This window comes from Mariniflexile sp. HMF6888 (genome assembly GCF_044335535.1).
Classification (GTDB): Bacteria; Bacteroidota; Bacteroidia; order Flavobacteriales; family Flavobacteriaceae; genus Mariniflexile.
Genome location: NZ_JBIQVZ010000013.1, coordinates 1 through 57,671, shown reverse-complemented (window position 1 = coordinate 57,671; position 57,671 = coordinate 1). Strand labels below are relative to the sequence as shown.

The following is a 57,671-nucleotide window of genomic DNA, read 5'->3' as shown; positions in this document are numbered from 1 at the left end:
TTTAAAAAGTAAAATTCATTCAAACCAAATAATTAGTGATAGTAATGTTGTTTCATTCACCAAAGATGCCGAACAAAACGCACCCGATGAATCCGTTTTAGAATTTTCGCAGAAAGACTTTCAATTAGATTTAATTTTTGAAATTTTCGATTTTTATGAATTTTTAAATCCTGTTAATAGAGTATTAGATATTTTTTATAAGAACAGAACAGTTATTGAAGGACATCTTGAGGAACCCCTGTTGTCCATTAAAAATACACTCGTAAATCTTTTAAAAATCAGTAATGGTTTTAATACTCAGCTAAAGCAACTATCAAAAAAGGAAGATTTACCAGAGGCAAGTGAAATCATTCAGGAACGTTTTAAAAAAGCAATAGCATATTTTAAAACTGAAGTTGAAACACATATAGTTTCATCATTAAAAATATTAAATTTCACTACAGATAATAAAGCAATTGGAGCCGATTTATCCAAGAATATGGATGCCATTGAAGAACTTTTAGAAGCCAAATTATTATATTTTAATAATTTGGCACAAGGGTTTTATGTAAATACTTTTTTAGATCTCAGGGCAAAAGCAGTTTTTATTTCAAAAGAATCTCCCAAAAAAACTAGAAAAACTGTTGTAGATGGTACTACAAATATAGAATTGTTCGAACGGTTAAGAATTCTTAGAAATGAGATTGCTCAAGAAAATGATTTAATCCATTACCAGATTTTTGCACAAAAAGCATTATATGAAATATGTGAAACCTTGCCATTAACAAAACAAGAATTGAAAAAAGTGAATGGTTTGGGCGATGTTCGTATAAAAAAATATGGCGATGCTATTTTAAAAGTAATTAAAGACTATTGCGATGAAAATGGTATTGAAACTTCAACAGATATAGATGTTTTTGAAACTGAAAAACCAAAAAAGAAGAAGGGAGATACCAAGAGAATATCCTTAGAATTGTTTAAATCTGGAAAAAATATTCAAGAAATTGCTAATGAACGAGAATTAAACGAGAATACTATTTTTGGGCATTTGGCAAGTTTTGTAGCTTCGGGAGAAGTAAAGATTACAGATTTAATACCAAAAGAACATTATAATAACTTATTAGCATTAATTCCTAAAACAACTTTTGAAAACTTATCTGACTTAAAAAATCAATTAGATGATGTATATAGCTATGGTGAGTTACGATTGGTATTGGAACATTTAAAATCTTTATAAGATTCATTGTTATCCGATAAAACTTTTATATTCCCTGCAAACATAGTGATAAAGGCTTTTTTAAGAGGTTACAAATTTGTGGGCTAGCATTTTGTAATAGTTAGTTACTTAACGAGTATAAAAGCAGAAAAGTAAATCAATTTGTTGTCATTTTCTCTATTGTCTATTGTCTATTGTCTATTGTCTTTTAGCGAAGCGATCTTGAATCTTGAATCGGACACTCATGATAAAAATTAATATATTCTTTATTTTGTAAGGTTATAACATAAGAATGACTAATGGATAATTAAAATTATTTAGTTACTTTAGTAAAGCCTATGAATGTTATTATAGAATCATCACTTCAAACACTAAAAAAGTCTAAAACTTTATTAGACAATTTAACAGATAATCTTTTAAGCGATTCATCGGTATCGCCATACCACTCAAGTGTTGGCTCTCATATTAGGCACATTTTAGATTTTTATGACTGCATTTTCAATGTAAATTCCAATAATAAAATTGATTTAACGGCAAGAAGAAGACATAGAGCTGTAGAATTAGAGTGTAGTTGTGCTATACAATATTTAGATTCAATTATAGATAAATTGATGGATTTTAAATTTGATATGACTGAGCCTGTTTTGGTTACGGATGATTTGGGTTTAGGCAAAGTAGAAATGGTATATAGTTATGGTGCTTTGTTTTCACAAGCCAATAGCCATGCTATTCACCATTATGCCATAATAAATTATATATTGGAAGGTTTGAATATTTCTATAAAGGATTCAGATTTTGGATATAACCCTACAACCCCAAAACAAACATCTTTTAATTAATTATTTTTTTTAAACATACTGCTCATAATAATGCGTATGCCTTTAAAAATCAAAAATACGGCCATAGCACAAATTATACTAGCTACAATTAATAAGGGCATATAAAGAGCGTTTTCTTTATCGGAAAGGGCCATGGTCATTAAAATAGGGCCAATAAATAAGCTTAATAAAGCGAAAACTAAGGTTTTTATGCCTTTAATAAGTATTGTTTTATCTGTTCTTTTGGTTTCCATTTTTATAGTTTTTAATTGCTGAACGTACGTTTTTGTGAGTATTTAAAAGTGCTTTTGCTTCTTCTTCTGAGACATTAAGTTCTGTCATAATCATTTTAGTACCTCTATCTACTAGTTTATTATTGCTTAGTTGCATATCAACCATTTTGTTGCCTTTTATATGACCAAGCTGAATCATGGTGGTTGTAGTTATCATATTCAATACTAGTTTTTGAGCTGTACCAGCTTTCATTCTAGAACTTCCAGTGACAAACTCAGGACCAACAATAACTTCAATGGGGTATTGCGCTGTTTGTGAAAGTGGACTGTTTTTATTGCAAGTGATGCAACCTGTAATGATATTATTATCATTGCATGTTTTTAGGGCAGCAATAACATAAGGTGTTGTACCGGAAGCAGCAATACCAACAACGACATCTTTGCTTGAAATTTGATAGGTTTTTAAATCTTCCCAACCTTGTGTGGTAGAATCTTCGGCAAACTCTACGGCTTTTCTAATAGCAGAATCGCCACCAGCAATAAGACCTATAACTAAATCATGAGAGACACCAAAAGTAGGTGGACATTCTGATGCATCTAAAATGCCCAAGCGCCCACTGGTGCCAGCTCCCATATAAAACAAGCGACCACCTTCTTTTAATTTAGTTACTATGATGCTAACTAAAGCTTCGATTTGTGGTAGTGATTTTTCAACTGCTTGGGGTACACTTTTGTCTTCATTATTAATGTTACTTAATAATTCAGAAATACTCATCTTTTCCAGATGATTGTAGTTTGAATCTTGCTCGGTTGTTTTTGTAAAATTCATAATTCAAAAGTATGAATTATTGGCGATTTTAGTCAAAAAGAATGTTGTCAACTTCTAATTTTTTATCATTTATAAAATCATAAAGGGTTAACTGTCTTAAAATGTAATAATCCCGCCAAAATTTCTCGAGGGAATTTAAATATTGTAGAACGGCTTTATCTTTTTCTTGTAAAGCAATATTTAAGTCTGTTATGGTTATTTTGTCTAAAACATATCTTTTTTGTGAAATATCATAACGTTTTATAGCTATTTCTTTTGCTTTTTCTGCCGTTTCTAAAAAGTCTCTTTGATTTGACCAATTAAGGACGTGTAAATAAATTTCTTGCTCAAAAGCCTGTTTTTCTTGGTCTATATTATTGTTAGTTAGGTCTAGATCGGCTTCTGCCATTTTACGTTTTGATTTAGAAACTCCCCAATCAAAAACAGGGATACTCACAGAAACAGAAACATTTTGTTGTTTATTATAGTTGTTAAAAAGATTATTGAAGTCATCACCATTTTGTGAAATCCCAAAATTAGCAGCAACACCTAGTCTTAATCGATTATTACCTTTTTGAAAAGCCAATTCTTTTTCTGCTTCTAACCGCTTTCTTCTAAACTCTATAACCGTTTTTCTGTTTGATTGTGCTTCTTCCAAGGCTTTATCAATATTTACTTCAAAAAGAGGTAATTTATCAGGAACATCCAATTGTATGTTTTCTGTTTCCAACTCTAAATATCTCGCCAAATTTTGAGAAGTTCTTTTTAGTTCAATGGTATTAGTCGTTACAGTATTTCTAGAATTTAATAAAGTTAATTCTACTTGTAACAATTCATTCTCTGCTATTTTTCCAATTTTAAAGCGCCCTTGTGAAATTTGATAAAGTGTATCTTGGTTTGATAAATTTACTTTAGCTATTTCGAGCTGCATTTGAGCTTTAAGTAATTGAAAATACCTTTGGCAGGTTGTTACTGAAATATCTTCCATTTTTTCAATAAAATCCCTTCTCGATTCTTCATAAATTAAAGGTTCGATTTTTTTATCCCATTTAAAAGGGTTATAAAATATAGAGTTTTGGAAATATCTTATAGAAAAAGGAACCACTGAATAACCGATATTATCATCAAGTCCAAAAAGTTCAATACGCTCTAAATTAGAATTTAATGAAAGTGTACCTCCAGTGTATGGAATGTTTTGTGCTATAGATAGTCCGCCTTCTAAAAGTAATTGATCTTGATTTACAAAAACATCTTGACCAGCATCATTTGTTATTCTACGTACCGCTTTATTGTATTCGGGTAAAGTAGCATTAAATCTTAATTGAGGTAGAAAACTTGCCTTGTAATTTCTAAAGCGCCAGTAGTTGGACTGATTTCTATTTAAGGTTGTTTTATAATCTGGTGATTGTTTTTGGGCTAAATTAATGGCTTCGCTTAAGGTTATTTTTTTTGATTGCGAAAAAGTTAAACAAGAGAAAATTAAGATTAATACTAGCAATGTTTTTTTCATTTCTTTGGCTTTGTGTTAATGGAATAATGCATTATTCAGATCTAAGTGCCTGAATGGGCTTTTTATTGGCAGCAGCTTTAGCGGGAAATATTCCAAAAACGAGCCCTACTATAACTGCAATAAAAAAGGAAAGCAATATGGAGTTTAGAGAGAGTACGGTTTCTATACCAGAAACTATTTCAATAACATAGGCACCTATTATTCCAACAATTATTCCTATAATGCCACCACCAACACTAATTAATACCGATTCTGATAAAAATTGTAAAATCACGTCTTCTTCTGTAGCACCTATGGCACGAATTATTCCTATTTCTTTGGTTCTTTCCAATACCGATGCTAGCATAATATTCATAATGCCAATACCTCCAATAAGTAAAGAAATGCCAGCGATAATACTTAATACAATATTAAATATTTGTTTTGTTTTTTGTTGTTGTTTAAGCAGTTGAATGGGGATTGAAATTTCAAAATCCAATACATCATTATGTTTTCGTTTAAGTAGCTTACTTAAAACCTCTGCAGTAGCTTTTAATTCGTTTGAGTTGAAAACCTGGATGGTTAGTTTATCTATTTGATGATAATTACCTCTAGCTATTCGCTCTTTAGGTCCATTTTGATTGTTTCTACTTACATCTAAGTTGTCGGTAATTATTTTTCTGTCCCTATAGCGTACTAAAAATGTTTTTATAGGGATGTAAATGTCTTGGTTTAAATCCCTAATGCCTAAATCCTCTTGGGCTTTATCGGAAATTAGTTTTTCTTCAATAACGCCAACAACTTGTAGCCAAACATCTTTTACTTTAATTTGTTTGCCTAAAGCACTTTCGCCGGTAAATAATTTTTTCTCTACTTTTTTGCCAATAATACATACCGGCAGCGCATTGTTTATTTGATATTTTGTAAAAATCTTCCCTTTTTCAATATGAATATTCGATACATCAAAAAATGCAGGAGAAACACCTATTAGTTTTACGGAATTTTGTTTTCCATCATTTATAACGTAAGTATCTAAAATTATTTCAGGGCTTACAACTTTTACACTTGGTATTGTTTTAGTAATACTTAAGGCATCTAATATGTCTAAACCTTTAGAAAACTTTTTAGACTCATTATTTGTAGTTTCCTCTTCACTGTCGCTTTCAGTTTCATCTTCAAGATCAGGTAAAGGTGTTACCACGATATTATTGACTCCGACCAATTCAAGTTGCGATAAAATTTCTTTTTCGGCACCATTTCCAATGGCAAGCATGGTTATTACCGATGCTACTCCAAAAATAATTCCTAAAGCAGTTAAAAAAGTTCTTACTTTATTTGTTTTAATAAACCAGTATGCCTCATTAAAATTGGATTTCAGTTTTTCTAAAAGTATTTTGTCTATCATGTTTTACTTTAATAGTTTTATACTTTTTTCTTCCATATTTTCGGGCGCATTTAAGTAAACAACATCATTTTCTTTCAATCCTTTTTTTATAATGACGACTTCATTATTGGCTAGACCTAATTCTACCTGTCTTTTTTCAATGGAATAACCAGATTTTACATAGGTGTAACTAATAGAATCTTTTGAAAAGATAGCCTCCAATGGCGCCATTAATACATTGTCTTCTTGATGTGTTAAAATCCGATTAGACGTTGTCATGCCTGGTCTAATATTTTTATTTGTTGAATTAAGTTTAATTAATACTTGAAAAAGTTTAATATCGGATCCTCTTTTGTTTTCACCTACATTTGCTACGTCTGTTACAACGCCATCTATTTCTATATCAGGAAAAGCATCAAAACCAATTTTTACTTTTAACCCTTTTTTTATTTTTCGTATATCAATCTCGTTGCTATAGGTTTTAGATTCCATTTTTGTTAAATCGGGCAAACTAGCCAAGGCAGGTTCCCAAGGTGATATGGTAGACCCAACTTTCTTTTTATTGCCGTTCCAGTCTTTAACATAAGTTACCATCCCATCATCTTCAGAATACACGGTAAACTCTTTTTGCAAATCAATCAACTCTTCAATTTGTTTTTTTATTTTAGAGACTTCGGTGCCGACTTGAATCATTTTAGCATTTGATTGTCTTTTTTTAATGGAATAATCTTCTTTTTTCTCTTTGAGTTCGCGTTCAAATTTTTCAATTTTAATCTCTAGTTGTCGAATTGTTGCAGGCGGTTCATAGATGGAACGTTTTAGTTCTAATTGGTTTTCTTCAATATTAAATAGAAGGTCTTTTATAGCAGTTCGTTCTTGTTTTAGGGCAAGAGTTGTATCAAGCTGTTGAAGCGTATATCTAGATTCGGCATTTTCTAAACTTAGTCGGGCATCATTAATTTTACTATTGACTTCTGAAGCGTCAATTTTGCCAATATAACCGCCCTTTTTTACTATAGTGCCTTCAGCTACTAAATCTTGTATTTTTAGTTGGTAGATGTTGAAACGTCTCGCACCGATAGGCCCATTGATTTCTTTTGAACTTGTAGATTGTGCTTCTCCAGAAATGATTACTTCATTTAAGTAAGTACCTTTTATAATTTTTGTTGTTAATAAGATGTCTTCTTCTCCAGTGGCTCCGAAAAATGAATAAATAGTAATTAAAATAACGATTCCGCTAATAATTAAGGCTAACCTTTTTTTATTCATAAAGATTGTTTTTTTGATTGATGAAAACTATTTAGTTTGCTAAATATAGTTTTTGTAAGATTTCTTATGGTTAAAATTCTCATAAAGTTTGTGGTTTTTCTAAGAATAAAAAAAATCACATAGGAAATAGCTTGCAATTTGGAGCGTTGTTATTTTATTTTGTAGTTGTAAATAGAAACTTCCGAAGCTCTAAAATAACCTAATGGGTAATTGTTAGGGTTGGTTTGATTTATACAATTACCCCTTAATGTTGCTGGTCGAACATCGAAGGGACCATCCGATTCGTCTTTACTTTGTTGCAATAGAATAGTCATATACTCAAAAAAACGCTGGGAGATACCGTGGTTTTGTATGATGAGTTCATTTCCAGTTTTAAGGTTTTCATTGCTATGAAATGCGAAAATTTGATTTCCATCTGTAAATTCATCATCATATACATCGAGACTAGCTCTATTTAAATTGGAATTGATGAATTCAAAAAAATAATAGTTTTTAATGTTTTTTGGGTCTGTATAAAAAGCTTTTATTTCGGTTTCATTACCCGAAAAGCCTGCATTGTTTTTTTGTTCTACTTTGTCGATTGGAACAATAGGCATTAGGGTTTCTGAAGCGGTATAAATGTCATTTTTATAAACAATTTTAAGATTGTAAACCCCATTGATTACTGGAGTAAATGATTGATTTATATAGATGCCGGTATCATTTTCTTCAATAAAGTTAAAAGTGTTATTGTTAGTATCGGTTACAGTTACCGTAGCTCCTGTTGCCGGTATAACGGTAGTGCTGTAGTAGGGAGCTGTTTGTGTTAGTTTTATTAGTTGGTTGTTTCCGGTTGTATCCTTAAACCAAGTTAATGAGGCATCTATAACAAGCCTTGGTTCTGCTGTATTTAAATTTAATTCAATAACATCTTCGCATGATATTAAAAACAGGAAGCATACTATATATATTATTTTTTTCATATGTAAATATCTATTGTTTTTTTAATGGTCATATGGTATCGCTTTAATCTTCATTAGTGTTTGTGTTTCCAAATCATGGCGATTTCATTTTTTAAAACTTAAAATTATACGATATAGATGGCACAATACCAAAAATAGATAATCTATAGGCTTCGTTTACTTTTGTGTCTTCATTTTGTCCAAATGATATGGAAGCAGCATTTTTCCGATTGTAAATATTATAAATACCAAAAACCCAATAAGATTGCCAACCTTTGGCTTTTTCGGGTTTCGGATTGTAAGTTACCGAAGCATCCAATCTATGATATGCTGGTAATCTATCAGAATTTCTACTATTATAATTGGGAATGGTTACACCATTGTATGTATATTGACCGTTTGGAAACGTACTTGGTTGCCCCGTTTGAAATAAAAAATTGGCATTAATCTTTATTTTTTTATTTAAATCGTAGCTGCCTGTAAATGATACATCGTGTGTTTTGTCGTAAGGTGTGTTGTACCATTCACCATTATTAATACCTGTTTCTGTGTCAGTTCTACCTTTTGTCAGCTGTTTAGACTTTGATAGGGTATAGGCTAACCAACCTTTAAATTTACCTTCGTTTTTCCTTAAAAAGAATTCTAAGCCATAAGCTTTTGCTTCACCATTTAAAATAACTTGTTCTATGGCATTATTAGCTATTAAATCGGCACCGTCTATATAATCTATTCTATTTTTTACGGTTTTGTAGAAACTTTCAAGTTCTAAAGAATATCTATTGTTTTTTAAATTCTTAAAATATCCTATTGCGAATTGATTGAGTAATTGTGGTTTAACGTATTTGCCACTTGGTGTCCATATATCTAGCGGCGTAGGTGAACTTGTATTTGATAACAAATGCAAATATTGACTCATTTTGTTATAACTCGCTTTTATAGAGTTACTCGAATTAATTTGATATGCTAAGGACACACGTGGTTCTATATTGAAAAAGCTTGAAATAATGTCATTTCGCTTGAAAGACTCAGTGCCTATTGGTTCTGCTTTTTCATAAATCTGAAAATCTTCATTAAAAACCACGGCTTCATTATTTTCATATAGGTTTAATTCATCTTGACCTAATCTAAGAAAAGAACTCAATCGAAATCCATAGGATAATGCTAATTTGTCAGATACTTTTTGTTCAGCATCCAAATAAATGGCGTTTTCGAGAGCAAACTTATCAATAAGTTTAAAAGGGTTTATTCCAGAGGTTTCAGATGTAGGGTTGATATCTCCTGGATTAAACTTATAGTAAATACTGTTTAGACCATATTGTAATTTGAATTTATCGGATATATAATGTTTAAAATCGTATTTTAAGTTAAAATTTTTAATGCCCGACACCCAATCAAATTCAACAAAGCTTAATTTTAAACCGTAATAATAATCAGAATAAATAAGTGATACATTTGAAAAGAGTTTGTCGGAAAGCAAATGGTTCCATCTAAAATTTAAAACCGTGTTTCCGTAGGTATTGTCAAAAGTTTCACTAATTCTAAACACATCGCGTCCAAAATACCCAGAAAGATATATGCTATTTCTATCATTTAGTTTGTAGCTTAACTTGGTATTTAAATCGTAGAAATATGCAGTATTACCGACATCAAAAAGTGGTAAAAATAGGTGTGCATAACTGGATCTACCGCCAAAAAGAAATGAACCTTCATCTTTTTTTAGCGGGCCTTCAATAAGTAATCTGCTAGACACTAAACCAATACCGCCATTGGCGTGAAATGCGTTGCTGTTCCCTTCTTTTTGATAAATATCCAAAACAGAGGAAACCCTACCACCATATCTTGCTGGGATACCACCTTTGTATAGTTTTAGATCTTTGATGGCATCTGGGTTGAAAACCGAAAAGAATCCAAACAAATGTGATGAGTTAAAAATAGTAGCTTCATCTAAAAGAATTAAATTTTGGTCTACCGATCCACCACGAACATTAAACCCCGAAGCACCTTCACCAGCACTTGTCACTCCTGGTAATAATGTAATGGCTTTAATAATATCTGCTTCTCCCAACACGACAGGTATTTCTTTTATGCTGCTTGCCGTTAAGCGGTTTACACTCATTTGCGGCGCTTGAATGTTTGTTTTTTCAATGTTCTCTATTAAAACGATTTCGTTTAAAGTTTCCAACGAATCCGTTAAGTTGAAATTTTTGGTAAGGTTATTAGATAGTGTGATGGTTTCATTTATTGTGACAAATCCTAAGTAACTAATTATAATTTTATAAGTGCCTTTTGGTAACGTTATAGAGTAAAAACCATATTCATTGGTTGTAGTGCCCGCTTTTAATTCAGGGAAAATAATACTAACACCTATAAGGGTCTCGTTGTTTTTCTCTTCAGAAACTATTCCTTTGAGAGTGAATTTATCCTGAGCGTTTGTAGGTATATTACTAAAACAAAATATAAAAAGAAAACATATAATTATGTTTTTCATCAAGAACTCGTTTAAACTTTTCACAATTGGCTAAAAAATTGTCCTTTTGCACTCGTTTTTTATCTTTTCTTCCTTCCGTAGCCCTGCTACGCAACTCAAAAAATCTTTCAACCGAGCACAAAATGACTAATTTTCGCTTCAATCAAAAAAGTTTAAACGAGTTCTAAATGTTTTTTTTATAAATGTATAAAAAAAGCTCCTTAATAGGAGCTTTTTAAAACTGTATTTATTTTTTCTGTCAATTTAAGATGCTATTAAGCGTTTTGCTTGGTCGCATCGCATTATTAACTAAAGTTTCATTTGGTTCATAATAACCACCAATATTTACTGGTTTTCCTTGAACTAGGTTAAGCTCATTTACAATAGCCGTTTCATTTGCTGCCAATTGTTTAGCTATTGGTTCAAATTCTGCCTTTAGAGCGGTATTTTTTGTTTGATTTGCTAAAGCTTGCGCCCAATATAAGGCTAAATAAAAATGACTTCCTCTATTGTCTAATTCACCTGTTTTACGAGAAGGCGATTTTCCGTTATCAAGTAATTTGCCTGTAGCTTCATCTAAAGTATCGGCTAAAATTTGAGCTTTTGGGTTGTTTTTTGTGGTTGATAAATGTTCTAAAGAAACAGCTAATGCTAAAAATTCACCTAAAGAATCCCAACGTAAATGGTTTTCATTGATAAATTGCTCAACATGTTTTGGTGCAGAACCACCAGCACCAGTTTCAAATAAGCCTCCACCATTCATTAAAGGAACGATTGATAACATTTTTGCACTGGTACCAACTTCTAAAATCGGGAATAAATCGGTTAAATAATCACGTAAAACGTTTCCAGAAACTGAAATAGTATCTTTTCCTTCCTTAAGTCTTTCGCAAGTAAATAGTGTTGCATCTATAGGAGACAAGATTCTTAAATCTAAACCCGTTGTATCGTAATCTTTTAAGTAAGTGTTTATTTTTTTGATTAGCTCAGCATCGTGTGCTCTGTTTTTATCCAACCAGAAAACAGCAGGAGTTTCAGATGCTTTAGCACGGGTAACAGCTAATTTTACCCAATCTTGAACAGGAGCATCTTTTGTTTGACACATTCTCCAGATATCTCCAGCTCCTACATTATGTTGTAACAACGTATTTCCAGAAGCATCAATAACACTTACACTTCCGTTTGAAGCTATTTCAAACGTTTTGTCGTGTGAACCATATTCCTCAGCTTTTTGAGCCATTAATCCAACGTTTGGTACGGTACCCATAGTTGTTGGATCAAAAGCACCATTTTTTTTGCAAAAATCGATGGTAGCAGCATAAATACCCGCATAACTACTATCTGGAATAACCGCTTTGGTATCTTGAGGTTTGCCATCGGCATTCCACATTTGGCCAGATGTACGTATCATGGCAGGCATAGAAGCATCAATGATTACGTCACTTGGTACATGTAAGTTAGTAATGCCTTTGTCACTATTTACCATAGCTACAGCAGGACCGTTTTTAAATGCAGCATCAATATCTGCTTGAATTTCGTTACGTTTAGCTTCTGGTAAGGTTTGGATTTTTTCAACTAAATTCCCAAAACCGTTGTTTACGTTAACACCAATTTTCTCTAAGATTTCTGCATGTTTTTCAAACACATTTTTGAAAAATACTTTTACAGCATGTCCAAAAATAATAGGGTCGCTCACTTTCATCATGGTGCCTTTCATGTGTAATGAAAATAATACATCTTTAGCTTTTGCATCGGCTATTTGCGCCTCTAAAAAGCTTACTAATGCTGTTTTGCTTAAAACAGTGGCATCAATAATTTCACCTTTTAATAATTTGAAGCTATCTTTTAAAACGGTCGCAGTTCCATGACTGTCTGTATGTATAATTTTAATGCTAGTGGCTTCGGGTAAGGTTACCGATTTTTCGTTGTGGAAAAAATCGCCAGCATCCATAGTTGCTACGTGTGTTTTTGAATCGCTGCTCCATGCACCCATAGAATGTGGGTTCTTTTTTGCGTAATTCTTTACTGCTTTTGGCGCCCGTCTATCCGAGTTGCCTTCACGAAGTATAGGGTTCACAGCACTTCCTTTAATTTTATCGTAACGTGATTTGATATCTTTTTCCGCATCGTTAGCGGCCTCATCTGGATAGTTAGGGATTGCGAATCCTTGAGATTGTAATTCTTTTATGGCAGCTTTTAACTGCGGAATTGAAGCACTAATGTTTGGTAATTTAATAATGTTGGCATCAGGGCTTTTAGCCAATTCACCAAGTATAGCCAAATCGTCTGAAACACGTTGGTCTTCATTTAAAAAATCAGGAAAAACGGCTAAAATTCTTGCAGCTAAAGAGATATCTCTAGTTTCAATATTAATACCAGAAGACTTAACAAAAGCTTTAACAATTGGTAAAAAAGAACGGGTTGCTAGTGCCGGAGCTTCATCAGTTTTTGTATAAATAATTTTAGACATTAATGTAACGGTTTTTTTTATGTTAGTATTTAGCTATAATTAAAATGCGACATACAATAATGTTTTCGCGACGCGAATATACAAAAATTGACTTTTATAAATGCTTAAACGATTAATCAAAAGTGTCAATACCGACAATATTTCACAGAATTTTAAAAAAGGTAGTAACCAATAAGAATTCATTAATAAAAATATTGAAGAAGCTATAAAAAACAAAAGCCATATCACTGCAGAATTAAATCTACTTTGACATGGCTTTCTTTGAAATAACATAACTCAATCTAATTGATATCTCTATCAAATCAATTTAGTTTTTAATCTAAATCTTTTCAATTTAAGTGCTATTATTTCAATGAAACATTTCTGTAATTTTCAAAATGTATTGACCTATTACTAAAAATGTTTCTAATAATTGTTTTTCTTGATGCCATTAATTTTTCTTTTCGTTTTAACGTCAAGTTTTTTTAAGACATTGCTTTAATTACAACAACAATCCTTTCGGCACTGCTGCTTTTTCAAGCTTTCAATTATACCAGTTGCTGCCTATTTATGTATGCAGTACTTTTTATAATATCTTGGTTTCTTGCTACCACACGTTTACACATGCTGCAATAAAACCTCAAAAAACAATTACAAATAAATAAAGAACGTTACCTTATTAAGAAACTAAATTCAAATTCATTTTTCAAATGAAACCAGTTTGCACTGTATTTTTGTTTCTTAATTGCTAAGATAAGATATATATCCTGAAAAAACAAAACATTTAACATTTTATATATCAACGATTTATGAACCGAAGTTGTTAACTTTTGTTAATAAAAAAAGTCCTGAGAGGTTTCAGGACTTTTTGCTTGCTTTCGCAATAATACTTTATTAACGTCTACGTTCTTTAATTCTGGCTTTTTTACCAGTAAGACCTCTAAAGTAGTAGATTCTAGCTCTACGCACTTTACCGCGTTTATTAACTTCAATTTTTTGTAATGCAGGTAAATTAACTGGAAAAATACGTTCCACACCAATAGTACCAGACATTTTTCTAATGGTAAAAGTTTCTGATGAACCAGATCCTCTTCTTTGAATTACTACACCTCTAAAAAACTGGGTACGTACTTTTTCGCCCTCTCTAATTTCATAGTATACAGTAATTGTGTCTCCAGCTCCAAACTCTGGAAAGTCTTTTTTTGTTACAAATTCGTCTTGTACAAACTTTACTAAAGATTCCATATCTTTAAATTTTAATAATGATTAATTCGAAACAACATTCACGATTCTCGCCAGAGGTTAACCCGAAATTGGGTGCAAAGATAACTAAAAAGTTAAAAGTTAAAAGTTAAAAGTTAAAAGTTTTTAAAAATAAAGTGTTTAGACGTTCTCTTAATCCTCTAATAAATCAGGCCTACGTTCTTTTGTTCGTAAATAGGCTTGCTCTTCACGCCACTTTTCAATTTCAGGGAAGTTGCCGCTAAACAATAATTCAGGTACTTTCCAGCCTTTATATTCTCGGGGTTTGGTGTAAATAGGTGGTGCCAGTAAATTATCTTGAAACGAATCGGTTAGGGCAGAGGTTTCATTGCCCAAAACACCGGGTATTAATCTAATAATGGCATCACATAGTACGGCAGCACCCAATTCGCCACCAGACAAGACATAATCGCCAATAGAAATTTCACGGGTTATAAAATGGTCGCGCACACGTTGGTCAACTCCTTTATAATGTCCACATAAAATAATCATGTTCTCTTTTAACGATAATTGGTTGGCAATGCCTTGCTTTAAGGTTTCACCATCGGGTGTCATATAAATAACTTCGTCGTAATGGCGTTGTGCTTTTAATGCCGATATACATTTATCAATAGGCTCTACCATCATGACCATGCCAGCGCCACCGCCAAATTGTGTGTCGTCTATAGACTTGTATTTATCGGTAGTATAATCGCGTAAATTATGAAAATGGACTTCTACTAAATTTGCTTCAATAGCGCGTTTTAAAATAGAAGCTTCAAACGGACTTTTTAGTAATTCTGGTAAAACGGTAATGATATCGATGCGCATGGTTCTGTATTAAGAATTGCAAAGATAATTGAATTAATGAATTTTAGGAATAAGGCTTTTGTGACGGTTGTTTATATGTTTGTGAAAGTGTCGAAATTGTATAGATTAATTCATTAGTATCCGATTAAAGATTCAAGACTTCACTAAAAGAAAATGGAATATGGATTAAATGACAACAAATTGATATTCAAATGCATAATTTGCATTTGTAAAAGTTTTGTCAGACAACAATGAGATGAATTATTAAAATCACTTTGTTTTCTGTAATAACAATAAAAAAAATCCGCAAGAATTTCTTGCAGATTTTAAACTATTTATAATGAGAATAAAGCTTATTTCTTATCTTTAATTGTTTTTTGCTTATTTATTTCATCTTGTAATTGGCGGCGTACTTTTTGTTCGCGTTCAACAGCTGTTTTACGATGTTCTTCAAATTCTTCTTCAACATCTGAAAGCGCACGTTTGGCTTCTTTGGTAATAGCGTTACTATTTTTAAATTTATAAATAAAGAAAATAAGTAAAGCTAACAATATGGCAATTACAGACCACATGAGTCCGCTATAGCCGCCTTTGCTCATTTGGACACCAAACAACGACATGCTGTTTTTTTCGCTTTTGGTTTTATCTAACGTGTTTTGTGTGTTGGAAAGACTGGTTTTTAAATCTTCAATTTCTTGTGCTTGGGCTTTAACAGTAATTTCGGTGGCTACTAAATCTTTTCGAATGGCTTGTAATGAGTCTAATACATGAGCTTTTAATTCGGTTAGCCAATAAGCTTTAATAACTTTATATGATTGTCCGCGTTCGTCTCTCCAACCGTTTGATTTCGTAATCACATAATCAAATTGGTTATCAAGTGTGCCACTGTTTAGAGATAGTTTGTCGTCATCAGAATCACTTGTTTGGGCAAAAATTGTTAATGAAAATAATAGGGTTAGTAAGGTTAAAGATTTGGTAAAATTCATTTTTGGATGGTTTTTCGATTTTTTTAATTTACTAATTTAAAAAATAATGTCAATAAACAGTTTAAATTTAACAAAAAGCCTCACTTAGTGAGGCTAAATTATATACGATGAAAAATGTAAATTAGATTTTTTTAATTAATAGTATGTAAAACGTCTTACTTTGGCGATGTATTTAGCAAGTCTAATAACTTGTTGGCTGTAGCCATATTCGTTATCGTACCAAATATAGAGCACTACATTTTTGCCATCTGGACGCACTATAGTGGCTTTACTATCATAAATGGCAGGAGCCGAACAGCCAACAATATCGGTAGATACTAATTCGTCACTTAATTCATATTTTATTTGTTCAACCAAATCACCTTCTAAAGCATATTTTTTTAATATGGTATTGATGCCATCAATAGAGGTTTTGTTTTTTAATTCTAAATTAAGAATTGCTAACGACCCATTCGGTACAGGAACACGAATGGCATTAGAGGTTAGTTTGCCAGTTAAGCTAGGCAATGCTTTTGCAACAGCGCTACCTGCGCCAGTTTCGGTAATGACCATATTTAAACCTGCAGCACGCCCGCGACGGTATTTACTATGAAGATTATCAACTAAATTTTGGTCGTTTGTATAGGCATGGATAGTTTCTATATGGCCGCTTTTTATTCCAAAAGAATCTTCTACAACTTTTAAAACGGGTGTTATAGCATTGGTAGTACACGAAGCTGCCGAAAAGATATGAAGCGTATCGGGGTTGTTTTCTAAATGATTAACGCCATACACAATATTAGGTACTTCTTTACCAGGCGCTGTTAGTAAAACCTTATCAACACCTTTGGATTTTAAATGCCTACTTAAATTTGTTTTGTCTCTATAAGCACCTGTATTATCAATAACTAAGGCATTATCGATGCCATATTTGGTGTAATCTATCTCTTCTGGTACAGTTGCAGAAATAATGTTTACGGTAGTACCATTAATTATTAAGGCATTGTTTTTTGCATCAATAGATACGAAACCAGAAAAATCGCCATGAACAGAATCGTTACGTAATAGAGCAGCTCTTTTTTCAAGCATTTGGGCATCAATAGAACCTCGGATAACAATAGCTCTTAAACGTAATTGGCTGCCTTTACCTGTACGTGCCATTAATTCGCGGGCAACTAATCTACCAATTCTGCCAAAACCATAAAGTATAACATTTTTAGGTTTAAAATATTCAGCTTTACTGGCACTTTTTAATTTTTCGGAAATAAAGCCTCTACTGGATCTGTAATTATTTTCTTCTAAATGATATTCATAGGTTAATTTGCCAATATCCAATTTTGCCGGTGGAATTTCCATAGATTTGATAGCTTGGGCAATTTCAACAGAATCGAAAATAGAAATGGGTTTTTGCACAAATTTACCAGCATATTCGTGTAGGTTTAAAATTTCACTTACGTTCCGGTCAATTAACTGATTTCTAAAAATGACTAGCTCAATAGATTTATCGTACCACAAGTCGTTCACAATTTTTATAAATTCTACGGTGGCTTTTCTACGATCTGCTTGAAAAGCTAATTCTTTTTCATAATTTTTGTTAATGGGCATGCTTAAATAGTTTAGGTTGTTGTGATTTTTTGGCAAAAATACCACAACTCAAACGTTTTCGTGAAATATTTTAACAAAAAAATAGCCTTTTAAAGATTCAGTCTTTAAAAGGCTATTTAAGTTTATAAATTTGATTTTATCTAAAGTTATAACGTTCTTTTTCGCCATTAGAATTTATAAGTTCTATTCGTAAAGGTTCGTAATAAGATTTATTTTCGATGGCTTCCTTGACATCGTCAACAGTATTGATTTTAATATCGTTGATGGAAGTGATGATAGCACCTTCTTTAACGCCATTATTTTTCCAATAATCGGCATACTTTCCATTTAACTCAGTTATCTTAACACCGTTGGAAGCGTTTAATCTCTTTAAATCTTCGCGCTTAGCATTTTTAACCATACCAACTAGGGGGAATACAAAGGAGTCATTTTTGGTTAAGGTAACAGCAATCGTTTTTATATTACCATCTCTTGATATTTTTAAGTTTACAACATCATTAACACGTTTAGCACCAATATGCCCAGTTAAATCAGCAAATTTTGAAACTTTAACACCATCAATTTCTTTAATAATATCTCCTTTTTTAACTCCGGCTTTTTCTGCTCCAGAATCTTCAACCACGCTGTCAACATAAATGCCTTCGGTATCGTTAACTCCTAATTTTTCTGAAAATTCACTATTTAATGAGCCACCACTAATACCAAGAATGCCGTTTTGCACATTACCATACTCCATAATATCTTCAATAACCCGACGTGCAATGTTACTTGGTACAGCAAACGAATAGCCAATATACGAGCCCGTTTGTGATGAAATAGCAGTGTTAATACCAATGAGTTCGCCTCTAACGTTTACAAGGGCTCCACCCGAATTTCCTGGGTTTACAGCAGCATCGGTTTGAATAAACGATTGCGAGCTAGTACCCGATAAATCTCTTGATTTTGCACTAATAATGCCCGCCGTAACGGTAGATGTTAGGTTAAATGGATTCCCTACAGCCAACACCCATTCACCAATTTTAGCTTGATCTGAATCTGCAAATGTTACAAACGGTAAGTCTTCATCGGCTTTAATTTTTAAAAGGGCAATATCTGTTTTAGGATCCGATCCTACAATTTCAGCTTTATAGGTTTTGTTATTATTTAAGGTAACCGATAATTCATCAGAATTATTAATAACATGGTTATTTGTAATAATATAGCCATCGGCATTTATTATAACGCCTGAGCCTGTTCCCATTTGCGCACGTGGAGTGGTTCTGCCCGAAAACAAATCTTGCAAGGTTAATTGGCCACTACTAATCGAAACATTTTTAACGTGCACAACCGCATTTACAGCATTTTCGGCAGCAACCGTAAAATCTGGGTTTTCATAAGCTAAATTGTTTACGTTGCTAGTGGGTAAAAATACCGGATTTGTACTTGGTGCTGTTACAACAAATTCACTTTTTGGCTCTACAAAAATTTTGTAGGCACCAAGGGTTAAAGCGCCGCCTAATGCTGAAACCAATACTAATGATAAAATCTTCTTCATAAATTTTCAGTTTAAGTTTTATTTTTTAGAACGATTAAAATTAAATATTTATTGAAATGAAAATTCAACTTTAACGATTTTTAACGCCTATTTTAACGCCGTTTTAACAACAGCAAAATCCGCTAATTTATTTGGGAGTTACCATAAGGGGCGAACTTTTCGTTACAAGTCCTCGCTCGTTCCTAGCTGTGAGCTTTCCACTGCAAATGTGGAGCATTCACGATTTCAAATTTATCAAAGTAAAATATATGAGTAATCCCTAACGCATATACTACAAACAACATTTTAAAAACCGAAATTATAGTTTGCCAGTAAAAAGTAAAAAGACTTCTTTATCTTTGTGGTTTATTATGCAGCAGACTTTTTATAAATATCAAGGAACAGGAAACGATTTTGTGATGATTGATAATCGTCAACTAACGTTCAACAAAAAAGATACCAAACACATTGCATTTTTATGCGACAGGCGTTTTGGGGTAGGAGCAGATGGTTTAATTCTATTGGAAAACCATCCTACTTTAGATTTTAAAATGGTGTATTACAATGCCGATGGAAACGAAAGTACCATGTGTGGTAATGGTGGACGCTGTTTGGTGGCGTTTGCAAATCAACTGGGTGTTATTAAAGATAAGGCAGTTTTTGAAGCCATTGATGGGTTACACCATGCCACAATTAATGATGGTATTGTGAAACTTCAAATGCTTGATGTTGATGTGGTTGAAAAACATGAAAACCACGTTTTTTTAAATACAGGCTCGCCTCATCACGTACAGTTTGAAGAGCAAATAGAAAATTTTGACATTAAAACCAAAGGTGCAGCGATACGTTATGGTGCGCCTTATAACGAAGTGGGAAGTAATGTTAATTTTGTAAAGAAAATTAGCGACCAAATTTTTGCTGTTAGAACTTACGAACGTGGGGTGGAAGACGAAACCTTGTCTTGTGGAACAGGCGTAACTGCCGTAGCATTGGCAATGCATGCACTTAAACAAACTAACGAAAATCTGATTACATTAAAAGTTCAAGGGGGCGAATTACAAGTGAGTTTTGATTTGGAAAATGGGATTTATAAAAATGTATGGCTCATAGGGCCAGCTTCATTTGTTTTTAGCGGAACGATATGATGACCTTAAAAGGAGAACATATTTATTTACGCGCTTTAGAACCTGAAGATTTGGAGTTTATCCATACGATTGAAAACGACGAATCGGTTTGGGAAATAAGCAACACTATCACGCCTTATTCAAAATTTTTAATAAAACAGTATTTAAAACAATCCCATAAAGATATTTTTGAAGCGAAACAATTACGCTTGGTTATTTCGAGTTATGATAACGTGGCATTGGGGATGATAGACTTGTTTGATTTCGATTTTAAGAATAGTAGAGCCGGTGTTGGCATTTTAGTAAAAGAACTTAACGATAGGGCTAAAGGTTTTGGTAGTGAAGCTCTAAAATTACTTATAAATTATAGTTTTACACATTTGGGTCTGCATCAGTTATATTGCAATGTTTCAGAAGAAAATAATATAAGCATCAAGCTTTTTACCAAACAAGGCTTTAAAAAAATAGGATTAAAAAAGGACTGGATTCTTGTAAACGGTTCCTATAAAAACGAGTATATATTTCAGCTTATAAATAATTAAATGTACATAAAAAAGATTCTTCTAGCCATTGTGTTTATTGGGCTAGCTATTGCGGCATATTTTGCATACTATGTTTATAATGTCATGATTGATTCCAATACGGCTTTCAATAATGATACGGCCTATGTTTATGTGCCCACCAATGCAACTTACGATGACGTAAGACAACAATTAGAACCCTTATTGAAAGATATTAACACCTTTGATGTGCTTGCAAAACAAAAAAAGTATGCGAGCAATATTAAAGCGGGACGTTTTGCTATTACAAAGGGTATGAATAATAATGATATTATTAACTCCATTAGAAGTAGAAACCTGCCTATGACCTTGTCTTTTAACAATCAGGAAAGCCTTGAAAAATTGGCAGGCCGTGTTTCTGCTCAAATCGAAGCAGATAGTGTGTCCTTACTTAAAGCTATGAAAGACACTTTGTTTTTATCAAAATATGGTTTTAGTAACGCTACCGCTTTAGGCATGTATCTTCCTAATAGTTATGAATTTTTCTGGAATACCTCGGCAGAGCAATTTAGAGAACGCATGCTTAAAGAATACAATCGTTTTTGGACAGATGCCAGAAAGGCAAAAGCAAACGACATAGGCTTAACACGGGATCAAGTTATTGCGCTTGCATCGATAGTTTACGAAGAATCAAAGCAAGCTTCAGAACAACCAAGGATTGCAGGTGTTTACATGAACCGAATTAGAATTGGGATGCCTTTACAAGCGGATCCTACGCTAAAATTTGCTGCGTATCAATTACCGGAATATAAAGATACCGTGATCAAGCGTGTTTTAAATATCCATAAAGACATCGTATCGCCTTATAATACGTATAAAAATTTAGGGTTGCCCCCAGGACTTATTGCAATGCCTGATATTTCGGCTATTGATGCGGTTTTGAATTATGAAAAGCATCAATACCTTTATTTTGCGGCTGATGCCAAACGATTTGGGTTTCATAAATTTGCTAAAACCTTATCTCAGCATAATGTAAATGCTAGAGAATATCAACGCTATTTGTCTTCACAAGGAATAAATAGGTAGTGACATATTCAGCAATAAAATACCTGTTGCCTTTTGTTTTATTGCCATTGTTTTCATTTTCACAATCGAAGCTCGACTCTTTTTTGACGCCTAGCGACACACTTAATAAGGCTAGACGACATACTGTTATAATTGCTGAAACGTCACTTGCAGGGATGTCTTTAGTTGGATTGTATCAATTTTGGTATGCTGATTATGAACAATCTAAATTTCATACTATTAATGATAATAATGAGTGGCTTCAAATGGATAAAATGGGGCATGTGTTCACTTCTTATCAAATGGGAAAACACGGTGCGCAGTTATTAAACTGGAGTGGTGTAAGTAAAAAGGATCAGTTAATTTATGGAGCTACTTTAGGATTTGGCTTTTTAACAACGGTTGAAATTTTAGATGGTTATTCGCAAGAATGGGGTTTTTCTTGGGGCGATATTTTGGCAAACGCATCGGGAACAGGATTATATGTTGGTCAAGAATTGCTTTGGAACGAACAACGTATCGCTTTAAAGTTTTCTTTTCATCAAACAAAATATGCTCCTCAACGCTCTGATAAGCTTGGAGAAGGCTTTTTTGAGCAGGTTTTGAAAGACTATAACGGACAAACCTATTGGTTAAGTGCCAATTTGCATTCATTTTTTAAAGAAAAAAGCATACCAAAATGGTTGAATATCGCTATAGGATATGGGGCTGATGGGATGTTAACGGGTGCGAAAGATATTGACAATCAGTTGTTAACAAATTTAGATAGGCAACGTCAATTCTATTTAAGTTTAGATGTAAATTTGAGTAACATTGAAACAAACTCGAAGTTGTTGAGAACTTTTTTAGATGTTTTTAACATGATAAAAATACCTTTTCCAACTATAGAATTCAATGAAAAAGGCTGTGTATTTCATCTATTCTACTATTAAAAAAAGTAGTTAAACGATTAGTTTTGATATAATTTAAAAAAAGTCTAATTTTGCACGCTCAAATTTTCAAGCATTTTTACTGTGTGATTTTGCTGAAGAAATTTAAAAATTATGAGAAAAAGTATTGCAAGTTACTTAACCCTAACTCTAACAATATGTATTCTATTGTTCGTATCGCTTTCACCAAATGAAACGATAGATTTAAGTAAGTATTCAACAGCTGGCTTAGAATTAAATTATACTGTAAGCCAAGACCATAGCATTACCGATAATGCTTTAGCGTCAAATGAAGGGAACAAGCCAATTTCTCCATTTTTAGGAAAATCGTTTGTAGGATTTAAAGAAGCCTTAGCATTTAAAGAATCAAGAGGCGATTATTTTATAGTAAACACATTAGGTTATTTAGGTAAGTATCAATTTGGAACAGGTACTTTAAAGTTGATTGGTATTCATAACCCATCATTATTTTTAAAGAATCCTGCACTTCAAGAAAAAGCATTTGTAGCCAATACACAACGTAATAAATGGATTTTACGTAGAGATATCAAGAATTTTGTTGGTAAAAAGCTTAATGGTATTTTAATTACGGAATCTGGTATTTTGGCAGCTGCTCATTTAGCGGGCGCCGGTAGTGTGAAAAACTACTTAAGAAGTTACGGTATTGATAATTTTGAAGACAGTTATGGCACTACTATAGAATACTATATGAAAAAGTTTTCAGGTTACGATACGTCATCTATTAAAGCTAATAAAACAGCTAAAGCTATATAGTGTTTTAGTTTTTATGAAATCGCCATGATTTGGAAACACAATTGATAATCATCGAACACCAATGAAAATAAAATTTGTGAGATAAACACCAATGAAAATAAAGCGATTGCTTCGCCAGTTCGCTATCGCTCGTGTCCATATGACCATTAAAAAACATATAATATTTACATATGAATAATAAATATCGTAGGTCTTTTATGAAGGTCTACGATATTTTTTTTCCACTCTTTTGCGGTCTGTGTTTTTATAAATTCTGTTGGTAGTGTAATATCGCAGGCGACACAAATTGATGTGTTTGGGTCTAAATGATGGCTCAAATCTTCAAGCATTTTATTGTTTCGGTAAGGTGTTTCAATAAAAATTTGGGATTGATTATGTTCAAAAGACAAACGTTCTAAACGTTTCATTTCACTTTTCCGTTCGGTTTTATCAATAGGTAAATAGCCATTAAAAGCGAAACTTTGTCCGTTCATACCAGAACTCATCAACGCCATTAAAATTGAAGATGGACCAACTAATGGCACTACTTTTATATTTTTTTGATGGGCTATTTTTACGATATCAGCACCTGGGTCTGCAACGCCTGGGCAACCTGCTTCAGAAAGCAAACCAACATTAATTCCATTTAAACAGGGCTCTAAAAAACTAGGTAAATCCATAGCATCGGTGTGTTTGTTTAAATGATACATCTTTAATGAGGGTTGGGGTTTTTCTGGAGCAATTCGTTTTATAAAACGTCGAGCTGTTTTATCATTTTCAACAATAAATGTATCGGTTTCTTCAATAATTTGCTTGACTGTAATCGGAAGCACTTCTAAAGGTTCGTTGTCGCCTAAAGTTGTTGGTATAAGGAATAATTTTCCTAAAGGATTTGCCATTAATATTTGATAAGTTTTTTAATTTCTTTCACGCCGTTACTATCTGTCAACTCAATAAAATAAATACCATCTGCTAAGCTATTAACGGTTAAGGTTGTTAATGGATTGTTTATTGATGTTGTTAGTTTGATTTGCTTGCCGTGAATATCGGAAATTTTAATAGATTCTAAAGGGTTTTTAATCAGAGATACGTTGAAGTTTATAAGATTGTTTGTAGGGTTTGGATACATACTAATATTCAGCTTATTAAAGTCTTCTATATTTAAACTAGTATCCACAATTTTAAAGACCTCACCAGATTCAAGACCTGCAATATAAAGTTCACCAGTGTTATCTTCACCAAAAGTAGTCCAACCTTTGTTGCTATATTGTTGTGGAAAGGTCATAGTCCAATCAGAAGCATTTAGTGTAAGCACGCCAATTTCGTCGCTGCAATAATCAGCAAAAAAATAAAGACCTGTTAAGCTTGGGTAAAGCGAACCTCTATAGCGAAAACCTCCGGTAATGGAGCATTTAAAAGCACCATCTCCATTGTGTGAATACTCCGCAATGGGGCGTGTTGTAGAACTTTCTGGAGGACAACCACTGGTATTATATGGGTGGTTCGCACCTTCATAACAGCGCCAACCATAATTTAAGCCTGAAGTTGTATAGGAAGCCATATTGATTTCTTCATAAGTCCCTTGTCCAACATCGGCAATCCATAAATCGCCAGTCGTTTTGTCGAAAGAAAATCGCCAAGGATTTCTTAAACCATAAGCCCAAATTTCTGGTAATGTGTTGGCATTTCCATCATTTAAATACGGATTTGTAGAAGGAATAGCATAATTGTTTCCATTGCTTGTGTTATCAACATCTATTCTAAGGAGTTTACCTAATAATATATTTAAACTTTGTGCATAGTTATTTGGATCTCCCGAGCCGCCGCCATCGCCACTGGCAATGTATAAATAACCATCGGGGCCAAAATTCATATCACCACCATTATGGTTTGAAGCTGGTTGATTTATAGTAAGTAAAATAAGTTCGGAAGTCGCGTCTGCCGTCGTTTCATTCGTTCTAGAATACCTTGCAATAACCGTATTGCCAGAATTGTTTATATAGTTTACATAAAAATATCCGTTGGTATTATAGTTTGGATGAAATGTCAAACCTAGAAGCCCGCGTTCACCACCAGAATCGCTAACCTTGCTGTTAATATCTAAAAAATCTATGCTATTTACAGTACCATTAGCATTTAGTATTTTGATGACACCTTTGCGTTCTACAACAAATAATTTGCTGTCGTTTGCATGTTTAATACTTACAGGAGCATCAAATCCGTTTGCGACTAATTCTATGTCGATATTTTGGGCCGATATTAAAGATGTAATACAGAGGAGTAGAAACGAAGCTAAGTTTTTCATCTTATTAATATTTAAGGACTTATGATAGCCTAAGTTACAAAAAAATCTTTTTTGAAAACTATGAATATTAATTCTGAAGCTTGGTTGCAATAATAGAACATGCCTCATCCAGCATATTGTAAACATTTTCAAAACCATCGTTTCCACCATAATAAGGATCTGGAATATTATGGTTTTGTTTTGGATGAACTTCGTTTAAAATAAATTCAACTTTTGCTTTATCTTGTTCGTTTCGGGCAAGTAACAAGACGTTCCGGTAGTTAGATTCGTCCATGACATAAATAATGTCAAACTTATCAAAATCCAGCACATTAAATTGGCGTCCTCTTAAATTTGAAATGTCTAAACCGTGTTTTCTAGCGATGGCTATTGATCGACTATCTGGGTTTTTACCAATATGGTAATCGCCAGTACCTGCGGAATCCACAAAAAACGAATCGCTTGGAAGTTTAGACTTTAAAATGCCTTCAGCTAATGGTGAACGACAAATATTGCCTAAACATACCATTAGAATCTTAGTCATTTTGTTTGAGTTTAGACTGAAAGTTTTTTGGTTATATCTTCAACATATTTCCTGAATTGCTTGTCTGTTGTAGATAAATTATCAACTGTTTTACAAGCATGTAACACAGTAGCGTGGTCGCGTTTTCCAATTTGGGAACCAATACTTGCCAAAGATGCTTTAGTAAATTTTTTAGCAAAAAACATAGCTAATTGACGTGCTTGGACAATGTGGCGTTTTCTCGTTTTAGATTGTAAAGTATCAATATCCATTTGGAAATAATCGGACACCACTTTTTGGATGTAATCAATGGATACTTCGCGTTTGGTGTTTTTTACAAACTTTTCAACAATTATTCTCGCTAAATCGATGGTAATCTCTTTTTTGTTGAAAGATGATTGTGCAATTAGCGAAATAATAGCACCTTCCAATTCACGTACATTCGATTTAATGTTTTTGGCAACATATTCAATAATATCGTCGGGCATATCTACGCCATCGCGATATAATTTGTTTTTTAATATAGAAACGCGGGTTTCAAAATCAGGTGTTTGTAGTTCTGCTGAAAGCCCCCATTTGAAACGGGATAACAAGCGTTGCTCAATATCTTGCATATCTACAGGCGCTTTGTCACTTGTTAAAATAACCTGTTTTCCGTTTTGGTGTAAATGGTTGAATATATGAAAGAAAACATCTTGCGTCCCTGTTTTTCCTGAAAGGAATTGAACGTCGTCAATAATCAACACGTCAATGATTTGATAGAAATGGATAAAATCATTTCTATTATTTTTCTTAACAGAATCTATATATTGTTGCGTAAATTTTTCTGCAGAAATGTATAGAACCGTTTTCTCTGGGTATTTGTCTTTAATATCAACACCAATAGCATGTGCTAAATGGGTTTTTCCTAAACCAACGCCGCCAAAAATAAGTAACGGATTGAAAGATGTGCCACCAGGTTTTGAGGCCACGGCTAAACCTGCACTACGCGCCAAGCGGTTTGAATCACCTTCTAAAAAATTTTCAAAGCTATAGTTTGGATTAAGTTGCGATTCTATCTTTACATTTCTAATGCCAGGTATTACAAAAGGATTTCGTAATTCGGGGCTTTTATTGTTAAGAGGAACATCAACTTCTTGGGATTTCATGGCACTCCTGTTTGAACTCGGAATTTTTTCTGTAAAAGGTTGTTTATTACCATACGTGTTTTCCATTTTAATGATGTAAACAAGTTTGGCTTTTTCGCCTAATTCTTTTGTAAGTGATACTTTAAGAATTTTCACATAGTGTTCTTCAAGCCACTCGTAAAAAAATTTACTAGGCACTTGAATGCTTAATGCGTTGTCTGTAAGTTTAACCGCTACAATTGGTTCAAACCAAGTTTTGTATGCTTGCGGTTGGATATTATCCTTTATGAATTCTAGACAACTATTCCATACCGTTTGCGCAGTTATACTCATTTTTATTCTTCTGGTTTTGTTCGTTAGGTTTGTGAGTGAAAACTAATAATATTAGCCCCCTTTTGGTTTGGCAAATATGTGAACAAAATTCTTAAAAAAAAAATGAATTAGTATTGAATTTCTAGAATTTTTTCCCCATGTTTAACCTATTGCCGAAGCTACAAAAAAATATTTAATAAACCTTATGAAAATCGACGAAATACAAATAAGAGTGAGATATGGTGAAACCGATCAAATGGGTGTTGTGCATCACGGAAATTACGCATTATATCTTGAAATGGGGCGTATTGAATGGCTTAGGAAATTAGGGATTTCTTATAAAAGTATGGAAAAAAATGGGGTGATGCTGCCCGTAGTTTCTTTGAATATAAACTATAAAAAATCAGCGGGTTATGATGATGTAATTAATGTAAAAACTCAACTAAAAAACATGCCAACTGCAAGGATAGAATTTGAGTATGAAATTACTAATGAGATGGGGGATATTTTAACAACAGCTCATACAACATTAGTATTCATAGATATGAAAACAAACCGGCCAATAAAAGCTCCTCAGTATATTTTGGATGCAATTAAGAAATAGTCTAAATTTCTTTTATGTCGATTTCAAAAAGATGATTGAAAGCTTCGAAAACGGATTTTGCCTCTTTCTTTCTAACAGAGATTGTTAATTGGCAATCCATTTCCAATTTTTGATTGGTGATGTTTAGGTTTTTCTCCTTAATAATACGCATTACAGTATTCATGTTTTTATAGTCGAAAGAGATTATATAATCAACATTGATGGTTTTTTCAACAATGGTTGCCTCTTCAAGGGTTAATTGTGCCGTGGTTCTGTAGGCGCTTATTAAACCGCCAACGCCTAATTTTACACCGCCAAAATAACGAACCACAGCAATTAAAATGTTGGTAACATCAAACGATTGTATTTGGCCGTAAATAGGCATGCCTGCAGAATTACTAGGTTCGCCATCATCATTGGCACGATACAAAATATTTTCTGTTCCTAGTTGGTAGGCATAGCACCAATGTCTTGCGGCATGATGTTCTTTTTTTAATGCATCTAGATGCAGTTTTACATCGTCTTCATTTAAAACAGGGTAAGCATAACCAAAAAACTTACTGTTTTTTTCTTTAAATAAAATGCCTTCGGTTGAAGTTTCAATGGTTCTGTATGTGTCTTTTTCAGTCAAGCCAATTAAAATAAGTTGTTTTTAATTTTAAATAAGTTAGAAATGTCTTCAGTTTTAGGGTTGATGTGCCATGTTTCTATACCTAATAGTTTAGCGGTATGGCAATTATCATTGTTGTCATCTATGAAAAGACATTCCTTTGCATTCAGTTTGTTTTCCTTTAAAACAAAGTCGAAAATCTCGCGGTTTGGTTTCCTTAATTTGATTTCGTGCGATAAATAAAATGCATCAAAGCAATTTTTAAATACTTCGTAAAATGGTACCTGTTTTTTAATCCAATCAATATGAAGTTCGTTGGTATTGCTTAAAAGAATGAGCTTGTATTTTGAAGTCGCTTTTAATTGTTTTAAAAACTCCAATCGGTGTTCGGGAAAATCCTTCAACATAAAATTCCAAATGTTTATGAGTTCATCATATGAAAGATTTGGGAAGTTTTCGCTGTAAAACTTAATAAATTCTTCGGTTGAAATTAAGCCTTGTTCGTAAAAGCTATTAAAAGCGGTCATTTCTTCCGAAAAAGAATCAATTTTAAATTCATTAAAAGTACGATTAATGGCACCTTCAATATCTAAATTGATGAAGACGTTGCCAAAGTCGAATATAATGGTTTTAATCATTTTTGTAGGTTTTAAGCACATCGCCCATAATGGTCTCTTCGGAAATTAGTGTTCCTGAAAATTTTGGAGCTTTTACTCCATTTTTGAAGTGGGTGTTTCCTGTAAACACGCGCGCTTCGTCCCAAAGATTTCCATCAATAAACGTTTGTAATGTTTTAGCCCCGCCTTCAATAATTACAGAATTGATGTTGTTTTTAAAGAGTATATCGCAAATTTGCTGTGCTGTATTTTTTGAAGAATCGATATCCTTGTTTGAAAGTGTTATAGTTTCAGCTTCATTATTAAAAACGGTATATTTTTTAGAAAGCTTATTCTCACTATCAATAACAATGCGAATAGGGTTTTGCCCTGTCCAATCCCTTACCGTTAAACTCGGATTGTCTTGTAGAACCGTATTGAATCCTACTAAAATGGCTTGTTCTTCGGCACGCCATTTATGAACCAGTTGTCTGGAATATTCATTGGTTATCCAAACGGGTTTTTGTTCGTTTTTAGTTTCAGGAGCTATAAAGCCATCTGCGGTTTCTGCCCATTTTAAAATAATATATGGACGCTTTTTGTTATGGAATGTAAAAAAACGTTTGTGGTGTTCCTTGCATTCGTTTTCCGCAATACCAACAATTACATTACACCCTGCTTTTTTTAATTTTTCAATCCCTTTTCCTGCCACTTGTATATTGTCGTCAATACACCCAATAACGACATGTGGTATTTGGTGCTTAATAATTAAGTCGCTACAAGGTGGTGTTTTTCCAAAATGAGAGCAAGGTTCTAAAGTGACATATATGGTAGATTCCTTTAAAAGCGATTTGTTTTTTACCGAGTTTATAGCATTTACTTCGGCATGATTGCCACCATAAGCACTGGTAAAGCCTTCGCCTATAATTTGATTGTTATGAACAATGACACTACCTACCATGGGGTTAGGTCTGGTCATGCCTAAGCCGTTTTTGGCAATGTCTATACAGCGTTTTATATATGTCTCGTGGCTGGTCAAAAAATATGGATTATTTTATTTTTACTTCTTCGGTTTTGTCAATATCATAGGTATGCGAAAAGCCTAAAACTTTGTAGTTAATTACACCTTTGTATTGTACGGTCATTTTTTTGGTTAGCAAGCTGCCAATTAAACTGCTTAAATGTTCATCGCCAAAAATACTATCGACAGGTACATTGGCTGTTAAAGGTATTGAAAAATCTTTTTTAGCAGGCACTTCAAAGTTTTTAGACGAAACCGAAGCCATTTCGCTATCGTTAACAAAAACTTTTATGTTATTAACTTGCAGTTCACCGCTAACAGTATTTGGGTTTTCAAAAAAGGCATCAGCGGTAAGAATGATGTATTCAGGTGTGGATTCAAGGATTTTTATATTCTCAACTCCCAAGAATTCGGGCTTTTCACTTACGGAACAGTTTAAAAAGGTAAGCAATATTGTTGATAAGATTATAATGTGTTTCATCCCATTTTTTTTAGATTTAATGTATCTTCATCCCGATAAATATCGGTACAAAATTAACATTTTAAAGTGAGTAAAGATACTATAGTTATTCGGAAAATAGAACCTAGTGATAACGCTCAAATAGAGCAGATTATCAGGGCATGCTTTCATGAATTTGAAATTCCTTTGGAAGGTACAGCGTATTCAGATGAAGAAACACCACGCATGTATGAATCATATCAAAACGATAATGATGTTTATTTTGTAATTGAACAAGACGATGAAATTTTAGGCGGTGGCGGCATAAAGCCTTTAAGGGATTTTGAAGAAGATGTGTGTGAAATCCAAAAAATGTATTTTTCACCTAAAGTAAGAGGTAAAGGTTATGGGAAGTTGCTTTTTGAAAATTGTATGGTAGCTGCCAAAGAACTGGGGTACAAACAATGTTATTTAGAATCGGCACCACAACTTAAAGCTGCTATTCATATTTATGAAAGTTACGGGTTTAAGCATTTGAAAGGTGCTTTAGGGAATACTGGGCATTACTCGTGTGGTGTTTGGATGGTAAAGGATTTATAATTAACGATTGTGATTTTACTCAGCCAGAACTGCCTTTTCGGGCTGTTCTGGGAAATCCAAAGGAGAAGTGAATTGGATACCCCGAAGCAGGGCCTTCGTGGAATTATTTAGATAAAAAAGAAAAACTTTGAATTTAAAAGACCTACAAAATACATTTCATAAGGAATTAGATCATTTATATGGAAAAGAAGAAGTAGATAGTTTCTTTTTTATGTTGGTTGAATCTTATTATAAAGTTTCCAGGCTACAATTGGCAATGGAACCCCAATTTTCGGTTGAAAATTATAAAGCTATTTTAGATGCTTTGGAATTATTAAAAAAACACCAACCCATACAGTATATATTGGGTTACACCGAATTTTATGGATTGCCCTTTAAAGTAAATGAGCATACCCTAATACCTAGACCAGAAACCGAAGAACTGGTTGCATGGATTTTGAACCACCAACCAATAACAACCAACCACCAACTACGTATATTAGATATTGGAACGGGTAGTGGCTGTATAGCAATCACATTAGCAAAGCATTTACCAAACGCCAAAGTTTATGGTTTAGATATTAGTTACAACGCTTTAAAAATAGCTAAGGAAAATGCTGGGTTAAATAAGGTTCGTGTTGAACTTATTGAAGCTGACATATTAAATCCTGAAACTTGGAACTCAGAATTTAAAGATTTGAATTTTGATATCATTGTCTCAAACCCACCGTATGTGAGGGAGCAAGAAAAGCAACATATGAAACTAAATGTTTTGGATAACGAACCACATTTGGCTTTATTCGTTAAAGATGAAGACCCATTATTGTTTTATAAAGCGATTACCCGATTAGCTATTGATAAATTGTCTAAAAACGGTAGGTTGTTTTTTGAGATCAATGAGTATCTTGGAAAAGATATGATTCAGTTATTGGTAAAAAGCCAATTTAGTAATATCGAATTAAAACAAGATATGTTCAAAAAAGATAGAATGATAAAGGGGGTTTGGAATAATGATTTTAGAAAATAATTTTTAGTACATGACAAAAATTCAAATATATTCAGATGTCAGTCTGAGCGCAGTCGAAGACATTGGAAATATTGTTTTTAATAGCATTTCGACTTTAGTTTATCTTGAACCTAGTCGAAAGGCTCCATGTGACACGCTTCATTTTTGTCATGTACTAAAAAAATAATTATAAATAATATATTTGTGAATTAGTGGCAAATACTATGACTATAGAACAGCAAATACAAAGCTTACGCAACGAATTAAATCAGCATAACTATAACTATTATGTACTTGATAATGCAACGATTTCAGATTTTGAATTCGACATCAAATTAAAAGAACTTCAAGATTTAGAAGCCAAGCATCCAGAATTTTTTGATGCCAATTCACCAACACAACGTATAGGGGGGGAGGTAACTAAAAATTTTGAAACGATTCCGCACGAACATCGTATGTATTCGTTAGATAACTCCTATTCAAAAGAAGATTTGTTAGACTGGGAAACGCGCATAAAAAAGCAAATAGAAGGGGATATTCAATATACTTGCGAACTAAAATACGATGGTGCTTCCATTAGTTTAACTTATGAAAATGGCGTTTTTGTAAAAGCGGTAACCAGGGGAGACGGTTTTCAAGGTGATAATGTTACTGCTAATGTAAAAACCATCAAGTCGGTACCATTAAGATTAAAAGGGGATTATCCACAGAAATTTGATATACGTGGAGAAATTGTTTTGCCTTTTAAAGGATTCATTAAAATGAATGAAGAACGTATTGAGATTGGCGAAGAACCTTATAGAAACCCTAGAAATACGGCATCGGGTAGTTTGAAATTACAAGATAGTGCCGAGGTTGCAAGACGACCTCTGGAGTGTTTGCTTTATAATTTAACAGGTTTCAACTTAGGAGTTGATTCGCAATTTGATGGTTTGAAACGCGCCAGAGAATGGGGGTTTAAAGTACCTGATGCCGCAAAACTTGTGAATTCTATTGATGAAGTTTTGGAGTTTATAGATTATTGGAACGTACATCGCCATAAGCTACCCTACGAAACAGATGGTGTCGTTATAAAAGTAAATAGTTTACAGCAACAGGAAGAATTGGGTTATACGGCCAAAGCACCCCGCTGGGCTATGGCATATAAGTTTAAAACAGAACGGGTTTCGACAAAACTAAATAGCATTACCTACCAAGTGGGACGTACAGGAGCTATTACGCCTGTGGCGAATTTAGAACCCGTTGAACTTGCTGGTACAACCGTAAAAAGGGCATCCTTACATAATGCCGACCAAATCGAAAAATTGGATATTAGAGTAGGTGATGAAGTTTATGTAGAAAAAGGCGGAGAGATTATTCCCAAAATTTTGGGCGTCGATTTAAGTAAGCGTCCGGTAAGTTCAAAACCAACAGTGTATATTACACATTGTCCCGTATGTGAAACAGAATTAGTAAGACAAGAAGGTGAAGCGCAGCATTATTGCCCAAACTATAACGGTTGTAAACCCCAGATAATTGGTCGTATTCAGCATTTTATATCTAGAAAAGCAATGGATATTGAAGGTTTGGGAGGCGAAACCGTAGCGCTTTTAGTTAATGAAGGATTGATTTCTAATTATTCAGATTTGTATGAATTAACTAAAGAGCAGGTAATTCCTTTAGAACGCATGGCCGAAAAAAGTGCAGATAATTTAATTCAAGGTATTGAACAATCTAAAAACATTCCTTTTGAACGCGTTTTGTATGCCTTGGGAATTCGATATGTTGGAGAAACAGTCGCTAAGAAATTAGCAAAACATTATAAAAGTATTCATGCCATTGCTGAAGCATCAGAAGAAGCATTGGTAAATGTTGATGAAATTGGCGTTAAAATAGCCGAAAGTGTTCGTGCTTTCTTTTCTTCAGAGGAAAACAACCTTATAATAAATAGATTGAAAGCGTTTGGTGTTCAGTTAGAAATTTCTGCGGAACAACTTATTGGGCAAACTGATATACTAAAAGGTCAAAGTATTGTTATTTCGGGTGTTTTTGAGTCTGTTTCACGCGATGAACTTAAAAAGCTTATCGAAGATAATGGAGGTAAGGTGAGTAGTTCTATTTCATCAAAAACAAGTTTTATTGTTGCGGGTGATAATATGGGACCAAGTAAGAAAAAAAAGGCTGATGACTTAAATATTCTTGTAATTAATGAATATGAATTCTTACATAAAATAAAGTAAATATTATTTTTTATCGATAAAATGTATTTTTTTACCGTTTAATAGTAAAATTTGTTTATGTTTGTACTTCAACCAAAAATTGTTATTATGAACAAGTCGAAAGTCTTGGTGATTTTAGCATTATTACTTTATATTCTATCTGTTATATTTCAGTTTAGTAATAAAGATGTAATTGCAAATGCTCTCAAATCAATTATACTGCCATTAGTTACATTGTTATATTTTATAACGGTAAATAAGAAGTCGTTATTTTTCACACTTTTTTTAGTGTTGTTTTCTATTTCAGACTTAATGATTTTTTTAACGCCTTATATTTCGCATGACGTTGATTATTTTTTAGGAAATTCTTTATACATATTAGCATATGTTTCTTTGCTTGTCGAAGCTTCTAAATCTATTTCTTTATTTTATGTTTTAAGAAATTATAAAATCCATTTACTGGTTTTGACCATTTTAAACATATATTTAATTTATGTTTTGCAAGTGATAGTAGATCCTTTTGTGTCTGATAAAACAAATGAATACTATGTAGAATTGATATATAACGTAGTTATGTTATTACTATTGTCGGTTTCATTGGTAAATTATTTTTATAGAGATAATGTGAAGTCTTTAAGCTTGTTTATAGGTGCTCTGTGTATTGTGTTTGGTGAAGTCATTTGGGTGGCATATACTTATATTTCAGAAAGAAACTTGCTTAATGCAGTTTCTACAACCTTATATGTATTAGCCTTTTATTTCTTCTATAAGCAATCTAAAATAGAGCAGGAAGCTGAGCGGGAAGAAGTAAATATGTTAATTAACAATTAGCAATTAACAATTAAACAATGTTTTTAAAAGGGATATCTTTTCTATATAGGTACAGAATTATTACAGATAATATAAAAGTTAACACGGCTGTGTAAAATAATATACCTCCATCTTTATTTATTTCAATGCCTAATATTGTTAAATGCATTAATATGGCACCACTAATAACTCCCAAGGTTACCATTGCCCCAACCCAAATTGTTTTTGGTATTAGTAATAAAATACCAGCAATAAGTTCTAAGATACCTATAACTATTCTGCCATAGGGTTCTAGTCCAACTTTTTCAAAAATATAAACACTATCTGGGTGTGCAGTAAATTTAAAACGAAGCGTTTGAATTAAAATAATAGCTACTGTCATTCTTAATGCTAACTGAATATATTTTTTCATCATGTGTCTTTGAGATGTTTTAAGGTTAGACGTTTTTAGAGTAGTTACTTATCAGAAAATTTCTAATTTATCCGATAAAGTGCACAAAAATCAATAAATAATCGATAAAGGTATGTTTTTATCGTTGAAATATGCTTTTATGTTTTATATTTGAATTAACCTACTTATGTGAACATTGTGAAAAATTGGTTTAAAATTACTTTTAATAAAGTGTTTGTGTACGCATTAGTATTGCTAATAGCAGTAAACGTTGTTGGAGTTATTACTGAAGATGCATTCATAATGAAAACAGTAAAGCCTTTTTTTATTCCTGTATTCTTAATTTTCTTTTTCTTTAAATACCGATACTTGGGCATCGCTTTTATTTCGTTTTTATTATTCTCCTTTTTAGGAGATATGTCATCTATACTTTTTTTAGAAGATGTTTTAATTGAAACTTCAAGTGTGTTATATGTTTTAAGTTATTTATACCTATTAATAATGGTAGCTCCAAAATTTAAGCTTTTAGAGGCGAAAGCATTAATAGGCACTTATTTGCTAGGCGTTTTTTTAATAGCAGTTTACTTTTTATATGTGGCTCATGGTGTTTTAAGCGTTGTTGTTTCCAATAAAAACGAAGTACTCTTATTTGTAATTAAAAACTTCACTTTAATAGTTTTAACATTTGTGTCTTTTGGAGTGTATTTAAACACGCAAACCAAACAATCTGCGTTATTTTTAACTGCTGTAGTGTTTTTTGGACTGTCTGTAATGCTAAATTATGTGAAGTTGTATTATTTAAACAACTGGAGTTTAGAATTATTAGATAGGGCTTTGTATGCCACAGGACTTTATGTTATGTTTATATATATTATGAACAGGGAAGTTTTAGTTACTAAACCCAAACAAGTACAGCTAAAGGATCGTTACCCATCTGATACGGTCTTATCTTAGAACTCATCTTGACTTTTTCTGTTTCCTAAAACCTGCCTGCCGGCAGGCAGGAATGGCTAAAATTTATCCATATTTCGTTACTTTTTCTATGCGTAGCGGTGCTATGCCTCGCAAAAAGCGCCTCATCTGTACAAATTTTATATCATTTTCGGTTAAAAACAAAAGTCAAGATGAGTTCTTAAACAATAATTGAAGTTCCGTTAGCCGATTTATTTCTATTGGCATCGAAATAAAAATCGATTCTTCCTAGGTTAATGCCATAACATCCCACTTGATTTACTAGCATGTTTTTGCCTTCGTTGTTTTTTACAATAGTTGGTTTTTGTAAAAATGTATGTGTGTGCCCGCCAATAATTAAATCAATATCCTTCGTTAAGGAAGCTAGTTTTAGATCGCTTATTTTATTTGGATATGTTTTATAATTATAACCTAAATGAGATAAACATATAATCAAGTCGCATTTCTCTTCCATTTTTAAAATGCGTGTCATGTCTTGTGCTATTTCAATGGGGTCTAAATACTTTGTTTCTTTATACATAGCAGGGTCAACCAAGCCATTTAGCTCAATACCTAATCCAAAAACCCCAATTTTAATACGTTCTTTTTTGAATATTTTATATGGTTTTACATGGGTGTCCATTATAGTATTCGAAAAATCGTAATTAGAAGAAATAAATTGAAATTCAGCATGCGGTAGTTGGGCGTATAGACCATCAATGCCATTATCAAAATCGTGATTGCCAATAGTTGCTGCATCATACTTTAATTTGCTCATTAATTTAAACTCCAATTCACCTCCATAATAATTAAAATAGGGAGTGCCTTGAAAAATATCGCCTGCATCCAATAAAAGCGTATTTGGGTTTTCTAATCTTATAGATTCAATTAAACTTGCTCTTCTGGCAACACCGCCTTTGTTGGCATTTCTGCCGTCTTCAGGTCCAAAAGCATCAATATGACTGTGGACATCATTGGTGTGTAAAATAGTGATTTTAGATGTTTTTGAAACTGTTGAAAACGATTGAAGTCCAAAACCACCAATGGTCACCAATGCAGTTGTAGCCGACACTTGTTGTATAAAATCTCTGCGTTTCATCTGTTAGTTTTTATTGTTTTTTATTTGTCAGATGTTACATCCGTATAATCATTACCGTATTTGACATAAACTTAGTTACGGATGGTTCATCTGTTAGTTTTTATTGTTTTTTATTTGTCAGATGTTACATCCGTATAGTCATTTCCGTATTTGACATACATTTAGTTACGGATGTTTCATTTGTAAATCATTATTGTTTTTTATTTGCCAGATGTTACATCCGTATAATCATTCCATATTTGATATACATTTAGTTAGGGATGGTTCATCAGTTAGTTTTTATTGTTTTTTTATTTGTCAGATGTTGTATCTGTATAGTCATTCCCATATTTGACATACATTAGTTATGGATGTTTCATAAGCTTTATTTTAACTGGATAAATCTGTTATCTTGTACAGGGTTTATGGTGTCCACTTTTTTAAAATGTTCTATCAAGGCATTTCGTATTTTATAATTTAAAACATACAGGCTATCATTCGGTTTAAAAAAAGTCATGGCATCACCACCATTATATAAATAATCGTTGGTGGCAACATGATAGATTTTATTTGGGACAATTTTTTCACCATTTATGGATGCTTCAACCACATTAAAATTTTTATCGATAGCTATTTTAAGTTTAGAAATAGGGTGTGCTTTATGTGCTTTACTTAAATAGCTAACTAAGCTGTCTATTTGTGTTCCTTTGATAGCAACAACAACGATGCTGTTTTCAAAAGGCATTAATTGAAAAGCAGTTCGGGTGGTTATATTTCCTTTATTAATAGCGGAACGAATGCCACCATGGTTTAAAATAACCATATCTATATCTTTGCCTGTTCTACTTTTAAAAATGGGGTTGGCTTCACTAAAAACCGCATCTGCCATAAAATTTCCAATGGCCGTATTAAACTCACCGTCAGATTTTGTGTAGGTGCCAACAGCATACGACAATACACTATCTAAATCCTTTTCGATGTGTGCTCTATAAGGCTTTATAAAGGATTCAATTTCGGGGTCAATGGCTAATGAATCTGTAATTTGAATTTGTTTCCCTTCAATTTTAGCCAGATAGTCATTAGACGGTTTGCAATTAAAAAGTAGTAATATAAATAACAAATAAATTAAATATGTAAACCTCATGTTTTTAGTAGATTTTTTGGATGTACTTTTGTTACCTTTGCGCAAAGTATAAATATAAATGATTTTAAAGGGTTTTAAAGAAAAATCTATTAAAAAAAACATCAACAAATTGTTATCTAAAAGACATGTAAATGTTTCGGATACTAAGGTTGAAAGTTTAGGGATTATCTTTAATTTAGATGAAGTTGATGATTTCGAACAGTTCAGTACGCTATCGTCTTATTTAAAAGTGCTTCCAAATAGATTAAAGCTTATAGCCTTTTCATCAAATAAAAAAGAAACCCTTAAATCTTGGGATGTTTGTTTTAACCCAAACGATTTTGGTTGGAATGGTGTTATTAAAAATAGTGAATTACAAACCTTTTTAGATACCAAGTTTGATGTTTTAATCAGTTATTACGAAGCTGAGGTTACAGAGTTGAAATTGCTAACAGTCTTATCGAAAGCACAATTAAAAGTAGGCATCTTGCAAACCGACGAACGTATAAATGACCTAATTATAAAAACCAACTTAACAGAATTTAACGTATTTAAAACTGAAATTTTTAAGTACCTAACTATATTAAATAAAATTAAAAATGAATAGTAAGTTTCTAGGAACTGGAGTTGCATTGGTTACACCTTTTAAAGCAGATTTGAGTATAGACCACGATGCATTGGCAAATATTGTAAATTTCAATATTGAAAATGGTGTAGAATATCTAGTGGTTTGTGGTACTACTGGCGAAACTGCAACCATAACTAAACAGGAAAAGAAAGATGTCATAGCAACCATTTCTAAAGCTAATAAGGGCCGTGTGCCAATGGTTTTAGGTATTGGTGGCAACAATACAGCTGAAGTTATAGAAGAAATGAAGGCTACAGATTTAAGTCATATAGATGCTATTTTATCGGTGTCGCCTTATTACAGTAAGCCAACACAAGAAGGTATTTATCAGCACTTTAAAGCTATTTCGGAAGCATCACCAATTGACATTATTTTATATAACGTACCGGGTAGAACATCCAAGAATATAGAGCCAGAAACTACTTTAAGGTTAGCTAACGATTTTAAAAATGTGATTGGCGTTAAAGAAGCAGGAAACAGTGTGTCGCAATATTTACAGTTAATTAAAAACAAGCCAGAAGATTTTTTAATTATTTCTGGTGATGACGATTTAGCTTTAGGTATTGTATTAGCAGGAGGTGCTGGTGTTATTTCGGTAATAGGGCAAGGGTTTCCTAAAGAATTTTCAGAAATGATTCGTTTAGGGTTAAAAGGAAATGCTAAAGACGCCTATAAACTTCATTTCAGATTAATGGATGTGATTGGTTATATTTTTGAAGAAAACAATCCCGCAGGCATTAAAGGGGTTTTTGAAGCTTTAGGTTTGTGTAGAGACCGTGTTAGATTGCCATTAGTGCCAGCTTCAAATCAATTAAAAGAGAAAATCAAATCGTTTGTAAATAAGTTTTAGGACTGTTAAATATTACTTAATCCTTATGATTGCTGTGTTTAAGCCGTTATTTTAGCGGTAAAATAATATTTTTAAAATCCATATTAATAACTTAATTTTGCATCTTGTTTCAAAACTATGAAGAGATTTCTTTACATATTAATAACTATCACACTTTTAAGTTCTTGTAGCGAGTATCAAAAAGTTTTAAAAAACGAAGATATTGCTGCCAAGTTTAAAATGGGAGAAGAACTATATAACGAAGGTAAATTTGCAAAAGCAAATAAATTGTTTGCCCAAATAGTGCCTAATTATAGAGGTAAACCGCAAGCCGAAAAATTGATGTATTTGTATTCAAATTCATTTTATAAAATGAAAGATTACTATACAGCAGGTTACCAGTTTGAACGTTTTGCTTCAAGTTACCCTAAAAGTGAAAAGCTAGAAGAAGCCTCTTTTTTAGGCGCAAAAAGTTATTACATGTTATCTCCGGCTTATACTAAAGACCAAAAGGAAACTAAAGCAGCTATTGAGAAGCTTCAAGATTTTATCAATTTGTTTCCAGAGTCCGAATATCTATCCGAAGCTAATAAATTGGTAAAAGAATTAGATTTCAAGTTAGAAAAGAAAGCATTCAGTATTGCAAAACAGTATAATACGATATCCGATTATCCAGCGTCTGTTAAGTCGTTCGATAATTTTTTATTCGATTTTCCTGGTTCTACATTGAGAGAAGAAGCTTTGTTTTTAAGATTTGATTCGGCTTATAAACTAGCCGTTAACAGTATAGAATATAAAAACACACCAAACGGTATTGTTCCTTTAAAGAAAAATCGTTTGGAACAAGCCAAAGAATTTTACACAGCATTTAAAAAAGCCTATACCAATTCCAAACATATTGAAGAAGTAAATGAGATGGCTTTGGTTTTGGATGAAGAATTGAAAAAATATAGCACTAAAAGTTAAATAACAATGACAATGGATTTAAAGAAAACCAATGCACCTGTTAATACCATCACGTACGACAGAAATCAAATTGACGAACCAACAGACAATATCTACGAGTCAATTTCAATCATCGCTAGACGTGCTGAACAGATTAACACAGAGATTAAAAAAGAACTTATCGATAAGTTAGAGGAATTTGCTACTTACAACGATAGTTTAGAAGAAATCTTTGAAAATAAAGAGCAAATTGAGGTTTCTAAATTTTACGAAAAATTACCAAAACCACATGCTTTAGCTGTTCAAGAATGGTTAACAGACAAAATATATTTTAGAAATACTGAGGAAGATAATCAGTAAACTTTTTTAAAATGTCAATATTAAGCGGCAAGAACATACTATTAGGAATTAGTGGTGGTATTGCCGCTTACAAAACAGCTTCTCTTGTAAGGTTATTTGTGAAATTGGGTGCCAACGTAAAAGTGGTTATGACACCTTCTTCTAAAGATTTTATTACGCCCTTAACCTTATCAACACTTTCAAAACACCCAGTTTATTCATCTTTCACAAACGAAGAGGATGATAATGCTATTTGGAACAGCCATGTAGATTTAGGTTTATGGGCAGACTTGTTCATTATTGCTCCAGCTACGGCAAATACCTTATCTAAAATGGTAAATGGTGTTTGTGATAACTTATTGATAGCAACTTATTTATCGGCTAAATGTCCTGTGTATTTTGCACCTGCGATGGATTTAGATATGTACAAACATGAAAGTACATTACGATCTTTTAAAGCTTTGAAAAGCTATGGTAATGTCATGATTCCTGCAACAAGTGGCGAATTAGCAAGTGGTTTGGTAGGCGAGGGTCGAATGGCAGAACCTGAAGATATTGTTTCGTTTATTGAAAACGATGTATTAGAGAAACTCCCTTTAAAAGGAAAAAAAATACTTATTACGGCGGGACCAACACATGAAGCCATCGATCCAGTGCGTTTTATTGGCAATCATTCTAGTGGTAAAATGGGGTTTGAAATCGCTAAAGCTTCGGCAAATCTTGGTGCTGAGGTTATTTTAATTACGGGTCCAACACAGCAAAAGGTATCACATAGTCTTATAAATGTTATTCCTGTTGTAAGTGCCCAAGATATGTATAATGCTGTCCACGAACATTTCAAAACGGTAGATATCGCAATACTTTCGGCTGCAGTTGCCGATTATAAACCAAAAGAAGTCGCTGCCCAGAAAATAAAAAAGAAAACATCTACGTTAACTTTGGAGTTAGAAAAAACGAAAGATATTTTAGCTTCTTTAGGCGAAATTAAAACCAATCAGTATCTTGTTGGATTTGCTTTAGAGACCGACAACGAACTCGAAAACGCAAAAGACAAATTAAAAAGAAAGAATTTAAATTTAATTGTTTTAAATTCGTTAAACGATACAGGTGCTGGTTTTAAAAGCGATACTAATAAAGTTACTTTTATAGATGCCAAAGATACCGTAACTGAATTTCAATTAAAGTCGAAAGCAGATGTTGCTAACGATTTATTAAATAAAATTTTAGAACAAATTAATGCGTAACATACTCATAGTTTTAATATTCAGTTTTGGATTTGTAGGTTTTTCCCAAGAGTTAAACTGTAATGTGGTAGTAAATGCACAACAAACAGGTAATGAAAATCAGCCTATATTTAAAACTTTAGAAAAGCAATTAAAGGAGTTTATTAATAATACGAAATGGACAAACAAAACCTTTACCTCCCAGGAACGTATTGATTGTAGCATGATAATTAATATTGTAAACTACAGTGGCGAGTCCTTTCAAGCATCTTTGCAAGTGCAATCGTCTCGACCGGTTTATGGTTCGTCGTTTACAACGCCTATTTATAATTATAACGATAAGGATTTTAATTTTAGGTATTTAGAATTTCAAAATCTAGTTTTTAGTCCGACGCAATACGAATCCAATTTAGTCTCTGTTTTAGCATTTCATGTATATATGATTTTAGGCTTAGATGCCGAATCGTTTTCTCCAAACGGAGGCGACACGTACTTTAAGCAAGCCCAAACCATTGTTAATTATTCTCAACAAGATAATTTTAAAGGCTGGAAGCTAGCAGATGGGTTACAAAGCAGATTTGCACTTATAGATAATATTTTGTCACCAACTTTTAAGGAATATAAAGATGTTATGTACACTTACCATCGTAAAGGCTTAGATGTTATGAGCAACAACGCTAAAGATGGCAAAGAACAAATAGCAGCATCTTTAAAACAGTTTCAGGCTATGAATAGTCGTAGGCCAAATTCATTTCTGCTTCGCACATTTTTTGATGCGAAAGCCGATGAAATTCAGCAGATTTTTAGCGACGGCCCCAATGTGAACATAGCAGACGTTAAAGAAACACTACAAAAAGTAGCGCCTATGCACAATAGCAAATGGCAAAATATTAAGTTTTAGGTTTTCAAAGTATCAAAGGTGCAAAATTTCTAAGTTTTAAAGTTCCAGGTTTAACCAATAACCAAGACCCATTAACCAAAAGCATGTTAACATCACTTTCCATAAAAAATTATGCCCTAATCGATAAGCTTCATGTAGAGTTTAATGACGGTTTTTCTATAATTACAGGTGAAACAGGTGCAGGGAAATCGATACTTTTAGGTGGTTTATCATTGATTCTTGGTAAACGAGCCGATTTAAGTAGTTTAAAAAACACAGAGGAAAAATGTGTTATTGAAGCGGTTTTTAATATTTCAAACTATAAACTTCAATCACTTTTTAAAGCAGAAGATTTTGATTATGAAGCGCAGACTATTATCCGCAGGGAGATATTGCCTTCAGGAAAATCGAGAGCATTTGTAAACGATTCGCCAGTTAACTTAAATAGTTTACAGTTGTTGGGTGAACGATTGATTGATATTCATTCTCAGCACGAAACGTTACAATTAACAAGTAACGAATTTCAATTTCAGGTTATTGATGCACTAGCTAATAACGATGAAGCGCTTCAAACTTATAAACAAACATTAAAGGTTTATAAAAAACTAAAAAAGGAACTTAAAGAACTTTTAGATTTCCAGGCTGATGCTATTAAGGAACATGATTATAATTCTTTTTTATTGAATGAATTGGTTGAAGCCAATCTGGTTGATGGCGAATTGGAATCACTCGAAGAAGAAAACGAAACTTTAAATAATATTGAAGGCATTAAGGAAAGACTTTCTGAAGCGTATCAATTATTAAATGAAGAACAAATAGGGATTTTATCTGCATTAACATCTTTAAAAAATACGTTTCAAAAGCTATCAAGTTATTCGTTAAAATACGAAGATTTGTTTAATAGGGTCCATAGCAGTTTAATAGACATGGATGACGTGTTTAGAGAAGTTGATGTATTGCAAGATAATTTGGAAATAGACCCTAATAGGTTGGAAGTCGTCGATTCTAAATTACGAGCACTTCATAATTTAATGCAAAAGCATGTTGTGACTAGTATTTCAGAATTAATCGAAATAAAAAACCAATTAGAAGAAAAGGTAGCGTTTACTGAAAATCTAGACGAATCCATTCAGAAAAAACAATTGGAAATTGAAAATAAAGAAGCTGAATTAAATACGATTTCAAAAGATATTCATAATAAGCGAACCAAAATCATTCCGCAATTAAAAGAACAATTAGAAGCTCTTTTAGCAAGTTTGGGTATGCCCAATGCACGATTTAAAATAGATATTGTTTATGGTGATGATTTTTTTGTAAATGGAAAAGATGATTTGTCATTCTTATTTTCCGCAAATAAAGGAGGCCATTTTAACGAACTTAAAAAAGCGGCTTCAGGTGGTGAATTATCGCGTATTATGTTGGCAATAAAATCGGTGTTATCAAAATATATTCAATTACCAACCATTATGTTTGATGAAATCGACACTGGTGTTTCAGGTGAAATATCCAATAAAATGGGCGATATCATGCTGCAAATGAGCAAAACCATGCAAGTATTTTCTATAACACATTTGCCACAAATTGCAGCCAAAGGGCATTCGCATTTTAAAGTATTTAAAGAAGATATAAACAACGTGACACAAACAAATTTGATAAAATTAAACCACGACGAGCGTGTTGTTGAAATCGCACAAATGCTTGGTGGTTTGGAAATGTCGTCTTCGGCAATTGCACATGCAAAAGAATTATTGAATTAATTGTATCTTTGAGCCCTAATTAAATAAATAAACGAATCAACATATAAACCAAAAAATATGTCATACAATTTACTAAAAGGAAAAAGAGGAATCATTTTTGGAGCATTAGACTCAAATTCAATTGCTTGGAAAACTGCTGAACGTGTTCATGAAGAAGGCGGAATGTTTGTTTTAACAAATGCACCCGTAGCCATGCGTATGGGACAAATTAATGAGTTAGCCGAAAAAACAGGCTCTCAAATTATTCCTGCCGACGCTACTTCAATTGAAGACTTAGAAAATTTGGTAAAGCAATCGATGGAAATTTTAGGTGGTAAAATAGATTTTGTTTTACATTCTATAGGTATGTCTATAAATGTTAGAAAAGGGAAACATTATACCGACCAAAATTATGACTGGACACAAAAAGGCACCGACGTTTCTGCCATGTCATTTCATAAAGTCATGCAAACACTTTATAAGCAAGATGCTATGAACGAGTGGGGAAGCATAGTAGCATTAAGTTATATGGCTGCGCAACGTGTATTTCCAGATTATAACGATATGGCCGATAATAAAGCCTATTTAGAAAGCATTGCCCGTAGTTTTGGGTATTTCTTTGGTCGCGATAAAAAAGTGCGCGTAAACACCATTTCGCAATCGCCAACACCTACTACCGCAGGTAGTGGTGTAAAAGGCTTTGACGGGTTTATTGCTTACGCCGATAAAATGTCGCCACTTGGTAATGCCACGGCTTTAGATTGCGCAAACTACACAGTGACACTGTTTAGCGATCTAACAAAACGCGTTACATTGCAAAACTTGTATAACGATGGAGGTTTTAGCAACATGGGTGTGAGTGATGCTGTTATGAGTACCTTTGTAGGAGAATAAAATGTTACAAAACCTCACAGATTTTTAAAACCTGTGAGGTCTAAAAAAATAAATTATAGCCACTTGTATAAGGTGGCTTTTTTGTTTTGATTAGTTACATTTGTGTTATGCAACTACAATTCTCATTCATAATCCCTGTTTATAATCGTCCCGACGAGATACAAGAGCTTTTGCAAAGTTTTGTAGGCTTGAAAACCAATACTGAATTTGAAGTTGTTATTATTGAAGATGGCTCAACGATACCTTCAAAAAATGTTGTTGATACTTTTAAGTCAAAACTTGATATTTCTTATTTTTTCAAGGCAAATTCAGGTCCTGGCGACTCCAGGAATTTTGGAATGAAGCATGCCAAAGGGAACTACTTTATCATTTTGGATTCCGATTGCATTTTACCTCAAACCTATTTATTTGAAGTAGAAAAAAGCTTGAAACAAAATTATGTAGATTGCTTTGGTGGTCCTGATGCAGCTCATGAATCCTTTTCTGATTTGCAAAAAGCCATTAATTTTTCAATGACATCGATTATTACCACAGGTGGAATTAGAGGAAACAAAAAAAGCGTTGATAGGTTTCAACCCAGAAGTTTTAATATGGGAATTTCTAAAGAAGCGTTTTTAGCTTCAAAAGGCTTTGGGTTTATTCACCCAGGTGAAGACCCCGATTTATCCATACGCCTTTGGAACTTGGGTTACAAAACAAAACTCATACCCGAAGCTTTTGTTTACCATAAAAGACGTATTTCTTGGAGTAAATTTTACAGACAAGTGTACAAATTTGGTTTGGTACGCCCCATCTTGAATAAGTGGCACCCTTCAACAAAAAAAATGACCTATTGGTTTCCAACGTTGTTTAGCTTAGGTTTTATAATAGCTGTGTTTTTACTGGTATTTCAAGTTAAGTTATTAATCATACTATATGCTTTGTATTTTGTTTTAGCTTTTTTAATAGCATTATATTCAACTAAAAGCGTTTTGGTTTCGTTATTATCTTTAATAGCAATTAGCATTCAGTTTTTCGGTTATGGTTATGGGTTTTTAAAATCAACGTTAGCTGTAGAAGTTTTCAAAAAGAACCCCGAAACACATTTTCCTAATTTGTTTTTTAAACCGTCATGATAAAAAAAATAAAGTCAGACATATTAACCTCTATTAAGAATAAAAAAATAAATGTCTTTTTTTTATTTTTATTGTTGGCATTCATCATTTTAATGTTTACAAAACTTTCAAAAGAGTACACAAATACTGTTGTTTTCAATATTGAAAAAATAAATATACCACAAGAAGATGTTATTTTTGACGATTCAGTAGCTTTAAACATTACCTTAAAGACACATGGTTTTAAATGGCTGACCTACTATTTCTCTAAACCAAAAATTAGAATCGATTTTAAAAAAGACGTTTATAAAAAAGATTCTGTTTTTATTTGGAATAAATCCAAAGCATATTTAGAGAATACCCAGTTTGACAAACAAGTTGAATTGCTAAACATATCCCCCGAAGTATTAACTTTTAGATATGGAGTTAACATGGTAAAGAAAGTACCTGTTAAATTAAATTCAGATATAAAATACAGTCCGGGGTTTGATGTTTCGAAACCCTATGTTTTAAGGCCAGATTCTGTTGTAGTAGTAGGAGCCAAAGCTTTAGTCTCTCAGGTTGATTTTGTTCAAACTGAAAAAATAGAATTAACGAATGTTAGGAAAAATTTATCGGAAACTGTTAAGTTAAAATTACCTAAAAAGAATAAAGATTTAACGTTTTCAAACGATAAAGTGGTTTTAAAAGCAACTGTTGAAAAGTTTACAGAGGGCACTCTAAAAGTTCCTGTAACTATTATTAACGTGCCCAAAAATATCAATTTAAAATACTTTCCTAAAGAAGTCAATGTATCTTATTATGTAAGTTTAAGTAACTTTAATTCAATTTCGGCTAAAGATTTTAGTGTAGTTTGTGATTATAGCAATATTTTAAATAACCAATCGCTGTTAGTGCCAGAATTAGATAGGTTTCCGCAAACAGCTAGAAACGTAAAAATTAAACAGCAACATATAGAATTCATTATAATAGAATGATAATAGTAGGCTTAACAGGCGGTATAGGAAGTGGTAAAACTACGGTTGCCAAACAGTTTATGGCGTTGGGTATTCCAGTGTATATTGCAGATGAGGAAGCAAAAAAGCTTATGAATACGTCTCAAGTTGTTAAGCGAAAACTCATTCAATTATTTGGAAATGAAGCGTATGTGAATGATGGGTTAAATAAACCTTTTATTGCAAATATTATTTTTAATGATAAAAGTTATTTACAAAAAATGAATGCTATCGTACATCCAAGAGTGGCAGCGCACTTTAAGAAATGGGTGTTAAAACAAACTGCGCCCTATGTTATAAAAGAAGTTGCTATTTTGTTTGAAAATGATGGTTACAAACAATGTGATTATGTTATCACCGTTATAGCACCGAAGAGTATAAGAATAGAAAGGTTGTTAAAGCGAGATGCAACTACTAAAGATAAAGTGGAAGCCATCATGAAGAATCAATGGTCTGATGAAGAAAAAATAAAACTTTCAGATTATGTAATAACGAACATAGACCTTGAAAACACTAAGAATAAAGTTCTTAAAATACATACAGAAATTCTTAAATCTATCAAGAAAACCTAAATTTTAACATTTTTGTTAATGTAAGGTTAAAAGGCATGAGCACTAAATGTTAAAATGTTAATTTTGAACGATGAGCAAAAAAATATTCGTCCTATTAATTCTGTTAATGAGTTTGTCTCTAATAGGTATTATTTTTGTTCAGGCTTATTATATTAACGGTTCTGTAAAAAATGAAAAGGAACGTTTTAGGTTTAATGTAAATAAAGTATTAAATTACGTTTCCAATACTATTGAAAAACGAGAGTACTCAGAATATGTATATACGCTTCAAGGTTTAATTTCCCAAGGTGTTGAAGTTGATACCTCGGTAATTAGAAATTTATACATCATTAAAGAAGATTTTGACTCTAAAGAAACCGTAGTTTACAGAAGCGGAACTCTAGAAGAAAATTATAAATTTAATTCATCGATCTTTGACATAGGTTTAGATACTATTAGCGTAAAACGTATTTTAAACAATCGTGAAACCAAAGTGTACCAAAACAGTGGTTCTAGTTTAGATTTAGATTTAAGTACAAGTGATAAGTTGTTGCTTTTAGATAAAATGTCTAGCACTGACGAAATTGTTTTTGAAGATATTTATAAAGATTTAGCTTCTAGGTTGCCTATACACAAACGTGTAACCAAAGAAGAAATTCAAAAGTTATTATCTGAAAAACTTAAAGAAGATGGCATTGACATCGATTTTGAATTTGCCATTTACAGTAACGGATTAGCAACCAGGGTACGTAGCGATAATTTTGAAAATTACGATGAATCGGCTTTTAGTGTGTTTATGTTTTATAATGAAAATAACCAAAGTGCCTATAAACTTTTGGTGAGTTTCCCCGATGATAAAAAATTTATTTTATCATCAAACATGGGGATGATTTTGTTGTCGGTCATTTTTACGTCCATCATTATTTTAGCTTATGGAAGTGCTTTACACCAGTTAGTGAAGCAGCGTAAGATATCGGAAATAAAGACAGATTTCATCAATAACATGACGCATGAGTTCAAAACACCCATCGCCACCATAAATTTGGCACTCGATGCGATAAGGAACCCAAAAGTTATTGACGATAAAGAAAAAGTATTACGCTACTTGACAATGATTAAAGACGAAAACAAACGCATGCATGCTCAGGTAGAAAACGTGTTAAGAATATCTAAGTTAGAGAAAAACGAATTGAATATAAGTAAGGATAGGTTAAACCTGCATGACTTAGTTGAAGACGCTATTACGCATGTAGAACTTATTGTTGAAGATAGGCAAGGTTATATCAAAACATTTTTGAATGCGCCCAAGGCGTCTGTTTTAGCAAACGAAAGCCACTTTACAAACGTTATAGTGAATATTTTGGATAATGCCATAAAGTATTCGCCAGAAGCACCAAAAATAGAAGTATATACCGAAAATGTTGGGAACAATATTTTGTTAAAAATAAAAGATCATGGTAGCGGTATGAGTAAAGCAGCTGCCAAACGTGTGTTCGAAAAGTTTTATAGAGAACATACCGGTAATATTCATAACGTTAGAGGTCATGGTTTAGGTTTGGCCTATGTAAAAAGAATTGTAGAAGACCATCAAGGTCACGTATCAGTAGAAAGTGAAAAAGACAAAGGAAGCACATTTATAATAAAGCTTCCAATAATATCATAAATTATGGAAGAGCAAAAAAAGAAAATTTTATTAGTTGAAGACGATCCTAATTTTGGAATTGTTCTTAAAGATTATTTGATGATGAACGATTATGATGTTGTTCACGCAAAAAACGGAATGGAAGGTTTCGAGAAATTCAAAAAAGACGATTTCGATTTATGCATTCTAGACGTTATGATGCCATATAAAGACGGTTTCACATTAGCTAAAGAAATACGCGAAAAAAATACGGATGTCCCTATCGTTTTCTTAACAGCTAAAACCATGAAAGAGGATGTTTTAAGAGGCTACAAAGTTGGAGCCGACGATTATTTAAACAAACCTTTTGATAGCGAAGTATTGCTAATGAAAATTAAAGCCATTATGCAACGTAAAGCCACCGAAACCATTTCGGATAGCAAACAGTTTGAGTTTAAAATTGGTAGGTTCGATTTAAATTCTAAACTACGTTTTTTAAAGTTTGATGGAGGAGACCCCGTTAAACTATCGCCAAAAGAAAATGAGTTGTTACGCTTATTAGCGTTACACGAAAACGATTTAATGCCACGTGAATTAGCACTTACCAAAATTTGGAGAGACGATAACTATTTTACCTCGCGTAGTATGGATGTGTATATTGCCAAACTACGTAAATATTTAAAACTAGATGATAAAGTAGAAATACTTAACATCCACGGAGAAGGTTTTAGGTTGGTAGTAAACTAATTTATAAAAGCCATATTTTGATATTGAGAATCCAGTAATTTGCTGGATTTTTTTTATGGTTTGGGCTTTGAGTTTTTTTTAAACAGAGTGTTTTGTTTAACTATCTTAATATAAAAACCGTTTCAATATTTAATATCATAGAGTTAAACGAATCTATTCGCTTTTTCTGATAAAATAAAATCAAATAAAAAAATCCTGATAGGTTATCAAGATTTTAATATGTTTAGGGAATTGTAGGTTGCTAAATACGTTTACCCAACCACTCCTTAAATTCATAAAAATTTTGGGGTGCTACACCATGTCCCACAGGGAACTCTGAGTATTGGTTTTTAATGTGTAAACTATTTAAAAACGGCGACGTTTGTCGCGCCCAATCTACAGGTATGACTTGGTCAACACTGCCGTGTGAGCAATAAAAGTCAAGATTAGAATAATCTCTTGTGTTAATGTCTTCAGGCAAAATATCTTTATTTACATAACCGCTTAAAGCAATGATATTTTTAACCTTTTCGGGGTAGGTTAATGCCACAGCATAACTTAAAATACTGCCTTGGCTAAAGCCTAAAAGCGTAACGTTGTTTTTGTTTACAGGGTATTCGGCAATGGCTTCGTCGATAAAGTTCGCCATTAAATCCCGCGATTGTTTTGCTTGCTCATTATCGTTCCATTTGCCTTGTACTTCATCAAAATTAATGGCATACCAAGCATTGCCATAGGGTGGCATAGGGTAGGGCGCACGTACTGAAATGATGAAAAGTTCTTCGGGTAATTCAGATGAAAAAGAAAATAAATCGTTTTCATCACTACCATAACCGTGCATCATAATAAGCAAAGGTGCGTTTTCGGTTAACGTAGATTTTCTAACAATATGATATAAAGAAAGTGACGTGTTAGTCATGGTTATTTACCTAAATTAGCAAATAGCTTTTGGTATAATTCTCCAACAAGCGGTACGGTTTGCGCTTTTCTGGCAATGGCATTTGCAAAACCAAAAATAAAAAGCACACCAAAAAACATATAAAATCCAAAGGTGATAAACCAACTGTCAAAAACACCAACGATATAACCCAATGCAAAAAACGTTAGCCAAAGCCCAAGCGCTTGTCTTATATGAAAACTGGCAAACTCGCTTTTGTTTTCATTATTTAGGTAAAAAGCTATAATGGTTCCAAATATGGTTAAGTAACTAATAATAGCGTTGTTTCTTCCTGCTTCAATATCTTGTTCTGTCATACTTAAGAATTTAAAGAAACTTTATTATTTGAAATAATGCCATACACGTTTCCTTTTAAAGTTTCATTTTCAAAAATAGCATTTTTTGATTTGGAAATGATATTGTTTAAAGAAAAAGTATATTTAGTGTCTGGATTAAAAAGTGTGATATTCAGTTTGTTACCAATATTTATAGGTGTTTGCTCCAAGCCAAATCGAGTTTTTCCTTTAGTTAAAATCTCGATGGTTTTTTTGGTGGTAAAAACAGTTTGTAAAGCACCAAAAGCACTTTCTAGACCAATGCTTCCGTAAGCAGCGTAATCAAACTCTATTTTTTTGTGTTCAATATCAATCGGGTTATGGTCGCTGGTTACCATATCGATGGTGCCATCTTTCACACCTTCAATTAAGGCGTCTATATCGGCTTGTGTTCGTAACGGGGGCAATACCTTAAAATGCGTGTTAAAATCGGTTAAAACAGCATCCGTAAAGTATAGGTTATGAATGGCGACGCTACAAGTTACATCCAATTTTTTCTTTTTGGCTTCCCGTATTAATTCCACCGATTTTGCTGTTGAAATTGTTGGAATGTGCAGTTTTCCATCAGTATATTCCAAAAGAAATAAATCGCGTGCTATTTGCATTTCTTCTGCCAATGCAGGAATGCCTTTTAAACCCAATTTAGTGCTTGTAATATGTTCGTTTACAACCCCATTTCCGGCAATTTTGTTTTCTTGCGGGAACGAGCAAACCAAACCACCAAAATTACTGGCATATTGCAGGGCAATTTTCATGAGGTTAGGGTTCGCTATAGGTTTTTTATAATCGTAAAACGCAACAGCACCTGCGGTATTCATATCGTAAAGTTCGGCTAAATCTTCGCCTTTACTACACATGGTTAAAGCACCAATTGGCAATAAAGTAACCGCATTATTGGCAGCTTTAGAGTTTACAAAGGTGACATCGGAATTAGAATCTATAACCGGATTGGTATGGGCATTCATAGCCACGGCAGTAAAACCGGATGCTGCAGCTGTTTTCAATCCATTTGCAATAGTATCGCGTTCCTCGAAACCAGGTTCGCCAAAACACACACTACTATCAAACCAGCCTTGCGAAATATGAAGATTATCAAAGGTGACCTCTTGATATTTTTTAGGGTTTTTAATGGCATTGGAAATTTGGGTAATCACACCATTTTCAACTAATATATCTTGAGTTGTATTGTGAAATTCGCTTTTAGAATCTATAATGGTGGCAGATTTTATAAGTATGTTCATTTAAAGTATTTTAATATGAGCATTTCAATAATCAATAACGCTAGCGCAAAAATAACAAACCATTTCCATAAGGCGTTAACTTTTGCATCACTTTTTATACTATCGAAAATTTCTGTGATTGAATCGCTAACGGTTAGGTTTTTTGAAGCTGATAGGTTCCTGTAAACCAAAGCACTTTCGTCCCTATTGTAATTATAACTGACGTTTTTAATAGTGTCGTTTTTGTTTTTAATAGCGTAAATAGCAGCTATTGAAGGTGTTTCAGAGGTATTGATCACCACTTTGTTATTAAAATATTGCTGTTTCGGAATGATATTTATATTACCATTTACTAAAGTGACAATGTCGTCTTGTTGTAATGTTGTTTCTATATCAAAGGTGTTTTCATTGCCAATGGTATAATATAAAGCAGGATTTTTAAAGCTGAATTTTCCAATGTTATAAAATGTGGGCACTATTAAAGGTGAATTTTTAAAACTGGAATTGGTCGTGTTTAATGCCGATGTGAACACAAATACCTGTTTGGTCTGATTTAAAAAAGGTTTACCGTCTTCAAATTTTAGAATAGACGACGCATTTTTAGATGTTATATTATAAAAACTTGCCGTTGTTGGGTACTGAAAATTATCAACTTGTTTTTCAAACACACCAGAACTGTATAAAGGATGTGAATAATTGATGGTAGTTATGCGTTTTTCGATTTGAATGCCCTCATTAAAGCGGCTTCCAAAATCATTAAGTAATTGGTTGTAAGACTCCAGGTCGCTATCTGTTGAAGGAATGACAACAAGCGAACCACCTTGGCTTGTAAATGATTTTAAAGCATCGGCGAGTGCATTTGGGATGCTGTTCAATTCATTTAAAACAATAACATGCTGTTGGTTTATAATGCTATAGTTTAATTGATTTTCGTTGGTTGAAGTAAAATGAAACTCATCATCTGTATAAATTCGTTTTAAAAACGAATCATCTTCAGCATTGACGGCCAGTATGTTGATTTTAGCTGTTTTATTGATGTTGAAAAACAAACTGTTGTCAAATTGTAAGTTAGCATCATCAATAGTAATCTTGCCATTTATAATTTTGCTGGCAGGAAGCGAAAAAGTGGTTTCAACGTGGTCTTTAATAGCAACCGATGTTTTTGCAATCAGTTCCTCATTGTTAAATAGCGAAACAGGTAAATTTTCAATAGGTTCCCCACTGTTTTTTATGAGTACTTTTAATTCGATTGAAGTAGCTGTAGTTCCCGTAATATAAGCCGAATCGATCGCTATATTGTTAGTGTTTACCGGTTTTAACTGTACTAAATGTAAGTTGGTTAGCGAATCCATTTTTGGAGTGAATTCCGAGGCAACCTGTTGAAAATCTGAAATAAATACCAAGTTTTTCAGCGTATTGTTCTGTTTGCTAAAAAAGGTATTACTTTTTAGTAAAGCCGCTTCAGGTGTTAATTGGTTAGATGAATAATCTAATTGTAATAAGTCATTTTTTATGGCTTTTATTGTGGTATTTTTAAAGATGTCATCATTAGTGATGAGGCTTATGTTTTCGTCTTCGGGCACATTCCCAATAATATCTTGTACAGCTCGTTTTAATAGGTCACCTTGATTACCTTTTGCTTGCATGCTAAACGAATTATCTAAATAAATAACCGTTTCTTTTTTAGAATTGAACGCATTCGATTTAGAAGTGAACGGTTGTGCAAATGCTATAACGATAGCTGCAAGCAATAAGAGTCTGGTAGACAGAATCAGCCATTTTTTTATTTGTGAACTTTTGCGGGTTTGTATGGTCGCCTCTTTTAAAAATGCGACGTTGGTAAAGGCTTCTTTTTGAAACTTACGCAACTGAAATAAATGAACAATAATTGGGACAAGCAGTAAAAATAAAGCGTAAAGAAGTTCGGGGTGTTTAAACTGCATTGTGTTTTATATTTTTCATCTGTTATATTTTATTGATTTTTATAGGTCAGATGCCATTCGCTAATGAACATGGCAGTAAGAGACTGTTTAAGTTTTATCCTTTGGTTCTTTTATGTGCCTTTTTCCGCCATACTTCAGCTATTTTTTCGGTTCGTAGCTATGGCTATGAACCTCAAAACACCTTGGTCTGACGAAAAAATACCCTATAAAACATTCCAAAAACAAAATTTAAACAGTCTCTAAGTATAAATTTTACTGTTATTGCTCATTTCAAAAGTAAACATTTTTCATTGAAGTCATTTAAACTTTTTGTTTGTAAGCAAAAAATATAATCTTGCTCCAGTTGGCGCGTTCGCTAAAATAGCCCACTGGGTTATTTTTTACGCTCCGCCCTGATTTATAATGAAGCCTTTTTCATTGGAAAGAGTTAGAATTAACAAAAGAAGACATAATCTTTTACGGGTTTCAAGTTCAGCGTTTCCAAATAGCTTCTAATTTCCATTTGTGCTTTTTTATTTGCTACAGTAATAATACTTTGAGAGTTTTCAATTTTTGAAAGTGTATTAAAAGCTTTTAATTCTTTTCCGTAAATAGCCTTTCCAATTTTTTTTGGGTTATCGCAAATCCATTCAAATGGAATGTGTTTTTCTAACAATATGCTGGCCATTAATTTGCCTTTGGTACCCGCACCCCAAATGGTTAATGTTTTTGTTTTGTTATAATCAATATCTAAAAAGTGCCTTAGTTTTAATTCGGTAAAATGGTTTTGTGCGTAATGAACATGGGTTCTAGAAGTGCGCGTGCTGTAATCGCGCCATTTGTGTAATACCACATCACAAGGAATGCATTTATAGTTGTGTTTGTAAAACCGAAATGTTAAATCGTAATCTTCAGGGTACAGGTGCGGATTAAACGCATCACAAGCTATCAAATCGTTTCTGTGTAGCATCCAGCAAGGTGATGGAATCACGCATTCCTTATAAATTTCAGAATAATTGTTTCCTGTTTTAGTCAGGTTGTTCAACCATGTTTCATAACTTTTATAACCTTCACCAACGCCCGTTTCACTAAAATATTCAACTAAACCAACAGCTACATGCTTTTCGCCATGAGTGATTAAATTATTCAGCAAAACTTCTAATTTGTTTGGCAACATGATATCGTCACTATCCATTCTAGTAATAAAATCACCTTTACTTTTACCAAAAGCGAGTTGTAATGCATCAATAATGCCGCTTCCTGTATTCTTTACAAGTATTATCCTGCTGTCTTTTTCGGCGAAAGCGTTTACAACATCATAGCTGTTATCAGAAGAACCATCATCAACAATTATCAATTCCCAATTGGTGTGGGTTTGATTTAATATAGAATTTATACAGTCTCCTAAATAGATTTCCGTATTCTTAAAGGGCGTTAAAATACTTATCAATGGTTTTTGCATGCAGCGAATATACATAATGAAATCAGAATTTAGAATTCAGAATTATGGATTACCGTTTGAAAGATGCCTTTTTGATTGACGATTGATGATTTTTGAATTGTGAGCTATAAGAGCTAAGAGATTAGACAATAGACAATAGACAAT

Annotated in this window: 55 protein-coding genes (1 of these 55 running past the window's edge); 26 read left to right on the top strand and 29 right to left on the bottom strand. The window is 32.9% G+C overall.

Annotated elements, in window-relative coordinates; genetic code table 11:
* Window positions 1–1,216, top strand: partial view of a helix-turn-helix domain-containing protein gene (locus ACGLWY_RS17930; RefSeq protein WP_396621056.1) — the final stretch only. 1,220 nt of this gene lie to the left of the window's left edge; only the last 1,216 of its 2,436 coding nucleotides appear in the window; the start codon falls outside the window, past its left edge; the stop codon is at window positions 1,214–1,216.
* Between the two features lie 317 nt (window positions 1,217–1,533).
* Entirely contained in the window at window positions 1,534–2,034 is a 501-nt protein-coding gene (locus tag ACGLWY_RS17925) for a hypothetical protein (protein ID WP_396621055.1), read from the top strand.
* Here ACGLWY_RS17925 and ACGLWY_RS17920 read toward each other — a convergent pair.
* From ACGLWY_RS17920 to ACGLWY_RS17860, 13 genes are all read right to left on the bottom strand, one after another.
* The gene (locus tag ACGLWY_RS17920) at window positions 2,031–2,267 is read right to left on the bottom strand and encodes a DUF6095 family protein (RefSeq protein WP_396621054.1); all 237 of its coding nucleotides are present in this window, start codon (window positions 2,265–2,267) and stop codon (window positions 2,031–2,033) included. The genes ACGLWY_RS17925 and ACGLWY_RS17920 overlap by 4 nt on opposite strands.
* A complete protein-coding gene (gene murQ, locus ACGLWY_RS17915; RefSeq protein WP_396621053.1) occupies window positions 2,245–3,075 on the bottom strand; it encodes an N-acetylmuramic acid 6-phosphate etherase in 831 nt (276 codons plus the stop codon). The genes ACGLWY_RS17920 and murQ overlap by 23 nt, the downstream gene beginning before the upstream one ends.
* A 28-nt stretch (window positions 3,076–3,103) precedes the next feature.
* Window positions 3,104–4,564, bottom strand: coding sequence for a TolC family protein (locus tag ACGLWY_RS17910; protein WP_396621052.1), 1,461 nt, complete (start codon window positions 4,562–4,564; stop codon window positions 3,104–3,106).
* Window positions 4,565–4,595: 31 nt separating this feature from the next.
* The gene (locus ACGLWY_RS17905) at window positions 4,596–5,948 is read right to left on the bottom strand and encodes an ABC transporter permease (protein ID WP_396621051.1); all 1,353 of its coding nucleotides are present in this window, start codon (window positions 5,946–5,948) and stop codon (window positions 4,596–4,598) included.
* Window positions 5,949–5,951: 3 nt separating this feature from the next.
* Window positions 5,952–7,196 carry an efflux RND transporter periplasmic adaptor subunit gene (locus ACGLWY_RS17900; RefSeq protein WP_396621050.1) on the bottom strand — a complete coding sequence of 415 codons (1,245 nt, stop codon included), beginning with the start codon at window positions 7,194–7,196 and terminating at the stop codon, window positions 5,952–5,954.
* A gap of 149 nt (window positions 7,197–7,345) precedes the next feature.
* On the bottom strand, window positions 7,346–8,158 hold the full coding sequence (locus tag ACGLWY_RS17895) for a DUF4249 domain-containing protein (RefSeq protein ID WP_396621049.1): 813 nt from the start codon (window positions 8,156–8,158) through the stop codon (window positions 7,346–7,348).
* Window positions 8,159–8,249: 91 nt separating this feature from the next.
* Window positions 8,250–10,625, bottom strand: coding sequence for a carboxypeptidase-like regulatory domain-containing protein (locus tag ACGLWY_RS17890; protein WP_396621048.1), 2,376 nt, complete (start codon window positions 10,623–10,625; stop codon window positions 8,250–8,252).
* Between the two features lie 238 nt (window positions 10,626–10,863).
* Window positions 10,864–13,074, bottom strand: coding sequence for an NADP-dependent isocitrate dehydrogenase (locus ACGLWY_RS17885; RefSeq protein WP_396621047.1), 2,211 nt, complete (start codon window positions 13,072–13,074; stop codon window positions 10,864–10,866).
* A gap of 873 nt (window positions 13,075–13,947) precedes the next feature.
* Window positions 13,948–14,298 (bottom strand): 50S ribosomal protein L19, encoded by a 351-nt coding sequence (rplS, locus tag ACGLWY_RS17880; protein WP_396621046.1) that lies wholly within the window; start codon window positions 14,296–14,298, stop codon window positions 13,948–13,950.
* A gap of 150 nt (window positions 14,299–14,448) precedes the next feature.
* The gene (trmD, locus tag ACGLWY_RS17875) at window positions 14,449–15,126 is read right to left on the bottom strand and encodes a tRNA (guanosine(37)-N1)-methyltransferase TrmD (protein ID WP_396621045.1); all 678 of its coding nucleotides are present in this window, start codon (window positions 15,124–15,126) and stop codon (window positions 14,449–14,451) included.
* 332 nt (window positions 15,127–15,458) lie between these two features.
* Window positions 15,459–16,091, bottom strand: coding sequence for a tRNA (guanine-N1)-methyltransferase (locus tag ACGLWY_RS17870; protein WP_396621044.1), 633 nt, complete (start codon window positions 16,089–16,091; stop codon window positions 15,459–15,461).
* Between the two features lie 135 nt (window positions 16,092–16,226).
* Window positions 16,227–17,675 (bottom strand): glyceraldehyde-3-phosphate dehydrogenase, encoded by a 1,449-nt coding sequence (locus ACGLWY_RS17865; protein WP_396621043.1) that lies wholly within the window; start codon window positions 17,673–17,675, stop codon window positions 16,227–16,229.
* A gap of 136 nt (window positions 17,676–17,811) precedes the next feature.
* Window positions 17,812–19,209: a trypsin-like peptidase domain-containing protein gene (locus ACGLWY_RS17860; RefSeq protein ID WP_396621042.1), complete on the bottom strand. Its 1,398-nt coding sequence runs from the start codon at window positions 19,207–19,209 to the stop codon at window positions 17,812–17,814.
* Window positions 19,210–19,559: 350 nt separating this feature from the next.
* On the opposite strand from ACGLWY_RS17860, the gene dapF reads away from it, so the two are divergent.
* From dapF to ACGLWY_RS17835, 5 genes are all read left to right on the top strand, one after another.
* Window positions 19,560–20,333, top strand: a complete 774-nt coding sequence (gene dapF, locus ACGLWY_RS17855) for a diaminopimelate epimerase (protein WP_396621041.1) — start codon at window positions 19,560–19,562, stop codon at window positions 20,331–20,333.
* The gene (locus tag ACGLWY_RS17850) at window positions 20,330–20,854 is read left to right on the top strand and encodes a GNAT family N-acetyltransferase (protein ID WP_396621040.1); all 525 of its coding nucleotides are present in this window, start codon (window positions 20,330–20,332) and stop codon (window positions 20,852–20,854) included. Before dapF ends, ACGLWY_RS17850 begins: the two co-directional genes overlap by 4 nt.
* Entirely contained in the window at window positions 20,855–21,898 is a 1,044-nt protein-coding gene (gene mltG / locus ACGLWY_RS17845; RefSeq protein WP_396621039.1) for an endolytic transglycosylase MltG, read from the top strand.
* On the top strand, window positions 21,898–22,809 hold the full coding sequence (locus ACGLWY_RS17840; RefSeq protein ID WP_396621038.1) for a DUF2279 domain-containing protein: 912 nt from the start codon (window positions 21,898–21,900) through the stop codon (window positions 22,807–22,809). Before mltG ends, ACGLWY_RS17840 begins: the two co-directional genes overlap by 1 nt.
* Before the next feature lie 111 nt (window positions 22,810–22,920).
* The gene (locus ACGLWY_RS17835) at window positions 22,921–23,580 is read left to right on the top strand and encodes a peptidoglycan-binding protein LysM (protein ID WP_396621037.1); all 660 of its coding nucleotides are present in this window, start codon (window positions 22,921–22,923) and stop codon (window positions 23,578–23,580) included.
* 164 nt (window positions 23,581–23,744) lie between these two features.
* Here ACGLWY_RS17835 and ACGLWY_RS17830 read toward each other — a convergent pair whose 3' ends face one another.
* The 4 genes from ACGLWY_RS17830 to dnaA form a co-directional block, all read right to left on the bottom strand.
* Complete coding sequence (locus ACGLWY_RS17830; RefSeq protein WP_396621036.1) at window positions 23,745–24,458, bottom strand: SAM-dependent methyltransferase; 714 nt, start codon at window positions 24,456–24,458, stop codon at window positions 23,745–23,747.
* Window positions 24,458–25,864, bottom strand: a complete 1,407-nt coding sequence (locus ACGLWY_RS17825) for a PQQ-dependent sugar dehydrogenase (RefSeq protein WP_396621035.1) — start codon at window positions 25,862–25,864, stop codon at window positions 24,458–24,460. The genes ACGLWY_RS17830 and ACGLWY_RS17825 overlap by 1 nt, the downstream gene beginning before the upstream one ends.
* A 67-nt stretch (window positions 25,865–25,931) precedes the next feature.
* Window positions 25,932–26,387, bottom strand: coding sequence for a low molecular weight protein-tyrosine-phosphatase (locus ACGLWY_RS17820; RefSeq protein WP_396621034.1), 456 nt, complete (start codon window positions 26,385–26,387; stop codon window positions 25,932–25,934).
* An 11-nt stretch (window positions 26,388–26,398) separates the two neighbouring features.
* Window positions 26,399–27,826 carry a chromosomal replication initiator protein DnaA gene (dnaA, locus tag ACGLWY_RS17815; protein ID WP_396621033.1) on the bottom strand — a complete coding sequence of 476 codons (1,428 nt, stop codon included), beginning with the start codon at window positions 27,824–27,826 and terminating at the stop codon, window positions 26,399–26,401.
* Between the two features lie 184 nt (window positions 27,827–28,010).
* Between dnaA and ACGLWY_RS17810 the strand changes: the two genes are divergently transcribed.
* Entirely contained in the window at window positions 28,011–28,409 is a 399-nt protein-coding gene (locus ACGLWY_RS17810; RefSeq protein ID WP_396621032.1) for an acyl-CoA thioesterase, read from the top strand.
* A gap of 1 nt (window position 28,410) precedes the next feature.
* Here the strand turns inward: ACGLWY_RS17810 and ACGLWY_RS17805 are convergent, their stop codons facing one another.
* The 4 genes from ACGLWY_RS17805 to ACGLWY_RS17790 form a co-directional block, all read right to left on the bottom strand.
* Window positions 28,411–29,019, bottom strand: a complete 609-nt coding sequence (locus ACGLWY_RS17805; protein ID WP_396621031.1) for an IMPACT family protein — start codon at window positions 29,017–29,019, stop codon at window positions 28,411–28,413.
* Window positions 29,020–29,024: 5 nt separating this feature from the next.
* Window positions 29,025–29,636, bottom strand: coding sequence for an HAD family hydrolase (locus ACGLWY_RS17800; RefSeq protein WP_396621030.1), 612 nt, complete (start codon window positions 29,634–29,636; stop codon window positions 29,025–29,027).
* On the bottom strand, window positions 29,629–30,573 hold the full coding sequence (gene ribD, locus ACGLWY_RS17795; RefSeq protein WP_396621029.1) for a bifunctional diaminohydroxyphosphoribosylaminopyrimidine deaminase/5-amino-6-(5-phosphoribosylamino)uracil reductase RibD: 945 nt from the start codon (window positions 30,571–30,573) through the stop codon (window positions 29,629–29,631). Before ribD ends, ACGLWY_RS17800 begins: the two co-directional genes overlap by 8 nt.
* 70 nt (window positions 30,574–30,643) lie before the next feature.
* The gene (locus ACGLWY_RS17790) at window positions 30,644–31,096 is read right to left on the bottom strand and encodes a hypothetical protein (RefSeq protein ID WP_396621028.1); all 453 of its coding nucleotides are present in this window, start codon (window positions 31,094–31,096) and stop codon (window positions 30,644–30,646) included.
* 66 nt (window positions 31,097–31,162) lie between these two features.
* Between ACGLWY_RS17790 and ACGLWY_RS17785 the strand changes: the two genes are divergently transcribed.
* From ACGLWY_RS17785 to ACGLWY_RS17770, 4 genes are all read left to right on the top strand, one after another.
* A complete protein-coding gene (locus ACGLWY_RS17785; protein WP_396621027.1) occupies window positions 31,163–31,654 on the top strand; it encodes a GNAT family N-acetyltransferase in 492 nt (163 codons plus the stop codon).
* Between the two features lie 127 nt (window positions 31,655–31,781).
* Entirely contained in the window at window positions 31,782–32,660 is an 879-nt protein-coding gene (gene prmC, locus ACGLWY_RS17780; protein WP_396621026.1) for a peptide chain release factor N(5)-glutamine methyltransferase, read from the top strand.
* A 203-nt stretch (window positions 32,661–32,863) separates the two neighbouring features.
* Window positions 32,864–34,858 (top strand): NAD-dependent DNA ligase LigA, encoded by a 1,995-nt coding sequence (gene ligA / locus ACGLWY_RS17775; RefSeq protein WP_396621025.1) that lies wholly within the window; start codon window positions 32,864–32,866, stop codon window positions 34,856–34,858.
* An 87-nt stretch (window positions 34,859–34,945) separates the two neighbouring features.
* Complete coding sequence (locus ACGLWY_RS17770; protein ID WP_396621024.1) at window positions 34,946–35,668, top strand: hypothetical protein; 723 nt, start codon at window positions 34,946–34,948, stop codon at window positions 35,666–35,668.
* 10 nt (window positions 35,669–35,678) lie between these two features.
* Here ACGLWY_RS17770 and ACGLWY_RS17765 read toward each other — a convergent pair whose 3' ends face one another.
* Window positions 35,679–36,062 (bottom strand): DoxX family protein, encoded by a 384-nt coding sequence (locus ACGLWY_RS17765; RefSeq protein WP_396621023.1) that lies wholly within the window; start codon window positions 36,060–36,062, stop codon window positions 35,679–35,681.
* A gap of 165 nt (window positions 36,063–36,227) precedes the next feature.
* Here ACGLWY_RS17765 and ACGLWY_RS17760 point away from each other — a divergent pair, with 165 nt between their 5' ends.
* Entirely contained in the window at window positions 36,228–36,992 is a 765-nt protein-coding gene (locus ACGLWY_RS17760) for a hypothetical protein (RefSeq protein ID WP_396621022.1), read from the top strand.
* Between the two features lie 178 nt (window positions 36,993–37,170).
* Here the strand turns inward: ACGLWY_RS17760 and ACGLWY_RS17755 are convergent, their stop codons facing one another.
* Together ACGLWY_RS17755 and ACGLWY_RS17750 are read right to left on the bottom strand one after the other, a co-directional pair.
* The gene (locus tag ACGLWY_RS17755) at window positions 37,171–38,088 is read right to left on the bottom strand and encodes a bifunctional metallophosphatase/5'-nucleotidase (protein ID WP_396621021.1); all 918 of its coding nucleotides are present in this window, start codon (window positions 38,086–38,088) and stop codon (window positions 37,171–37,173) included.
* 364 nt (window positions 38,089–38,452) lie between these two features.
* On the bottom strand, window positions 38,453–39,211 hold the full coding sequence (locus ACGLWY_RS17750; protein WP_396621020.1) for a 5'-nucleotidase C-terminal domain-containing protein: 759 nt from the start codon (window positions 39,209–39,211) through the stop codon (window positions 38,453–38,455).
* A gap of 58 nt (window positions 39,212–39,269) precedes the next feature.
* Between ACGLWY_RS17750 and ACGLWY_RS17745 the strand changes: the two genes are divergently transcribed.
* The 13 genes from ACGLWY_RS17745 (at window position 39,270) to ACGLWY_RS17685 (ending at window position 51,672) form a co-directional block, all read left to right on the top strand.
* Window positions 39,270–39,797, top strand: coding sequence for a DUF6913 domain-containing protein (locus tag ACGLWY_RS17745; RefSeq protein WP_396621019.1), 528 nt, complete (start codon window positions 39,270–39,272; stop codon window positions 39,795–39,797).
* Window positions 39,790–40,668, top strand: coding sequence for a 4-hydroxy-tetrahydrodipicolinate synthase (gene dapA / locus ACGLWY_RS17740; protein ID WP_396621018.1), 879 nt, complete (start codon window positions 39,790–39,792; stop codon window positions 40,666–40,668). Before ACGLWY_RS17745 ends, dapA begins: the two co-directional genes overlap by 8 nt.
* 117 nt (window positions 40,669–40,785) lie before the next feature.
* Window positions 40,786–41,613, top strand: coding sequence for an outer membrane protein assembly factor BamD (locus tag ACGLWY_RS17735; protein WP_396621017.1), 828 nt, complete (start codon window positions 40,786–40,788; stop codon window positions 41,611–41,613).
* A gap of 12 nt (window positions 41,614–41,625) precedes the next feature.
* Window positions 41,626–41,952, top strand: a complete 327-nt coding sequence (locus ACGLWY_RS17730) for a DNA-directed RNA polymerase subunit omega (protein WP_117179176.1) — start codon at window positions 41,626–41,628, stop codon at window positions 41,950–41,952.
* Window positions 41,953–41,963: 11 nt separating this feature from the next.
* Window positions 41,964–43,175 (top strand): bifunctional phosphopantothenoylcysteine decarboxylase/phosphopantothenate--cysteine ligase CoaBC, encoded by a 1,212-nt coding sequence (coaBC, locus tag ACGLWY_RS17725; protein WP_396621016.1) that lies wholly within the window; start codon window positions 41,964–41,966, stop codon window positions 43,173–43,175.
* Entirely contained in the window at window positions 43,168–44,055 is an 888-nt protein-coding gene (locus ACGLWY_RS17720) for a DUF4835 family protein (protein ID WP_396621015.1), read from the top strand. Before coaBC ends, ACGLWY_RS17720 begins: the two co-directional genes overlap by 8 nt.
* 83 nt (window positions 44,056–44,138) lie before the next feature.
* Window positions 44,139–45,791 (top strand): DNA repair protein RecN, encoded by a 1,653-nt coding sequence (gene recN / locus ACGLWY_RS17715; protein WP_396621014.1) that lies wholly within the window; start codon window positions 44,139–44,141, stop codon window positions 45,789–45,791.
* Window positions 45,792–45,848: 57 nt separating this feature from the next.
* Window positions 45,849–46,664, top strand: a complete 816-nt coding sequence (locus tag ACGLWY_RS17710) for an enoyl-ACP reductase (RefSeq protein ID WP_396621013.1) — start codon at window positions 45,849–45,851, stop codon at window positions 46,662–46,664.
* A gap of 107 nt (window positions 46,665–46,771) precedes the next feature.
* Window positions 46,772–47,779, top strand: coding sequence for a glycosyltransferase (locus ACGLWY_RS17705; RefSeq protein WP_396621012.1), 1,008 nt, complete (start codon window positions 46,772–46,774; stop codon window positions 47,777–47,779).
* Window positions 47,776–48,735: a CdaR family protein gene (locus tag ACGLWY_RS17700; protein WP_396621011.1), complete on the top strand. Its 960-nt coding sequence runs from the start codon at window positions 47,776–47,778 to the stop codon at window positions 48,733–48,735. The genes ACGLWY_RS17705 and ACGLWY_RS17700 overlap by 4 nt, the downstream gene beginning before the upstream one ends.
* The gene (gene coaE / locus ACGLWY_RS17695; RefSeq protein ID WP_396621010.1) at window positions 48,732–49,325 is read left to right on the top strand and encodes a dephospho-CoA kinase; all 594 of its coding nucleotides are present in this window, start codon (window positions 48,732–48,734) and stop codon (window positions 49,323–49,325) included. Before ACGLWY_RS17700 ends, coaE begins: the two co-directional genes overlap by 4 nt.
* Before the next feature lie 106 nt (window positions 49,326–49,431).
* Window positions 49,432–50,967, top strand: coding sequence for a sensor histidine kinase (locus ACGLWY_RS17690; protein WP_396621009.1), 1,536 nt, complete (start codon window positions 49,432–49,434; stop codon window positions 50,965–50,967).
* Between the two features lie 3 nt (window positions 50,968–50,970).
* Entirely contained in the window at window positions 50,971–51,672 is a 702-nt protein-coding gene (locus ACGLWY_RS17685; RefSeq protein ID WP_396621008.1) for a response regulator transcription factor, read from the top strand.
* A gap of 241 nt (window positions 51,673–51,913) precedes the next feature.
* Here ACGLWY_RS17685 and ACGLWY_RS17680 read toward each other — a convergent pair whose 3' ends face one another.
* From ACGLWY_RS17680 to ACGLWY_RS17660, 5 genes are all read right to left on the bottom strand, one after another.
* Window positions 51,914–52,570, bottom strand: a complete 657-nt coding sequence (locus tag ACGLWY_RS17680) for an alpha/beta hydrolase (protein WP_396621007.1) — start codon at window positions 52,568–52,570, stop codon at window positions 51,914–51,916.
* Window positions 52,571–52,572: 2 nt separating this feature from the next.
* Window positions 52,573–52,905: a hypothetical protein gene (locus tag ACGLWY_RS17675; RefSeq protein WP_396621006.1), complete on the bottom strand. Its 333-nt coding sequence runs from the start codon at window positions 52,903–52,905 to the stop codon at window positions 52,573–52,575.
* Between the two features lie 2 nt (window positions 52,906–52,907).
* Window positions 52,908–54,164: a dihydroorotase family protein gene (locus ACGLWY_RS17670; protein ID WP_396621005.1), complete on the bottom strand. Its 1,257-nt coding sequence runs from the start codon at window positions 54,162–54,164 to the stop codon at window positions 52,908–52,910.
* On the bottom strand, window positions 54,161–56,086 hold the full coding sequence (locus ACGLWY_RS17665; protein WP_396621004.1) for a BatA domain-containing protein: 1,926 nt from the start codon (window positions 56,084–56,086) through the stop codon (window positions 54,161–54,163). The genes ACGLWY_RS17670 and ACGLWY_RS17665 overlap by 4 nt, the downstream gene beginning before the upstream one ends.
* 433 nt (window positions 56,087–56,519) lie before the next feature.
* The gene (locus ACGLWY_RS17660) at window positions 56,520–57,527 is read right to left on the bottom strand and encodes a glycosyltransferase family 2 protein (protein WP_396621003.1); all 1,008 of its coding nucleotides are present in this window, start codon (window positions 57,525–57,527) and stop codon (window positions 56,520–56,522) included.
* Window positions 57,528–57,671 lie beyond the last annotated feature (144 nt).

What these genes read in the sequence shown, in the direction of transcription:
- ACGLWY_RS17925 (WP_396621055.1), top strand. Translation starts at nt 1,534, where the DNA reads ATGAATGTTATTATAGAATCATCACTTCAAACACTAAAAAAGTCTAAA.
- ACGLWY_RS17920 (WP_396621054.1), bottom strand. Translation starts at nt 2,267, where the DNA reads ATGGAAACCAAAAGAACAGATAAAACAATACTTATTAAAGGCATAAAA.
- murQ (WP_396621053.1), bottom strand. Translation starts at nt 3,075, where the DNA reads ATGAATTTTACAAAAACAACCGAGCAAGATTCAAACTACAATCATCTG.
- ACGLWY_RS17910 (WP_396621052.1), bottom strand. Translation starts at nt 4,564, where the DNA reads ATGAAAAAAACATTGCTAGTATTAATCTTAATTTTCTCTTGTTTAACT.
- ACGLWY_RS17905 (WP_396621051.1), bottom strand. Translation starts at nt 5,948, where the DNA reads ATGATAGACAAAATACTTTTAGAAAAACTGAAATCCAATTTTAATGAG.
- ACGLWY_RS17900 (WP_396621050.1), bottom strand. Translation starts at nt 7,196, where the DNA reads ATGAATAAAAAAAGGTTAGCCTTAATTATTAGCGGAATCGTTATTTTA.
- ACGLWY_RS17895 (WP_396621049.1), bottom strand. Translation starts at nt 8,158, where the DNA reads ATGAAAAAAATAATATATATAGTATGCTTCCTGTTTTTAATATCATGC.
- ACGLWY_RS17890 (WP_396621048.1), bottom strand. Translation starts at nt 10,625, where the DNA reads ATGAAAAACATAATTATATGTTTTCTTTTTATATTTTGTTTTAGTAAT.
- ACGLWY_RS17885 (WP_396621047.1), bottom strand. Translation starts at nt 13,074, where the DNA reads ATGTCTAAAATTATTTATACAAAAACTGATGAAGCTCCGGCACTAGCA.
- rplS (WP_396621046.1), bottom strand. Translation starts at nt 14,298, where the DNA reads ATGGAATCTTTAGTAAAGTTTGTACAAGACGAATTTGTAACAAAAAAA.
- trmD (WP_396621045.1), bottom strand. Translation starts at nt 15,126, where the DNA reads ATGCGCATCGATATCATTACCGTTTTACCAGAATTACTAAAAAGTCCG.
- ACGLWY_RS17870 (WP_396621044.1), bottom strand. Translation starts at nt 16,091, where the DNA reads ATGAATTTTACCAAATCTTTAACCTTACTAACCCTATTATTTTCATTA.
- ACGLWY_RS17865 (WP_396621043.1), bottom strand. Translation starts at nt 17,675, where the DNA reads ATGCCCATTAACAAAAATTATGAAAAAGAATTAGCTTTTCAAGCAGAT.
- ACGLWY_RS17860 (WP_396621042.1), bottom strand. Translation starts at nt 19,209, where the DNA reads ATGAAGAAGATTTTATCATTAGTATTGGTTTCAGCATTAGGCGGCGCT.
- dapF (WP_396621041.1), top strand. Translation starts at nt 19,560, where the DNA reads ATGCAGCAGACTTTTTATAAATATCAAGGAACAGGAAACGATTTTGTG.
- ACGLWY_RS17850 (WP_396621040.1), top strand. Translation starts at nt 20,330, where the DNA reads ATGATGACCTTAAAAGGAGAACATATTTATTTACGCGCTTTAGAACCT.
- mltG (WP_396621039.1), top strand. Translation starts at nt 20,855, where the DNA reads ATGTACATAAAAAAGATTCTTCTAGCCATTGTGTTTATTGGGCTAGCT.
- ACGLWY_RS17835 (WP_396621037.1), top strand. Translation starts at nt 22,921, where the DNA reads ATGAGAAAAAGTATTGCAAGTTACTTAACCCTAACTCTAACAATATGT.
- ACGLWY_RS17830 (WP_396621036.1), bottom strand. Translation starts at nt 24,458, where the DNA reads ATGGCAAATCCTTTAGGAAAATTATTCCTTATACCAACAACTTTAGGC.
- ACGLWY_RS17825 (WP_396621035.1), bottom strand. Translation starts at nt 25,864, where the DNA reads ATGAAAAACTTAGCTTCGTTTCTACTCCTCTGTATTACATCTTTAATA.
- ACGLWY_RS17820 (WP_396621034.1), bottom strand. Translation starts at nt 26,387, where the DNA reads ATGACTAAGATTCTAATGGTATGTTTAGGCAATATTTGTCGTTCACCA.
- dnaA (WP_396621033.1), bottom strand. Translation starts at nt 27,826, where the DNA reads ATGAGTATAACTGCGCAAACGGTATGGAATAGTTGTCTAGAATTCATA.
- ACGLWY_RS17810 (WP_396621032.1), top strand. Translation starts at nt 28,011, where the DNA reads ATGAAAATCGACGAAATACAAATAAGAGTGAGATATGGTGAAACCGAT.
- ACGLWY_RS17800 (WP_396621030.1), bottom strand. Translation starts at nt 29,636, where the DNA reads ATGATTAAAACCATTATATTCGACTTTGGCAACGTCTTCATCAATTTA.
- ribD (WP_396621029.1), bottom strand. Translation starts at nt 30,573, where the DNA reads ATGACCAGACCTAACCCCATGGTAGGTAGTGTCATTGTTCATAACAAT.
- ACGLWY_RS17790 (WP_396621028.1), bottom strand. Translation starts at nt 31,096, where the DNA reads ATGAAACACATTATAATCTTATCAACAATATTGCTTACCTTTTTAAAC.
- ligA (WP_396621025.1), top strand. Translation starts at nt 32,864, where the DNA reads ATGACTATAGAACAGCAAATACAAAGCTTACGCAACGAATTAAATCAG.
- ACGLWY_RS17770 (WP_396621024.1), top strand. Translation starts at nt 34,946, where the DNA reads ATGAACAAGTCGAAAGTCTTGGTGATTTTAGCATTATTACTTTATATT.
- ACGLWY_RS17765 (WP_396621023.1), bottom strand. Translation starts at nt 36,062, where the DNA reads ATGATGAAAAAATATATTCAGTTAGCATTAAGAATGACAGTAGCTATT.
- ACGLWY_RS17755 (WP_396621021.1), bottom strand. Translation starts at nt 38,088, where the DNA reads ATGAAACGCAGAGATTTTATACAACAAGTGTCGGCTACAACTGCATTG.
- ACGLWY_RS17750 (WP_396621020.1), bottom strand. Translation starts at nt 39,211, where the DNA reads ATGAGGTTTACATATTTAATTTATTTGTTATTTATATTACTACTTTTT.
- ACGLWY_RS17745 (WP_396621019.1), top strand. Translation starts at nt 39,270, where the DNA reads ATGATTTTAAAGGGTTTTAAAGAAAAATCTATTAAAAAAAACATCAAC.
- dapA (WP_396621018.1), top strand. Translation starts at nt 39,790, where the DNA reads ATGAATAGTAAGTTTCTAGGAACTGGAGTTGCATTGGTTACACCTTTT.
- ACGLWY_RS17735 (WP_396621017.1), top strand. Translation starts at nt 40,786, where the DNA reads ATGAAGAGATTTCTTTACATATTAATAACTATCACACTTTTAAGTTCT.
- ACGLWY_RS17730 (WP_117179176.1), top strand. Translation starts at nt 41,626, where the DNA reads ATGGATTTAAAGAAAACCAATGCACCTGTTAATACCATCACGTACGAC.
- coaBC (WP_396621016.1), top strand. Translation starts at nt 41,964, where the DNA reads ATGTCAATATTAAGCGGCAAGAACATACTATTAGGAATTAGTGGTGGT.
- ACGLWY_RS17720 (WP_396621015.1), top strand. Translation starts at nt 43,168, where the DNA reads ATGCGTAACATACTCATAGTTTTAATATTCAGTTTTGGATTTGTAGGT.
- recN (WP_396621014.1), top strand. Translation starts at nt 44,139, where the DNA reads ATGTTAACATCACTTTCCATAAAAAATTATGCCCTAATCGATAAGCTT.
- ACGLWY_RS17710 (WP_396621013.1), top strand. Translation starts at nt 45,849, where the DNA reads ATGTCATACAATTTACTAAAAGGAAAAAGAGGAATCATTTTTGGAGCA.
- ACGLWY_RS17705 (WP_396621012.1), top strand. Translation starts at nt 46,772, where the DNA reads ATGCAACTACAATTCTCATTCATAATCCCTGTTTATAATCGTCCCGAC.
- ACGLWY_RS17700 (WP_396621011.1), top strand. Translation starts at nt 47,776, where the DNA reads ATGATAAAAAAAATAAAGTCAGACATATTAACCTCTATTAAGAATAAA.
- coaE (WP_396621010.1), top strand. Translation starts at nt 48,732, where the DNA reads ATGATAATAGTAGGCTTAACAGGCGGTATAGGAAGTGGTAAAACTACG.
- ACGLWY_RS17690 (WP_396621009.1), top strand. Translation starts at nt 49,432, where the DNA reads ATGAGTTTGTCTCTAATAGGTATTATTTTTGTTCAGGCTTATTATATT.
- ACGLWY_RS17685 (WP_396621008.1), top strand. Translation starts at nt 50,971, where the DNA reads ATGGAAGAGCAAAAAAAGAAAATTTTATTAGTTGAAGACGATCCTAAT.
- ACGLWY_RS17680 (WP_396621007.1), bottom strand. Translation starts at nt 52,570, where the DNA reads ATGACTAACACGTCACTTTCTTTATATCATATTGTTAGAAAATCTACG.
- ACGLWY_RS17675 (WP_396621006.1), bottom strand. Translation starts at nt 52,905, where the DNA reads ATGACAGAACAAGATATTGAAGCAGGAAGAAACAACGCTATTATTAGT.
- ACGLWY_RS17670 (WP_396621005.1), bottom strand. Translation starts at nt 54,164, where the DNA reads ATGAACATACTTATAAAATCTGCCACCATTATAGATTCTAAAAGCGAA.
- ACGLWY_RS17665 (WP_396621004.1), bottom strand. Translation starts at nt 56,086, where the DNA reads ATGCAGTTTAAACACCCCGAACTTCTTTACGCTTTATTTTTACTGCTT.
- ACGLWY_RS17660 (WP_396621003.1), bottom strand. Translation starts at nt 57,527, where the DNA reads ATGCAAAAACCATTGATAAGTATTTTAACGCCCTTTAAGAATACGGAA.